Origin of the sequence: Actinoplanes sp. NPDC049598 (genome assembly GCF_040675435.1) — a bacterium.
Lineage (GTDB): Bacteria > Actinomycetota > Actinomycetes > Mycobacteriales > Micromonosporaceae > Actinoplanes.
Genome location: NZ_JBFAOX010000017.1, coordinates 114,828 through 169,379, shown reverse-complemented (window position 1 = coordinate 169,379; position 54,552 = coordinate 114,828). Strand labels below are relative to the sequence as shown.

Sequence of the window (54,552 nt, the reverse complement as noted above, 5' to 3'; positions counted from 1 at the left end):
CTCGCCCAGGCCGTTGAGCGCCCACATCTCGCCGTCCCGGTCGCCGGCCTCCCGGCACAGCCCGAACGCCCGCCGGTGAAGGACCGCACCCTCCTCGGGCCGGCCGAGGCCCGTCTGCAGCTGTCCGAGACTGCCGAGCACCTCGGCCTCACAGGCCCGGTCGCCGAGGCCGCGGTGCAAGGCGAGCGCCTCCCGGAGGTGCTTCTCGGCGTCGGCCGGGCGGTCGAGCACCACCTCCACGTCGCCCAGGCCGTTCAGCGCGTCGGCCTGACCGGAGAGATCACCGGCGCGCCGGTACAGCCGCAGCGAACGGTGATAGCGCCCAAGAGCGCTCTCATAGTCGCGGACTCGCTCCGCGACCATGCCCAGCCCGTGCCACGCCCGCCCTTGGCCGGCCAGGTCACCCGCCCGGCGATGCAGGACCAGGGCCGACTCGTAGCGCTCGGTGGCGGCCGGAAAGTCGCCGCGGCGCTGCGCGAGATTGCCGAGGCTGTGCGTGGCCCGCGCCTGACCAGCCACGTCACCGGCCCGCCGGAACCAGTCCAGGGCCTTGCCGTACTGCTCGCCCGCCTCGTCGAGCCGGCCGAGCTGGACCAGGGCGATACCCATGCCCCATGACGCCTGCGCGAGCCCGCCCATGTCACCCGCGCGGCGGGCGGCGTCGTAGGCATGACGGTGCACAGTCAGCGCATCGGTGTTCTGCCGTCCCGAGAGATACGGGAGCAGAATGCGGGCCAGCGCCGCGGTGTGGTCCGGCCGGCCTTGCTCCGCGGCGTGGGCCACCACCGCGATCAGGTTGGCTTGCTCCACTTCCAGCCACGCCAGGGCCTTTGCCGCGGTCTCCAGGCCGGGCACTGCGGTGCGGACGGGCCCGGCCACCGGCCGCATGTAGCTCTCGTCGAGCCGTAGCACCCGTGCAGCGGTAGCGCTGGTGGCCACGTAGTGGTCGAACAAGCGGGTGAGGGCGGCCCGCCGTTCCGCCGGCGGGTCCTCATCGTGGACCAGGCCGGCGGCGTACGTGCGCACGAGATCGTGGAAAGCGTACCGATCCGATCCGCTGGGCTGCAGCAGATTGTCCGCGCAGAGCCGCTCGAGGGACGTATTCGGGTCGCTGCCCGTCAGGGCTGCCACCGCGTACCGGTCGAAGTCCTGACCCGGGTGCAGGGCGGCCCGGCGAAACGTGCGCCGGTCGTCGGGCGCGAGGTTCCGGCAGGACAGGCGGAGGGCGAGCTCGACCCCGGTGTCCAGGCGCCGGGCGAGATGCCGCTCGTCGAGCCGGTCGGCGTGGTCGGTCAGCGTCCAGCCGGGCACGTTGCGGATGTGCGCGGCCACCAGCCCCAGAGCGAGCGGCAGGTGCCCGCAGCGCCGGGCGATCCGCCGCGCAGCCTCCGGATCCGGCCCCACCGCGACGCCGGGCGCGGCCGCAGCTAGAAAGTCCGCCGCCTCGCCTTCGCCGAACACTCCGATCGGCAGGCGGACGCCGCGGCCGAGTCCGGCGAGCCGGCGCCGGCTGGTCAGCAGCGTGAAGCAACCACGGGCCGGGGGCAGCAGCGGCCGCGCCTGCTCCGCCGACGCGGCGTTGTCGAGCACCACCAGCGCCCGGCACCCGGCGAGCCGCTCGCGGTACATCGCGGCGCGCGCCCGCAGATCGTGCGGTATGCGCTGACCGGGCACGCCCAGCAGGCGCAGGAACCCGTCCAGGACCGCGGACGGATCGGCCGGTGGCTGGGCCGGATCGTCGTGGAAGCCGCGCAGATTGACGAAGAGGACGCGCTCGAACGGCTCTTCCCGGTGCAGGAGATGCCCCGCATGCACGGCCAGCTTTGTCTTGCCCACCCCGGCCATGCCCTCGATCGCCGAGAGCACCACGGCCTCCCCGCGCCGGCGGGCCTGACGAAGCCGGTCGATCTCGGCGGAGCGGCCGGTGAAACCGGGCAGATCGGGTGGGAGAGCGTCCCGGACGCGCACGCGGGCCGCCGCCTCGGTCTCCCCGCCGACCACTCGCAGCGCCTGCCGCCATTGATTCACATAGCCCCGGTCGGGGTGCAGCGCCTCGACCACCGCGACGAGCAGCTCCGGGTTGTTGCGCCGCCGGCCCGCGCGGAAGCAGGCGGCGACGGTCGTGCGGGCCGTGGCGTCGCCGGGCGGGCGGGTCGCGTTGACGCGCCCCTTGATCGTTTCGTAGGACGGGTCGCCGGCCCAGATCTTCAGCAGGCGCAGCCGTTCCACAAGCTGGTCGAGGCTGCCCGCCTCGGCCGGATCGGGCAGCTCATGCAAAGCAGCCATTCACGGATGCTAATGACTGCCGTCGCCGGCCGGTGGCACGAACCGGACAGTCGGCGCTCGGGGCCGGACGGCAGCCCGGCCGCGGGCGGCGTGGGCAGGGGTGGCAGCGGGGCCAGACCCAGGTGCTCGCGGGCGTGAACCAGCAGGTTGCGGAGGTGGCCGCCGCCAACAAGGCCGCCCGGCCTGGGACGACGACGCCACGCCCACATAGGCCGCAACGCCCGGGCCTTCGCGGGCGCCGGGCGTTGCTGGAGGTAGCCGGGTGGCTCAGAAGGCCGGGAGGACCGAGCCCTGGTACTTGTCGGTGATGAACTTCTTGACCTCTTCGCTGTGCAGGAGCTTCTCGAGCTTCTGGATGCGGGGGTCGTTCTCGTCGCCGGTGCGGACCACGACGAGGTTGGCGTACGGGTTGTTGTCGGCGGTCTCGAGGGCGAGGGCGTCGGTGGCCGGCTTGAGGCCGGTCTCGATGGCGTAGTTGCCGTTGATGATCGAGGCCGCGGTGTCCTCGAGGCTGCGGGGCAGCTGGGCCGCCTCGAGCGCCTTGAACTTCAGGTTCTTCGGGTTGGCGGTGATGTCCTTCTCGGTGGCCTTGACCCCGACGCCGTCCTTGAGGGTGATCAGGTTGTTCTTGGCGAACAGGTTCAGCGCGCGGCCCGAGTTGGACGGGTCGTTGGGGATGCCGACGACGCCGCCGTCGGGGATGTCGGCCAGGTTCTTCACGGTCTTGGAGTAGATGCCGAGGGGCTCGATGTGCACCGGCTTGAGCGGGGTGAACTTGTAGCCCTTGGACGCGATCTCCTCTTCCAGGTACGGGATGTGCTGGAAGTAGTTCGCGTCGAGCTGCTTCTCCTGCAGGGCCACGTTGGGCTGGATGTAGTCGTTGAACTCGACGATCTCCAGCTTGAGGCCTTCCTTGGCGGCGAGGTTGTCCGCGACGTACTTGAGGATCTCGCCGTGCGGGACGGGGCTGACGCCGACCTTGAGGGTGTCCGAGGACGACGAGGCGTCAGAGGAGTCGGAGCCGCAAGCAGCCAGGCCCAGCAGGAGCGAGGCGGACGCGGCGAGGGCGACAAGAGAGCGGCGCAAAGCGGAACCTATCTGTGAGAAAGCCGTCGGACGACGAGGTCGCCCGCCATCTGGATGAGTTGGACGAAGACCACGAGGGCGGCCACGGTGGCCACCATGACCTCGGTTTCGAAGCGCTGGTAGCCGTACCGGATGGCCAGGTCGCCGAGCCCGCCGCCGCCGACCACGCCGGCCATCGCCGAGTAGCCGACCAGGGCGATCACGGTGATGGTCAGGCCGGCCACCAGGCCGGGCCGGGCCTCGCGGAGCAGCACCTTGCCGACGATCTGGGTGCGGGTGGCGCCCATCGCGGTGGCCGCCGCGATCACGTCGGAGGGGACCTCGCGCAGGGCGGCCTCGACGATGCGGGCGAAGAACGGGATGGCGCCGATGGTCAGCGGCACGATCGCCGCGTCGGTGCCGATGGTGGTGCCGACCACGGCCCGGGTGAACGGGATGACCGCGACGAGCAGGATGATGAACGGCAGCGACCGGGCGATGTTGACGATCAGCCCGAGCACCGAGTAGACCGGCGGCGCCGACAGCAGCCCGCCGGGGGCGGTGAGCACCAGCAGCACGCCGAGCAGCAGCCCGCCGATCGCGGTGAGCACGGTCGACACGAGGACCATCCAGGCGGTCTCCTGCAGGCCGACCCAGAGCAGGTCGAACACTTCGGACCAGCTCATGCTGTGCCCTCCTTAGGCATGCCCTTCCGGCCCTCGCCTGCAGCGCCGTCCGCAGGTGCGGCTGGGTGCCGCTCGGTGCAGGCGGTCATGCCGCCTCCTCGACCTGGGCGCCGCGCGCTTCGAGAAATTCCACGGCGGCGGTACGCGAGGAGTCCGGCACCGCGATCCGCCAGCGCCCGGCGCGCGTCGCGGCCAGCGATTCGACCGAGCCCTCGAGCAGGGACACGTCGAAGCTGCGGGCGAGGCCGGTGAGCGCGGTGTCGGCGTCCGGCCCGCTGACGGTGACGTCGAGGACCGCCCGGCCCGGCAGTGTCGCCGGGCCCGCGAGCGGGAACAGGCCGCGGGCCAGTGACGACCCGGGCTGGTGCAGCAGGTCGGTCACCGGACCGGACTCGACGAACTTGCCGTCGCGCATCACCGCCGCCGAGTGGCAGATCTTCTTGACCACACCCATCTCGTGGGTGATCAGCAGGATGGTGAGGCCGAGCCGCCGGTTGAGGTCGAGCAGCAGACGCAGGATCGAGTCGGTCGTCTCCGGGTCGAGGGCGGAGGTCGCCTCGTCGGAGAGCAGGACCTGGGGCCGGGCCGCGAGCGCCCGCGCGATGCCCACCCGCTGCTTCTGGCCTCCGGACAACTGCGAGGGGTACGCGTCCTCGCGGCCACCCAGCCCGACGAGCTCGATCAGCTCGGCCACCCGGGCCTTGCGGGCGGCCCGGTTCTCGCCGGTCACCTCGAGGGCGAACGCGATGTTGCCGGCCACGGTCCGCGACGACAGCAGCGCGAAGTGCTGGTGGATCATCCCGATGCCGTGCCGGGCGATCCGCAGCTGCTTGCGGCGCAGCTTGTTCAGCTCGACGCCGCCCACGGTGATCGTGCCCTCATCCGGCCGCTCGAGCATGTTGACGCACCGCAGCAGCGTGCTCTTACCGGCGCCGCTCTGCCCGAGCACGCCGAAGACGTCGCCCTCGCCCACGCTGAGGTCGACGCCGTCGACGGCGCGCACCTCACGGCCGCGGCTCCGGTACGTCTTCCGGAGTCCCGTTATCTCGATCAAGAAGAAGCACCCTTAAACCTAGATATCCCATAGACTGATGGGACATCGACAGACCCTAGCGGCGCGCCGCTGCCGGGGAAAGCCGGTGTAACGACTGTCACGAGCCTGATACCTGACCGACACCTTCGCCGCTTCCCGTGAAGGATCTTGAGCGGTTCCAGATTTCGTTTACTCGGCCCTCACGCGGGTACCCCGGAAAACGTCGCAATCCGCCACTTCCGGAGGATCTACGCAAAATGGCAGCCAGTAAACCTGTTAAGAAGATCAAAGACGCGGTGGAGACGGCCGCCGCGAAGGTCGCCGACGCCGTGAGTCCGCCGATCCCCGGAGCGCCGTCGAGCGCTCCCCCGACGCTGGCCGAGCCCACCAAGCCCGTCGAGCCCCTGCCGCCGAAGAAGGAGCACGGCGCGCCGGACACCCGTACCCCCACCGGCGCCGAGACCGGCCTCGCGCCCGAGACCAAGGGCCAGCAGGGCGCCTACCTGACCACGGCCCAGGGCGCGCGCCTGCGCGACACCGACCACTCGCTGAAGGCCGGCCCCCGCGGCCCGATCCTGATGCAGGACCACCACTTCCGCGAGAAGATCACGCACTTCGACCACGAGCGGATCCCGGAGCGGGTCGTGCACGCCCGCGGGGCCGGCGCCCACGGCACGTTCGTCGGTTACGGCACCGCCGACGACGTCACCCGGGCCGGCTTCCTCAAGAAGGGCAAGGAGACCGACGTCTTCGTCCGGTTCTCGACGGTCCTCGGCTCCCGCGGCTCGGCCGACACCGTGCGGGACACCCGTGGCTTCGCCACGAAGTTCTACACCGACGAGGGCACGTTCGACCTGGTCGCCAACAACATCCCGGTCTTCTTCATCCAGGACGCGATCAAGTTCCCGGACATCATCCACGCCGGCAAGCCGCACCCCGACCGCGAGATCCCGCAGGCGCAGAGCGCGCACGACACGTTCTGGGACTTCGTCTCGCTGCACACCGAGGCCCAGCACCACACCATCTGGAACATGTCGGACCGGGGCATCCCGCGCTCGTACCGGCACATGGAGGGCTTCGGCGTCCACACGTTCCGCCTGGTCAACGAGGCCGGCGAGACCGTGCTGGTCAAGTTCCACTGGAAGCCCAAGCTCGGCGTGCACTCGCTGACCTGGGAGGAGGCGCAGATCGCGGCCGGCGTCGACCCCGACTTCCACCGCCGTGACCTCTACGACGCCATCGAGTCGGGCGCGTTCCCCGAGTGGGAGCTGGGCATCCAGGTCTTCCCGGACACCCCGGAGGAGACGTTCGCCGGGATCGACCTGCTCGACCCGACCAAGGTCGTGCCGGAGGAGCTGGCGCCGGTCCAGCGGGTCGGCAAGCTGGTGCTCAACCGCGTCCCGCGCAACTTCTTCGCCGAGACCGAGCAGGTCGCCTTCCACCTCGGCCACCTGCCGCCCGGCATCGACGTGACCAACGACCCGCTGCTGCAGGGCCGGCTCTTCTCGTACGTCGACACGCAGCTCACCCGGCTCGGCGGCCCGAACTACTCGCAGATCCCGATCAACCGGCCGCACGCGCCGGTCAACGACATGCTGCGCGACGGCTTCCACCAGCACGCGGTGCACGCGGGCGTGGCGCCGTACCGGCCGAACTCGCTCGACGGCGGCAACCCGTTCACCGCGGGCGACAAGGAGCAGGCGTTCCTCGACGTGCCGGTCCGGGTGGCCGAGGCCCCCAAGATCCGGCAGAACCCGGCCTCCTTCGACGACCACTACAGCCAGGTGCGCCTGTTCTGGCTGAGCATGAGCCCGGTCGAGAAGGAGCACATCATCCGGGCCTACACGTTCGAGCTGGGCAAGTGCTACGAGCAGGCGATCAAGGAGCGGCAGCTGCAGAGCCTGGCCAACATCGACCCGGTGCTGTGCGCCGAGGTGGCCACCGGCCTGGGCCTGCCCGCGCCGAAGCCGACCATCGAGCTGGTCGACCCGGCGCCGAGCCCGGCGCTGTCGCAGGTCGGCGGCGAGTGGCCGGCCGACGGCCGGATCGTCGGCATCGTGGTCGGCCCCGACGGCGCCGAGGTGCCGGGCCTGGCCGAGGTGCGCGAGACCATCCTCGCGGCCGGCATGGTCCCGCTGGTCATCGCCCCGCACGGCGGCAAGGTGAACGGCCTGCCGGTGCAGCGGACGTTCGCCACCGCCCGCTCGATCGAGTTCGACGCGATCCTGGTGGGCGCCGCGCCCGTCCCGGCCCCGGACGCGATCCCCGCCCGGGACGACAAGGCCGGCGCGCCGGCCCGCTCGGTCGACCCGCGGGTGGTCCTGCTGCTCGACGAGGCGTGGCGGCACGCCAAGGCGATCGGCGCCTGGGGCGAGGGCGCCGAGGCGCTCGCCGAGGCCGGTATCGCCGGCACCCCGGGCGTGGTGACCGCCGAGTCCGGCGCGGCCGCTCTCACCCAGGTGCAGCAGCTGATGGCCGCCCACCGCGTCTGGGAGCGGTTCCCCGCGACCGTCGCCTGACATCTCGAACAGAAGGACGCCGCCGGCCTCCGGGCCGGCGGCGCCCGGGTCTGTGCGCCCCCATCAGCGCAGCGGTCCGTACGCGGACCGGTAGCCGATCGGCCCCATCACCGGCAGCAGGGCGTTGCGCAGGCGGATCGGCAGGCCGGCGACCTTGGAGAACCGGTCGGTGGCGGCCTGCACGTGACAGACCCGTTCGCGGCGCTGCTCCTCGTAACGGGCCCCGACCGAGTCCCAGGCCCCGCCCGCCAGCAGGTCCGCCAGGACCAGGGCGTCCTCCATGGCCAGCGCGCCACCCTGCGCCCACACCGGCGCCGTCGCGTGGGCGGCGTCGCCGATCAGCACGCAGCGGTCGCGGTGCCAGGTCGCGATCCGCACCTCCTCGATGGGCGAGTGGTAGAGCTCCCCCAGGTCGTCCAGGACAGCCCGCACCGGGGCCGGGTAGTTCCCGAACGTCCGGCGCAGCCACGCCGGGTCGGCGTCGACCGTCCCGCCGCCGGTGGCCGACGCGAAGACGTACACCTCGGACTCGTCGACCGGGATCATCAGGAACGCGCCCTCGGCGCCCGACCAGACCGTGAAGCAGTCCACTCCCGGGTTCGGCGCCATGAACCGCCAGCTCGCCCGGCTCAGCATGGCCGAGCGCATGCCGGCCCGGCCGAACACCTGGTCGCGGACCGTCGAGCGCACCCCGTCGGCGCCCACCACGAAGCCGTGCCGCCGGCCGTCGACCAGCACCCCGGACGCCTCCAGGGCGACCGACGCCACCCGGGTGACGGTCCGGTCGAGGTCCTCGCCGAGCAGCGCGTGCAGGTCGGAGCGGCGTACGCAGCGGGGCCGCGCGTCCGGACCCCAGAACGCGTCCTCGTCGACCGCGAACAGCACCCGCCCGGCCGCCGACCGATACTCGCGGCGTCGCGTGGGGCGGCCGATCTTCTCCAACCCCGCGCGCAGGCCGAGCGCGTGCAGCGCGGCCACCGCGTTGCCGGGCAGGTTGATCGCCAGGCCGCCGTCGCCGGCCATCGGGTCCCGCTCGGCCAGCTCGAACGGCACGCCCCGCTGCCGCAGGGCGCGCCCGAGCGCCAGGCCGGCTATCCCTCCGCCAGCCACCAGCACCGTGTCGTCGCTCATCGTCGCCTCCCCCGTCCTCCCGTTCAGGACACCGCGCACACCGGACAGGAAGGTACCTATCTGTCGGAGATCAGCCCGGACGGGCAACCGGACATGAGACGACGGACGCAGCGCCGGTCGTGATCCGGTGCCGCCCAGCGCTCACCCGAGCCCGACCGCGGCCACCATGAGCGGCAGCAGCAGGAGGATGAGGATCGCGCCGAGCAGGTCGAACGAGGCCCCTGACCGGATCATCGTGGTGATCGGGACGACGCCGGAGCCGTAGACCACCGCGTTCTGCGGGGTGGACACCGGCAGCATGAAGCCGAACGACGCCGCGAAGGTGGCCGCCAGCGCCGGGACCAGCGGGTTGATGCCGGCCGCGACCGCGATCGGGATGATGATCGGCACGACCACGGCCGCCGAGGCGGTGTTGCTGGTCGTCTCGGAGACGACGATCGCCAGCACCACGGCGAACGCGGTGATGGCGAACGTACCGCCCAGGCCCAGCGCGTCCGCGCTGGAGTTGCCGATCCGCTCGGCCAGGCCGGTGTCGGCCAGCAGGGCGCCGAAGATGATGCCGGTGCCGAACAGCACGATCGTGCCCCAGTCGATGCGCTGGGCGTCGCTCCAGTTCAACGTGAACTCGCGGTCGCGCCACGAGGTCGGCAGCAGGAACAGCAGCGACGCCCCGAGCACGGCGACCACGCCCTCGTTGAGGCGCCCGCTGACCACGTCGTACACCTGGGAGTCGGTGCCCGCGGCCAGCGCGACGATGCCGGGAACGATCCAGAGGGTGACGGTGACCGCGAAGGCGATCACGGTGTTGCGCTCGGCCGCGCTGAACTTGCCCAGCTTGGCCCGCTCGCCCGCGATGTACTCCTCGACGCCCTCGATCCGGCGCACCTCGGGCTTGTTGAGCAGCAGCAGGATCACCGCCAGGATCACGAACATGCACAGGCAGACCGGCGCGGCGATCGCCATCCACTGGGCGAACGAGATCTTCTCACCGGTCGCCTCCTCGATCAGGCCGCGACCGATCAGGTTCGGCGGCGAGCCGACCGGCGTGAGCAGGCCGCCGACGCTGGCGCCGTAGGCCAGCATCAGCATCAGCGCCGCCCCGACGCGCAGCCGGGTCGGGTCGAAGCCCTCGGCGGCCAGGCCGCGGTCCTGCATCATCTTGGCGATCACGGCCAGGATGCCGAGCGCGGTCGGCAGGAGCATGGCCACCGTGGCGGTGTTCGACACGAAGGCCGACAGCAGGCACGTGATCACACCGAAGGCCACGATGACCCGTACGGTCGAGCGGCCGATGCCCGGCAGCGACAGGATCCGGAACGCGAACCGGCGGGCCACCCCGTGCTTGAGCATGGCCTGGGCCAGGATGAAGGCGCCGATGAAGGTGAACACCGTGGAGGAGCCGAACGGGGCGAGCACGTCGGCCGCCTCGGCCACCCCGAAGACGACGATCAGGGCGACGCCGATCAGGCCGCCGACCGGGATCGGCACCGCCTCGGTCACCCACAGGATGATCACACCGAGCAGGACGCCGCCCAGCACCTGCTGGCTGGGCGGGATGCTCAGCGGCAGCGCCAGGAAGACGATGGTGACGATCGGGCCCAGGAAGAGCCCGGCCGTGCGGCGCCCGCGCTCGAAGCGCTCCTCGGCCGGGGACAGCTGCTGCTCGCCCAGACTGCGGTAGGTGGCTCCCCCGAGCAGGCGTTTCTCGACGTCGACGGCCATGTCGCCCCCTTCAAGTGATTCACATCACTCGATCGTAGGCTCAGGACAGGTCGGCCAACAGGGCGCTGCCCAACGGAGTGAGGGTGTGGACCACGGCCTTGCCGGCCCGGCTGGTGGTGATCAGGCGGGCGTCGCGCAGCACGGCCGTGTGCTGGCTGACGCTGGCCGCGCTCACCCCGATCCGGCGGGCCAGCTCGGAGGTCGTCCGCGGGTCGCCCAGCGACTCCAGCAGGCTCGTGCGGGTACGGCCGATCAGCGCGGCGAGGTTCTTGACCCCGGCCTGCATGGTCAGGTCGTGCTCGATCGGATAGACCAGCACCGGCGGCAGGGACGTGTCGCGCAGCACGTCCGGCGTGCCCCAGGAGAGGTACGACGGGACGAGCAGCAGGCCGCGGCCGTCGAGGCGGATCGTCTGCTCGAACGGGACGTCGGCCACCAGCACCGGCGGCTCCCACCGCATCTGCGGGCGGAAGCTGTCGAGCAGCCCCTCGGCGCCCTGGTCGAGCAGGACTCGGGCCCGGCGCGACCGCTCGGCCTCGATCTGGGCCCGCGCCTGGTCCCAGAACGGGGCGACGGCGCTCTCGTACTGCGACTGCAGCGCCCCGGCCAGCCGGCCCAGCGTGTCCTGATCGCCGTCGGCCAGGCGGGCCATCCAGGACGGGGTCGGGCCACCCGTACGGACCAGCTCGCGCATCTCCTCCCGCAGGCGGGTGGCGGGCGTGGAGCGCACGGCCTCGAGCCCCGCCGGAAGCCCCCGGGCGCCCTCCGAAGGGGTGAGGAAGTCGGGGTAGTAGGCCCCGCGCACGAGCGGGAGCAGCAGCTCGAGGTCGTCGCGGCGGCTGGCCTGCAGCGCGTGCTCGCGCCATCGCCCGTAGACCAGCTCCGGGCCGGGGCGGCGGAGCCGCCACACGCTGAAAATGGTTTCCCAGAACGGGTCGGGCTCGCCGGCTATCCGCACGCGGCCGACATCCTCCGGGGTGAAGACGATGCGCAACACGCCGGCCTCGCCCCCCGTCGCCCCCAACAAAAGGTCGGATGTAAGGCGGCCATTCTATCCAGGCTGAGGGCACGGCAAAGAGCAGTGTCGCCACGAGCGGGTCATGGGTATTGGGCAGGATACGCACCCCCGATACCGGCATATCCGATATTGCCCACACCTGTCGCCCGACCCGTGGCCGACCCAGCGGAAACGACCTTCCCCGGAAGCGGTACCGGCGGGCAACACGTTTAAAGCGTCGCTGAAAGGATCGCGCTCTCCCGGTGCTTTATTACGCCATTTCGCGGGCCAATGCCGGATTCGTTCCGGTGCTTATGCCGCCGGGGTCAGCTCTTCCGTCCCGGTGGGGCGGCGCCGGGCCACCCAGCGCTCGAAGATCAGCGACGTGAAAGGCGGGATCGACGCGGCCAGGGCGGTCAGGGTGCGCAGCAGGGACCAGCGCTCGGCGCGGGCGGTCCAGAGGGCGGCGACGACGTAGACGACGAACAGGAGGCCGTGAACGCGGCCGAAGATGTAGACGCCCAGGTCGGTCGTCTCGGTGACGCGCTTGAGGTACATGCCGACGAGCAGGCCGGCCCAGGAGAAGGCCTCGGCGACGGCGGCGATGCGGAAGATCTTGTACGGCGAGGTGAACACGGTGCCTGATCGTACAGAGCAGCCGCCGGGGTGACTGTGAGTCACCCCGGCGGCCGGGGGCGGCGATGGTCGCCAGAGGCGCGCCGGCCCCTACCGGAAGGCCTTCGGGCTGACCTGGACCAGGCGCCCCGCCTTCTTGATTCCCAGGAAGCTCGCCGTGCTCCACGACGTCGAGTACAGGGTGCCGTTGGCGTACTCGAGGCCGGTCGGCATGGTCACCTGGGCGTGCGTGACCTTGCCGTGCTGGATGCGGGTGAGACGGCCGACCTTGGACGGGTCGAAGCCGGGCGGCGGCTGCTCGCCGGCGGGCATGCCGTAGAGCACCTCGGAGGCGTACAGCGTGCCGTTGGGCGCGACGGCCACGCCGGTCAGCGCCGTGAAGCCGTGCCAGGCTTTCAGCACGCGGCCGGTGCGGCCGTCGAGCTTGTAGATGGACGACGCCCGCGGCTGCTCGGCGCCGAGCGTCGACACGTAGACGTACCTGCCGCTGGCCACGACGCCGGTCGGGACCGAGTCACAGCCCTTGGTGCCGGGATTGGCCTGCGCGCCCGGCTTGAGGCATTCCTTGGTCCTCGGGTTCGGCGGGACGAAGAACGTTGAGACCTTTCCGGTCCGCGGGTTGATCCGCAGAACGTCATTCGCGCCGCCGTCGGCGACCAGCAGACCCCACCTGGTGGCGGTGATGCTGAACGGGTTGGTAAGGGCGTCGTACGGCTTGCCCTTGGCGTCGAATTGCTTCTGCCGGTCCGGATTGTGCTTCAACTCGTACTTCAGGAGATCGGCCAGGACGCGGACATTCTTGCCGTTCTTGTCGGCGACCAGCACGGAGGCCGCCTTGTATTTCGACGGCGGTGGCGGCGGGCCGTCCGGGGCCGGGCCGCCGAGGGCGATGTAGATCCGGTGCCCGTCGGTGGTCACGCCGGCCGGCGCCGGCAGCTTCGAGATCAAAGTGCGCTGCTGGCCGGTGCGCAGGTCGACCGCGGTGATCTCGCCCGAGTCGCCTTCGGCGACCAGCGCGTTCCGCGGCGACGTCACGTCGAGACCGAAGGGGCCATCGAGACCTTTCGTTATCGTGCGAATCGGCGGCGGCGGTTTGTGTCCGCTTCCTCCGGCGTACGCGGGAACGCCCGCGACGACGATCAGCAGCCCCGTCGCCGTGGCCGCCGACGCTTTCAGCGCATGCGCTAATTTCATCCTGTCCCCCCGACAGATGCGCTCGCTATTCGATGATTTCCGATAACACCTTCGGCCGCGTTTGTGAACGGCGCAACCATCCGATCGGCCGAGGGCGGAAAGAAATCGGCCTCCCCAATTCGTGGTCATTTATAGATCTGATTTTTTCGTGTCAGATCTTGTGCAGCGGGTCTACAGTCGGCCCTATGGAGTTGCGCTGGTGGTCGATCGAGGTCCTGGACGGGCCCGGCGGCACGGCGCGGGCCTGGCGCGACGGGCTGGGCGCAGCGCTGACGGAAGCCGCCATCACTCATGGTGCCTATCAGTGGGAGTGGCACACCCACACCTGGGGCGAGCTCTTCGAGATCGCGTTCGCGACCGACGGGCGGTGGGCCGCGTTCCGCGCGTTGCCGCTGGTCACGGCGGCCCTCGACGCGGTGCCCGACCCGGTGCACGGCCTCTACGTCTATCCGGGGCGCGGCGGCAGCTCGGGCCCGCACATCCCGCGCCGGCCGCGGCCGATCACCGGCGCCGGAGCGGCCCCGATCCCGGTGGACGAAGACGACCCGGTGACAATCTTGCGGCCGGTGTCAGCTCCGCCCTTCGGCATCGCCGTCTGACCGCGACCCCGCGTACGCCCGGAAGCGCTCGACGGCGCGGCCCTTGACCGCGCCGCCGTGCCCGAAGACCGCGTGCTCGAAGTCGTAGCCGGCCAGCTTGGCCAGGCTGCGGCCCTGCTCGGCCGGATCGGCCGAGACCTGCGTGGGGCCGAGCACGATCCTGCCGTCACGCAGGCCACCGGTGTCGCCCACGAAGAGCACACCGCCGTCCCGCTCGAGCAGGTACGAGACGTGGCCGCGGGTGTGGCCCGGCGTGTGCAGGGCGGTGAAGCCGGGGACGGGGCTGCTGCCGTCGGCGGTGATCAGCTGGTCGAGCTTGGTCGGCTCGGGCGTGCCGATCAGCCGTACGGCGAACCGGGCCAGGCCCTTGGGCGGCTCCGCGGTGATCGCGCCGGTGATCACGGGAGCGTCCGCCGCGTGCGCGATGACCTTCGCCCCGGAGCGGCGGCGGATGTCGGCGACATTGCCGATGTGGTCGAAATGGTGATGGGTGAGCAGCACGACCCGTACGTCACCGATGGTCTTCTCGATCTCGCGCAGAGCGCGGTCGATCTTCTTGGAGTTGCGCGGCAGGCCGGTGTCGACCAGCACGACCCCCTCGTCGGTGACGACCAGGTGCACGTTCACGAAACCGAGGCTCAGCTCGAAGACCCCATCCACCACTTCTCGCACCGGGCCATTCTGCCCCACCCGGCCTCATCGGCCGATTTGCCCGATTAGTCTGATACCCATGGACCGCCGAACGTTCCTGACCGCCACCGCCGGGGCCGCTGTCGCTCTTGCCGTAGGCGGCGCCGCCTCCGCCGCCCCGCCGGAACGGGTCCTGTTCGAGTGGTACCGGCCGGGCGGCTTCTTCAACCCCGGCGTGGGCGTGTTCGAGCCGCCGCCGCTGGCCGTCTACGACGACGGGACCGCTTTCGCGGACGCGGCGGCCAGCCTGCGCCTTCCCCCCGCCTCGGTCCGCGCCTTGCGCACGCAAGCCCTCCGCGCGCTGAGCACCCCGGTCGACACCACCAGAGGCGACAGGCCAACCCATGCCGTACGAGTTCTGGCCGCCGACGGCCGCATGCTGAGCGCCCACCTCGACGCCGGACCGGTGGTGGCTCTTCCGGCCCTGCTCCATGATCTCTACGACGAGGTGCAGCGCCTCCGCCGTCGGGTCCTGCGAGGCGAGCCTTGGCGCCCGCCCGCCGTTCTGCTGGCCACCGTGAAGGTCGGCTACCTGCCCGATTCTTCGGATATTTGGCCTTATAAAGCGCCACCCGATGGCTGGTACGCCGAGCAGCGCCTCCGCGGCCCGGCGGCGCTCGACGTCCAGCGCCGCCTACCCCGCGCCGCCGAGCCGGTCTGGCCCGTGTACCGCGTCGGCCCCGCTAACTACGTGGCTGCGACGTGGCGGTATCTGCTGCCCCACGAGTAACCACCGTGACACGGAGGAGCAGGACCGCCAGCACCACCTCGATGCCGAGCCCGGTGCCCACGCCCAGCGCCTCCCCCACCGAGAAGTTGCCGAAGTGGGTGACGTGGAACAGAAAATGCGTGCCCGCGTAGACCAGATAGCCGATCAGCGCCGACATGACGACCTTCCTCTCCAGGACCACGGCCGCGAAGTACACCATCGCGGTCAGGGCGAGCCCGAGCCCGCCCACGTCCGACACCAGGTGCTCGTTGTACGGCGGATCCAGCTTCACCGTCGGGAAGTGGTCGTAGAAGGCCCGCGGGAAGAAGTACTGCCACACGGACGCGAGGGTCTGCAGCCCGGCCAGGACCAGCAGCCCGATCCGCGTTGTCACAGGTGTCATGCCGTAGGGACGCCTCAACCGCCCGATCCGTGACAGTGCCCGGCGTCACTGTCACGCTTCCGCCGCCTGTCTCGTCCCTCTCCCGAGAACCCCTCGAAGAGAAACGAGAAGACCATGAAGATCGCAGTTGCGGGCGGCACCGGCCAGGCCGGACGGCAGGTCGTCGAGGCCCTGCGCGCCCGCGGCCACTCCCCCGTCGTCCTGTCCCGCGCCTCGGGCGTCGACCTGCTCACCGGCGCCGGCCTGGACGCCGCCCTGGCCGGCGCCGAGGCCGTCGTCGACGCCAGCAACGTGACCACCCAGCGCAAGTCCGTCGCCGTCCACTTCTTCGAGACGGCCGGCACCAACCTGGTCGCCGCGGCCAAGAGGGCCGTTGTCACCCACTTCCTGTCGCTGTCCATCGTCGGCGTCGACCGGGTCAAGAACCCGTACTACGCCGGCAAGCTCCGCCAGGAGGCCATCGTCCGGGCCTCGGGTCTGCCGTGGACGATCCTGCGCGCCACCCAGTTCCACGAGTTCGCCGGCCAGCTGCTGTCCAGCGTCCCCGGCCCGATCGCGCTGGTCCCCACCGGCCAGGTCCAGCCCATCGCCGTCCGCGAGGTCGGCGAGCACCTGGCCGACCTCGCCGTCAAGCCCGCCCAGGAGATGGCCCCCGAACTGGCCGGCCCCCAGCGGGAGACCCTCGTCGACATGGCCCGCCGCCTGATGACCGCCGGCCTCGCCCGCCGCCGCCCCGTCCTCCCCGTCTACTTCCCCGGCGGCATGAGCGCCGGCCGCCTCGTCCCCACCGCCCCCGGCCCCCGCGGCACCCAGACCTTCACCGCCTGGCTGAAGGAGAACGCCGACGCCTCGCGCTGAGGCGAGTCGAGGCGTCCGAGGTGGAGCATGGGGGTGCTGCTGCAATATCCGTTCGCGGCGTACTCGCTCCGAGCGGGCGGATGAAGGGGCTGAACGGACGGGCTGGCGAAATTAGCCGTCCGGGTGGAGACTGACTGGCCGAAGGCGTGAGTATGCTGTCGATCATCATCGTGGATCTCCACAAAGGATGGTCGCGTGACTGAGGACATCGGCCGGCTCGACACCAATGTGCCGGAGACTGCTCGGATCTGGAACTACCTGCTCGGCGGCACCGACAACTTCGCGGCCGACCGGGCCGTCGGTGACCAGATCATCGCGACGTTGCCGCAGCTGGCGGAGCACGCCAAGCTGTCGCGGGCCTTCCTCGCGCGGGCCGTCCGCTACCTGGTCCTGGAGGCTGGGGTCACGCAGTTCCTGGACATCGGCACGGGCCTGCCGACGGCCGAGAACACGCATCAGGTGGCTCAGGGCGCCGACCCCACGGCCCGGATCGTCTATGTGGACAACGACCCGCTGGTCCTCGCGCATGCGCGGGAGCTGCTGACCAGCACGCCCGAGGGCGCCACCGACTACGTGCACGAGGATCTGCGCGACCCGGAGGCGATCCTGCGGGCCGCGCGCGCCACCCTCGACCTGGAGAAGCCCGTCGCCGTCACGCTGATGGGGGTGCTGGGCCACATCGAGAGCGACGACAGGGCCAAGAACATCATCGACCGCCTGATGCGCGGGCTGGCCGGCGGCAGCTACCTGGCCATGTACGACGGGGCCGACACCGATCCGGCCACGTCGGAGGCCACCCGCATCTGGAACGTGTCGGCCAATCCGAAGTATCACCTGCGCAGCCCGGAGCGGATAGCGACCCTCTTCGATGGGCTGGAGCTCGTGGCGCCGGGCGTCGTGCCGGTGACCCTGTGGCACGCGGACGGGCCGGGGATCAGTCAGTTCTGCGCCGTCGGCCGCAAGCCGTAGCGTGCGAGCTCAAGGCCTGATAAGCAGGTCATCGTGACCGGGAGACAGGACAACGGTGGCTCCACCGTGCGCCGCCTCCAGCTGGGCGCCCGCCTGCGGGAGCTGCGCCTGGCCAAGGGGGTCAGCCGGGAGGAAGCCGGCTACCGCATCCGCGCCTCCGAGTCCAAGATCAGCCGGATGGAACTGGGCCGGGTCAGCTTCAAGGCCCGCGACGTCACCGACCTGCTGGTCCTCTACGGCGTGGAGGACAAGCAGGAGCACGACCGGCTGCTCGACCTGACCCGCGAGGCCAACTCGCCCGGCTGGTGGCGCAGTTACGGCGACGTGCTCAACAGCTGGTTCACCAACTACCTCGACCTGGAGCAATCGGCCGAGCTCATCCGCACGTACGAGATCCAGTTCGTGCCGGGACTGCTGCAGACCGAGGCGTACGCCAGCGCGGTCATCCGCCTGGCCCACCACAGCCCGAGCCGCGACGAGGTCGAGCGCCGGGCCAAGCTGCGGATGGCCCGCAAACAGATCCTGACCCGGCCGGACGCGCCGAAGCTGTGGGCCGTGCTCGACGAGGCGGTGCTGCGCCGGCTCATCGGCGGCCGCCAGGTGCTGCACGAGCAGATCGTGTCGCTGATCGAAGCCACCGAGAACCCGAACATCCGCCTGCAGATCATCCCGTTCGACTCGGGCGGGCACGCGGCGGCCGGCGGCGCGTTCAGCATCCTGCGCTTCCCGCACGAGGAGCTCGACGACGTCGTCTACATCGAGCACCTGACCAGCGCGATCTACCTCGACAAGCACGACGACATCGACAACTACGCGACCGCGTTCAGCCGGCTCATCATCGACGCCGCGGCGCCGGACGAGACACCCCAGATTCTTCGCAAGATCGCTGACGACCTGGCCGACGACACCGAGGAGAGCGAGACATGACGGACGAGGCTTCCGCCGACCTGCAGCCGAACGTGCCGCACGCGGCCCGGATGTGGAATTACTGGATGGGCGGGAAGGACAACTTCGCCGCCGACCGGGCCGCCGGGGACGCCGTGGCCCAGGTGTACCCGGAGATCGCCGTGATGGCGCGGCTGTCCCGCAAGTTCCTGATCCGGGTGGTCAGCCACCTGACCGCCGAGGCCGGCATCCGCCAGTTCCTCGACATCGGCACCGGCCTGCCCACCATGCAGAACACGCACGAGGTGGCCCAGGGCATCGCCCCCGAGTCGCGCGTCGTCTACGTCGACAACGACCCGCTGGTGCTGGCCCACGCCCGCGCGCTGCTGATCAGCAAGACCGACGAGGGCACGACCACCTACGTGCACGCGGACTACCACGACCCGGAGAAGATCCTGGCCGACGCCGACGGGCCGCTGAACTTCGACGAGCCGGTCGCGGTCATGTTCATGGGCGTGATGGGCTACGAGCCCAGCCTCGACCGGATCAAGGAGATCGTCAACACGGTCATGGCCGCCGTCCCCTCCGGCAGCTACCTGGTCTTCTGGGACGGCACCGACACCACCGAGGCCGTCCGCCAGGGGGCGGCCAAGCTGGCCGAGAGCGGCGGCGTCCCGTACCTCCTGCGCAGTCCGGCCGAGATCGAGAGCGTCTTCGACGGCTTCGAGATCATCGAGCCCGGGGTGGTGCAGATCAGCGCGTGGCGCCCGGACGGCGAGGTCGAGACCATCGAGGCGTACGGAGCGGTCGCGCGCAAGCCCTGATCGCGGTCACGGCTTCGGCGCCTGGAACAGCAGGACGCCGAAGCCGTTCGCGGCCCAGTGCCAGGCGAACGGCACCAGCAGGGAACCGCTCGCCGCGCCGCCCCAGCCCAGGATCAGACCGGCCCCGGCGGTGAAGAGGACGGCCCACTTCCCCGACCGGACATGCCAAAGGCCAAAGGCCAAGGCCGAGAGGTACGGGCCCACGAGCGCCGTCAGCACGCCGCGAAACGCTGTCTCCTCGAAGACGACGACGGCGAACGGGATCTCGAGCAGCGCCTTGCGGACGGGGTGGGCGTCGGTTCGCTCGGGGCCGGCGAAGCGGGCGGCCACGGCGAGGATCACCGCTATGACTACGGCGCCGGTCACCGCGTACAGCCAAGCGGTCTTCGTGGTCTTGAGGTAGCCGGCCGGGCCGCTCATCAAGATCAGGACAGCGGCGGCGATGGGGTTGACCAGCGGTTGAAGCCGGGCCGGGCCCTTGTAGTTCCAGACCCGGACGGCGGCCAGGACGGCCAGGACGGCCAGGACGGCCAGGATCTCCCCTGTTTCTGCCATCAGTGTCGTCGTCCGCTCCGCCGGGGTGGGCTCGTGGGCAGGATGCTCGGCATGCACACCGACCTCAGCATCGCCCGTATCCCCGCGGCCGTCACGGCCCTCACCGGGCTCGTGCTCGTCACGGGTTGCGCCGCCGAAGCCCTCCCCGCCGCTTCAGCTCCCTCCTCACCAGCCGTTTCTGTTGCACCGGCCCCCTCCTCCCCCACGCCGGCGCCGTCGCCTTCCGCTTCTTCTTCCTCTTCGGGCGGGGTCTTCTCGGGCACGCGCCAGGTGTACCTGCTGCCGAAGAACAGCGAGTCGGGGCTGGCCGTGCTGAAGGACGGCAAGGTGGGCCTGTCCGAGGCCTTCGACGACACCGCGCTGTTCGTGCTGACCCGCACCTCGCCCGAGCGCGACCAGTACTGGATCCGCACCGCCAAGCTGCGCAAGGGCGGCGAGCCGCTCTGCCTGTCGGCCAAGCTCACCGGCGGGAAGCCCGCTCCGGTGACCACTGTGGCCTGTGACGCCGCCGCCACCGATCAGCTGTTCCGCTTCCGCGAGGTCGGCGAGTCCAACGGCAAGCCCACCTACACGATCTACACCGGCCGGGACACGTTCATCATCCAGGACCCGACGGGCGAGATCGCGCACACCGGCAACGGCGTGGCCGCGGTGACCATCGGCGAGGGCACCCCCGACATCGACACCGCGTTCGTGCTTCCCGACAAGGGGAAGGCCAGCATGCCCGCCCTGGACTGACCCTTGACTTCCACCAACCGCCCTCACCAGCATTGGTGGATGTCGATGTCAGGATCCACTGTGACGCGCCGCGGTCTGCTGGCCGGCGCCGGTGGCGTCGCGCTGGCCGCCCTCACCCCGGCCACCGCGGCCTTCGCGTCGCCCGGCGCCGCGCTCAGCGTTCGCGGCGCCGACGTGTCGTTCCTCCCGCAGCTGGAGGAGGCCGGCGTGCGCTACCGGGATCGGCTCGGCCGCGTACGCCCGGTCGAACAGATCCTGGCCCGGGCCGGCGCCACCCACCTGCGGCTGCGGGTCTGGGTCGACCCGCCGGCCGGCTACAGCGACAAGGCCCGTGCTCTATACCTGGCCCGCCGGGCCAGGATGGCCGGCCTGAAGATCGTGCTGGACCCGCACTACAGCGACTTCTGGGCCGACCCGGGCAAACAGCCGATCCCGGCGAGCTGGCCCACGGACCTGCCCGGCCTGCGGCGGAAGATCCGCTCCTACACCCGCGGGCTGCTGCGCGACTTCGCCCGCCAGGGCACCCCGGTCGACATCCTCCAGGTCGGCAACGAGATCACGAACGGCATCCTGTGGCCGGTCGGTCAGCTCTATCTGCCCGACGGCACCCAGCAGTGGCCGGCCTTCACCGACCTGCTCAAGGCCGCCATCACCGGCGCCCGCGAGGCCACCGGCCCCCGGCCGCGCATCATGCTGCACATCGACCGGGGCGGCCGCCTGGCCGACACCCGCTGGTTCTTCGACAACATCGCCGCCCACGACGTGCCGTACGACATCCTCGGCCAGTCCTACTACCCGATGTGGCACGGTTCGGTGGCCGAGCTCGAGGCCAACCTCACCGACTCCGCCACCCGCTACGGCAAACCGATCCTGCTGGCCGAGATCTCCTACCCGTGGACGCTGGCCGACGGCGACGGCCGCGGCAACATCGTCACCGAGGCCACCCTCCTGCCCGACGCCGACCAGTTCCCGCCCACCCCGGCCGGGCAGGCGGCGCTGTACGAACGCGTACGCCAGATCCTGCTGGCCGTGCCCCACGGTCGTGGCCTGGGCTTCCTGGCCTGGGAACCCGAGTGGATCCCCGGCGTCGGCTGGGAGCCCGGAGCCGAGGCCCCCAACGACAACCTCACCCAGTTCGACTTCACCGGCCGCGCCCTGCCCTCGATCCGCGCCTACCGCCGCCCGTAACTCGCCGCCTCAGCCACCCGAGACCGCCACGCCCGGCGGACAGCGAGCAGCTCGGCCCGGTGCTTGTCCTCCCACGCGTCGAAGCGCCCGGCCAGCAGCCGCATGGCCACGACGTAGGCCGGGCGGCGGCAGTCCACATCGGCCGCGAACACAGCCTTCATCTCGGCCAGGCCACGCCGCCACTCCGGGCTCCCGGTTGCGCCGACGAGCCGGTGCTTGAAGAGGAAATCGGAGCGGTCGGCGTCGACAACGTACCCGTGCCTGTTCTTCATGCAGGCGTTGTACGGCGCCGGCCCAAGCATTGAGCTCGAACCGCCGGGTACCAGCCGTCAGCGAGTCGACAATCGACGCCTTGCCGTTGCCGAACCCGAGATCCGCCTCGGTGAAATCTTCATAGCGGGAGACGAAGGAAGCCTTGCGGTACGGGCGCCCGCGCTCCCGCATGCACTCGGCCACCCCGCCCTCGACCCGCCGGTAGTTCAGCACCTCCGACGCCCGCAGCTCCTCGAGATTCCCCAGAATGCTGACTGTGAGCGCGTCGAGCCGCGCCGCCGAGTCCACCGGCGGTTTCGCCTCCGCGAGCGGCTGCGCCGCACAGCCCGCCGCCACGACCAGCAACGCCACCAAACCCCGCCACCGCCTCATCACGGCGCAACGGCCGCGCGGGACACCGGTGACGGCCGGCGGGTCGTAGATTGGAATGAGTGACCCTTTCGCATGAGGAACTCTTCCAGCGTTACCTCCACGCCGGCGCCTTCACCCGTAACGCCGACGCCGTCGCCGCCCTGTTCACCGAGGACGGCGTCTACGAGGCCCCGTTGGTCCCGCTCCACTTCGCCGGCCGGGACGCCATCCGCGTGGGCGTCGCCGCCCTCCACCGCCAGCCGCCCCCGGACGGCGCCGTCGACTTGCAGCGCTCGGCCTACGTCCTGCACGAGACCGCCGACCCCGACGTCTTCATCACCGAGATCGACACCGTCTTCGACACCGGCCGGACCATCGCCCTGGCCCAGATCTTCCGCGTCCACGGCGACCAGATCACCCGCTTACGCGACTATTTCCACACGCCGTGATCACTCTCGCCGTCTGTCCCGGCGATGCCTAAACTCGCGGCACGCCTGCTGACCGGTGGTTGCCATGATGAGTGAGAGCTTGAACGATCACCCCGAGAAACGCGGCCTCTTCGGTGGGTTCGAGGGCCATCGGGTCGCCGACGACTCCGCCGCGAATGCCGCCCTGTCGTCCGCGCTGATCTCTCTCGACGCCAACGTCCTGCTGGGCCTGTACCGGTATCCCGACGAGTTCAGCTCCGAATTCATCGACGCGCTGTCTCGCTTGAACGACAGGGTGTTCGTGTCGGATCAGGCCGTCACCGAATTCTGGCGGAACCGCATCTCGGCCTCGGCCGACCGGGGACGCGCGAGGAAGGAAGTCGAAGAGCGACTGGCCGCCTACCACCGAAATGTCCGGGATGCCCTCTCTCAATGGGCGAAGAAGACTGCGCTCGACGACGACGAGCTCGGTCAGGCGCTCGAGGGCGTGGCCCGGCAGTTCGAGGTGCTCAACAAGACAGTGGCGGACAATCACAGCGATGACGTCGAACGATATCCCTCGCCCAGCCGGGATCCGATCGTCCAGCGGCTGGAAAGCCTCTTGGACGGCCGGGTCGGCGCCGCGCTGACGCTGGAGGAATACAGCGCCGCCGTCGAGGAGGGAAAGCGGCGGCACAAGGAACAAATGCCACCCGGCTACAAGGAGAACGCCAAGAACAAAGAGCATCTCCCCGAGGGCGTGGCCGGTGATTATCTCGTCTGGCTCCAGTCCGTCCGAGAGGCCGAGCAGCGGAAACTGGACCTGATGATCGTCACAGCCGACGAGAAGGAGGACTGGTACTGGCGTCTGCGGGAGACCGTGATCGGCCCACGGCCGGAGCTCGCGAAGGAGTTCTGGGACATGACCGGTCGGCAGCTTTTCATGTCGACTCCGCTGGAGTTTCTGCGGCGCTACAAAGATCTCGGCGGAGATGTCTCCGAAGCGGCCCTGGCCGAGGCTGAGCGTCAGACGACGCCTCAGGAAACGGCCCGTGAGCCGGAGGGGCGCCAGACGACGGCGGTCTGGACACCGAGTGGAGTTTCGCAGCTCCTTTCGAGACTGGACGTCGAGGCGCCCGTCCAGGCTGCCGTCATTCGTGAGGCCGCCGAAAATGGCGGCATCATCGACCGCGAGAGGGTTTTCGAGATCGGCGAGTACGGGCCGAGTCGGATGTTGCGCGGCTTCACGCGGCCGGTCAGTCGCATCACGCGGTCGCTTCAGGCGAGCGGGGTCGTCGACCTGGAAGTGCCGGAGATGCTGCGCCCGCGATACGACTACGGGGTTCAGGCGAACGCGTTCCAGGTGCCCGACGAGGTGGTCCGCATCCTTACAGAGCCGGGCGGCGGGCCGTGAGGAGCCAGGCGCGGGAGTCCAGCCAGACGCCGTCGTCGGTCAGGTGGGCGGTGAAGACGTCGCGCAGGCGGGCCGGGGCGGGTGAGCCGGGCTGGTCGAACGCCTCGCGGGCGCAGGAGAAGCCGCGGACCCACGAGACGGCGGCGTCCACGTCGGGGCCGTAGAAGACGGGCTCGTGGACGTCGGTGAAGGCGACCTCGGTGAAGCCGGCGGCCTCCAGCATTTCCGTGGTCGCGGACGGGTCGGCCAGGGAGAAGGCGGCCGGTGGGGAAGGCGCGCCGAGGGCCTCGCTGATGGCGACGGCCCATTCGTTGCGGTCGGCCGCCTGCCAGACGAGCATCACGAGGCGGCCGCCGGGGCGCAGGGCGCGGGCGACGTTGGTGAAGGCGGCGGGCGGGTCGGTGAAGAACATGGTGCCGAAGCGGCTGATCGCCACGTCGAAGGCGCCGGGCGTGAAGGCGTACGTCTGGGCGTCGGCGCACTTGAACTTGACGTCGGGCGAAGGGCGGGCGGCGGCGATGGCGTCGGGTGAGACGTCGATGCCGAAGGCGGAGCCGCTGAGGTGCGCGGCCTCGCGGGTGGTCTGGCCGGCGCCGCAGCCGAGGTCGAGGACGCGGTCGCCGGGGCGCAGGTTCCAGGCGCGGCGTAGCGCGGCGGTGTGGCGGGCCAGCTCGGCGTCGTAGTCCAAGGGCACGACCAAGAGGATAGTGGGCCGCGCCACAAATGTTTACGAACGGTCGGTCGCTTTGTAGGGTGACGGCATGACGGTGGACGGCAGGCTGGCCCGCGGTGAGCGCACCCGCACCGCCGTGCTCGATCAGGCGCTGCGGCTGGCCACGGTGAACGGGCTCGACGGGCTGTCGCTGAGCCAGGTCGCGGACGCGCTCGGCGTGAGCAAGTCGGGGCTGTTCGCGCACTGGCGGTCCAAGGAGGCGCTGCAGCTCGCCGTGGTCGAGCACGCCCGCGCCCAGTGGACCGACGAGGTGATCCGGCCGGCCTTGCGGGCGCCCCGGGGCGTCCGGCGTCTGTGGGCCCTGCATGATCGGCGGCTCGGCTTCTACGAGGCGGGGGTGCTTCCCGGCGGGTGTTTCTTCGCGAACGCCAACTTCGAGTTCAACGCCCGCCCGGGGGCGATCAGCGACCGGCTCGGCGTGCAGAGCGCCGACTGGATGGCCTTCCTGACCCGGCTGGCCGGGGAGGCCGTCGAGACGGGCGACCTGCGCGAGGCCGGCAGCCTTCCGTTCCTGATGGAGTCGCTGGGCGTCTGCGCCGTCATGCAGGCGCCGGTCCTCGGCCCCGCCACGTTCCGCCACGCCCGGCAGGCGCTGCTCGATCACCTGCGGGCCGTCGCCGCCGACCCGACGATTCTTCCGGAGCTGACATGACGACCATGACCGAGACGTACGGCGACGTCGTGCGCCTGCCCGTGCACTTCGACGACCTCGATGCGCTGGGCATGCTGCACAACTCGCGGTACGGCGTCCTCGTCGAACGCGCCGTCCTGCTGTGGTGGCAGGAACGCGGGGTCTCCTTCTCGAACGGCGGGCCCGTCTCCCCCGACACCTTCAACGTGGTTCGCGAGTTCACCATCACGTTCCACCGGCCGGTCCGGGGCACGGGCGAGGTCGCCATCCACTTCTGGGTCGACCGCCTGGGCACGACGAGCGCCACGTACGGCTTCCGCATCACCGCCCCCGGCGACCCCGGTGTGGTCTACGCCGACGGCCACCGCGTCGTCGTAGGCATCGACCCCCGGACGTCGCGGCCCGCCCCGTGGAGCGACAACGCCCGCGGCCTGGCCACGTCCCTTCTCAAAGGGTGATCCCCGAGATCCCCGATCGAACGCGCCGGCCCGGAGATGATCTGATGGGGGTGTGCTGAACCGGAAGGAAAGTCAGTGACGCTCGCCCAGGACGCCCCCCTCGCCCGCCGCCGCGACAGCCTGCCGCGCGACGACAGCCAGGCGGTGCTGATCGTGCACGGCGCCGACCGCACGGGCATCGTGGCCGCGGTCGGCTCGGTGCTCAGCAAGCACGGCGCCAACATCGTGTCGCTCGACCAGTACTCCGACAACCCGCACGGTGGCGCGTTCTTCCAGCGCACGGTGTTCGGCCGGGACGGGCTCAAGGCGGCGCTGCCGGAGATCGAGCACGACCTGCGCACCGAGCTCGACCGCGGCTTCGACCTGGAGTTCACGCTGCGCGACCTGGCCAAGCCCAAGCGCGTGGCGATCTTCGCGTCGAAGGAGGACCACTGCCTGCTCGACCTGCTGTGGCGGCACCGCCGCGGTGAGCTGCCGGTCAGCGTCGCGATGGTCATCTCCAACCACACCGACACGGCGGACGAGGTACGCAGCTTCGGCATCCCGTTCTTCCACGTGCCCTCGCCCGCCGGCCCGGACAAGTCGGCCGCCGAGACGCAGCACCTGCGGCTGCTGCGCGGGAACGTCGACTTCGTGGTGCTGGCCCGCTACATGCAGATCCTGTCGGGCGGCTTCATCAAGGAGCTCGGCGTCCCGATCATCAACATCCACCACTCGTTCCTGCCCGCGTTCATCGGCGCCGGGCCGTACGCGAAGGCCAAGCAGCGCGGGGTCAAGCTGATCGGCGCGACCGCCCACTACGTCACCGAGGATCTGGACGAGGGCCCGATCATCGAGCAGGACGTCGTCCGGGTCACGCACGCCGAGACGGTGGCCGACCTGCAGCGCCGCGGGGCCGACGTGGAGCGCGCGGTGCTGTCACGAGCCGTCCGCTGGCACAGCGAGGACCGGGTGATCCGGCACGACAACCACACCATCGTCTTCGCCTAGGGCGATGATCTGTTCGAACTGCGCCGCCGGCACCGGCCGGGAGAAGAGATAACCCTGGCCGTACGTGTAGCCGAGCTCCTGCAGCAGATCGCGCTGCTCGATCGTCTCGATGCCCTCGGCCACCGACTTCAGCTCCAGCGCCCCGGCCATCTGGGACACCGCGGTGGCCACCGCCGCCTGCCGGCCGACGGTGGTGATCGACTCGACGAACGACTTGTCGAGCTTGAGCGTCGTCACCGGGGTGGTCAGCAGCAGGCCCAGCGACGAGGCGGCGGTGCCGAAGTCGTCCAGGGCCAGCTTGACGCCGAGCCCGCGCAGGGCCAGCAGGGTGTCGATCGACTCCTGGTCGTCGAGCACGGCCGTCTCGGTGACCTCGATGGTCAGGCAGCCGGCGGGCAGGCCGGTCTCGCCCAGCACCCGGGCCACCTCGGCCACGAAGCCGGGCTCCTTGAGCTGGCGGCCGGCCACGTTCACGCCGACCGACATCTCCGACAGGTGCGGGTGGCGCGCGACCCAGCCCGCGGCCTGCTCGCTGGCCTGCCGCAGCACCCACCGGCCGATGGCCACGATCTGGCCGGTCTTCTCGGCCACCGGGATGAACTCGACCGGTGACACCAGGCCGCGCACGGGGTGGTTCCAGCGCAGCAGGGCCTCGACGCCGGTCGTCCGCCGGTCGCTCAGCCGCACGATGGGCTGGTAGACCAGCTCGAACTGGGCGTCGATCAGGGCCTCGCGCATCTCCCGGACCATCTCGGCCTCGGCGCTGATCCGCGCGCCCATCTCGTCGGTGTAGCGCACCCATGTGCTCTTGCCGCGCGCCTTGGCCTCGTACATGGCGATGTCGGCGTTGCTGAGCAGGCTGGACGCGTCGGAGCCGGCGGGCGCGGCGGCGACGCCGACGCTGGCCCGGCTGACCACGAGGTGCGACGAGATCTCGAAGGGCTCGCCGAGCAGGCGGTCGATCTCGTCGGCGATGGCGCCGCCGATGCCGGCGTCCGCGCCCGGCAGCAGGACGGCGAACTCGTCGCCGCCGAGCCGGGCCACCAGGTCGTCCCGGCGCACCGACTTGCGCAGCCGCTGGGCCACCTCGACGAGCAGGGCGTCGCCGGCCGCGTGGCCCATCGTGTCGTTGATGGTCTTGAAGTCGTCCAGGTCGATGAGCAGGACGCAGGCCTCCTGCTCGGCCAGGACGGCGGCCATGGCCCCGTTGAGCGTGGTCCGGTTGGCCAGGCCGGTGAGCCCGTCCATCGACGCCTGCTCGCGCAGCAGGATCTCGTGCTCGCCCAGGCGCTTGATCAGGGTCATGTTGTCGTGGAAGGCGACCAGTTGCCGGCCGGCGACCAGACCGGCGACCGCCACGACGCCCAGGGCGGCCCCCCACAGCTGCGAGGAGGCGTGCTCGGGAAGCATCGCGAAGAAGATCACGAAGGTGAGCGCGATCATCCCGTACGGCAGGAGGCTGTAGGGACGGCGCTGGACGCGCCGAGCCGAACCGCCCCGCCGGACCAGCACCTCCTGGATGCGGGGGCCGGCCGCGATCAGGGCGGACGGCAGCAGGCGGATGAGCAGGACGACCGGGTTGTGCGGGTCCTGGAAGACGCCGGGCAGGAAGGTGGCGATGCCCTGCAGGCCGGCCGCCGCGACCATCGGCCAGGCGGCGACGCGGGCCATCGGCGGCTCGGGGATGAGGGCGACCTTGGTCGCGCAGAACGCGGCCACCACGACCAGGGACGCGGTGAGGCCGGCGTTGAACTGGTCGCCGCCCGAGGTGTAGGCGAAGCACCAGGCGGCGACGCCCCCGCCGACCAGCACGGTCGCCGCGTCGAGCCAGAAGATGCTCTTGTCGCGGCGGGTCTGCAGGCCCTGCGGGAAGATCAGGCAGGCGATGACGTTGCTGGTCATGCCGATCGTGAACAGCACCGTCTGCACGGTGCCGCCGTTCATCGTCTCCGACGCGAACGTGGCGAACTGCGAGAAGTCGCCGATCGTGAAGCACGCGCCGGCGAACGCGATCATCGCCCAGAACCGCCGGAAGCGCAGCGGCGAGATCTGCCGCAGCCGCCAGGCGCCCACCGCGAGCAGAGCGTCGAACGGCACCTGCAGACCCCAGAACGCCGACACCTGCGGCACCCCGTCGGGCAGGGCGACGAACAGCACGCCGCCCAGAAGGACGACGGCCGCCATGGCCAGGAGAACCGGGTCGCGTCGCACGAGTCCTTCAATCGGACTTTTCCTCCAGGACTCAAGGACTTCGTGGTGGGGACTTCCGTAACTTGCATCGAAGGCCGTAACTTACGGAGACATGACGACGAGTGCCCTCACGGGGCGGGCCATCCGGAACCCGATTCTGACCGGATTCCATCCAGACCCGTCGATCCTGCGGGTCGGCTCGGACTACTTCATCGCCACCTCGACCTTCGAGTGGTACCCGGGCGTGCGGATCCACCACTCGACCAACCTGGTCGACTGGCGGCCGATGGGCGGGGCGCTCAACGAGAAACGGCTGCTCGACCTGACCGGCTCGGGCGACTCCAACGGCGTCTGGGCGCCCAGCCTGAGCTACCACGACGGCCTGTTCCACCTGCTCTACGCGGACGTCGCGACCTTCGAGGGCGGTTACTGGGACCCGCAGAACTACCTGGTCACCGGGCCCACCCCGACCGGGCCGTGGTCCGGCCCGGTGGCCCTGCACGGCCGCGGCTTCGACGCGTCGCTGTTCCACGACGACGACGGCACGACCTGGATGCTGTCGATGGTGGCCGACTGGCGGCCGGGCCGGAACCGCTTCGCCGGCATCTCGATCCAGCAGTACGACCGTGAGGCCCGCCGCCTCGTGGGCGCAGAGCACGAGATCTTCCGGGGCACCAGCGCCGCCCTGACCGAGGCGCCCAACCTCTACCGCAAGGACGGCTGGTACTACCTGGTCACGGCCGAGGGCGGCACGAGCTGGGAGCACCAGGTCACCGTCGCCCGCTCCAGCCACCTGCTCGGGCCGTACCTCGCCGATCCGGCCGGCCCGCTGCTCACCTCGTACGGCCGCCCCGAGCTGACCCTGCAGAAAGCCGGACATGGCAGCCTCGTGCGGACGCCCGCCGGCCAGTGGTACCTCGCCCACCTGGTCGGCCGCCCGTACACCCCGCTCGGCCGCTGCGTGCTCGGCCGCGAGACCGCCCTGCAGGAGGTCACCTGGACCGACCAGGGGTGGCCGCGCATCGCCGGCGGCGTCCCGGCCGACACCGTCGCCGCCCCGCGCGGAGTGACCCTCTCCGAGGTCCGGCCGGTCTCCTCCGAGGAGTCGGAGCACGACGACTTCGACGAGCCCGCCCTCGGCGTCAACTGGTCCACGCTGCGCCGCCCGGCCAGCCCCGACTGGGTCGACCTGAGCAGCCGCCCGTCGTTCCTGCGCCTGCGCGGCGGCCAGTCCCCGATGGGCCGCCGCCGCCCCAGCCTGGTCGCCCGGCGCGTCGTCGCCACCCACTGCGAGTTCGAGGCCGTCCTCGAGTTCACCCCGCGCAACTACCGCCAGCTGGCCGGGATCACCGCCTATTACAACACCCGCAACTGGTACTTCCTGCACGTCACCGCCGACGACGACGGCACCCCGGTCGTCGACCTGCTGGCCTGCGACTCCGGCCGCGTCTCGGTCGTGCCCGGGGCCCGGACCGCCCTGAAGGGCGACCGGACGGCGCTTCGCCTGCGCTTCGAGGGGGCCGAGCTGCATTGCGCGTACGCGCCGGAGCCCGGTCCGGCCGCGACCTGGCGACCCGTGGGCCCCGCGCTGGACGCCACCACGCTGTCGGACGAGTACGCGGCCCATGCCGTCGACGGCGAGCCCTCGGCCTGGGGCTTCACCGGCGCCTTCGTCGGCCTGTGGTGCCAGGACCTGGGAGCCGAGGGCGCGTACGCCGACTTCGACAGCGCGACCTACCGGGCCTGACCCCAGCGGTCGTCCGCGGTGATCACCCGGAACGCCGGGTCGCTCAGGTGCGCCGGCGCGATGACGATCCCCTCGGCCTGGGCCCGGGCGAAGAGCTCGGCCCGGGCGGCGGCCGCCTGCTCACGGTCGACGTCGGTCATGAAGTGGATGTCGCGGTCGGTCAGCTGGCCCGGAAGCTCGATGAGGTCGCCGGTGAACCACAGCTTGCGGCCGCCCGACGCCAGCTCGATCACCGCGTGGCCCGGCGTGTGGCCGGGCACGGGCAGCACCCGTACACCCGGCAGCACCTCGCCGCCGCCCGGCTCGTAGGTCCGCAGGATGCCCGCCTTCTCGGCCGCCAGCATGATCGCCCGGGTCGGGTCGCCCTCGGGGACCCCGTCGACCAGCAGCGGCCAGTCCTCGGCACCGTAGTGGACGGTCGCGTTCGGGAAGAACGGGACGCCGTCCTTCATCAGCCAGCCGACGTGGTCGAGATGCAGGTGGGTGATGAGGACCGCGGTGATGTCGGCCGCGGCCACGCCGGCTGCGGCCAGCGCGGCGGGCAGGTCACCGGCCCGGGCCAGGTGCGGCGGCGGGTCGGTCAGGCCGTTCGCCTCGGCCAGCTCGGCCGGGAAGGGCAGGGTGAGCTCCCCCGCCCCGGCGTCGATCAGAAAGGTGCCGGCCGGGCCCCGCACCAGGTGGGCGCCGAGCCGGATCTCGTACGTGCCGGTCTCGTTCAGCAGCCCGGGCATTCGGCTGAAGTCGGCGCCGGGATAGGCCGAGGGCGGGAGGTACGAGGAGCCGTCGATCAGCACCGTCACGGTGAACTCGCCAATAGTGATCATGGTCGTGCCCTTCTTTCGGTCACTGACTTTCTGTCAGTGGATGACAGTTCGTCAGTGGCCGACTGTAACGCTAGGATGATCGGTATGGAAGCGGCGAAGCCCCCAGGTGTCCGAGCTCGCATGAAGGAGACGATCCGGGCCGAGCTGACGGCGGCCGCGATGCGCTCGATCGAGGAGGTCGGGTTCGCCGCCACGACGGCCAGCGCGATCGCGGCCAGCGTCGGCGTGACCGAGCGGACGTTCTTCCGGTACTTCGCCACCAAGGAGGACGCGGTCCTCCAGCCGATCGAGGCTCTCGGCCCCGCGATCGCCGGCGAGCTGCGCCGCCGCCCGCCCGGCGAGGCGCCCCTGCCGGCCCTGCGCGCGGCTTTCGAGGTCGCCGTCGACTCGGTGGCGGCCGACCCGGCCACCATGGCCGCGGTGATGCGCCTCAACCGCTCAGAGCCCGCCCTGCGCGGCCGCCACCTGCAACAACAGGATCTATGGGTGAGCGGGCTGGCCGAGGCCCTGGGCGACTCACCCGAGATCCGGATGTTCTGCGGCGTGATGATGCTGGCCTGGGAGACCGCCCTGACCAGATGCTACGAACGCGACGACTTCACCCGCGCCGGCGCGGAGCTGGACGCGGCGCTGGCGGAGCTGCGCTCCTTCGTCAGCCCCGCCGGGTAGCCCGGCCGCCGCCGCTCACCGCACGACGAACGGCACCAGCTCGTGGATGCCGCCGCCGACGGGTAGCAGCACGCCGCGTACGGCCCGGTCGTCCTGCCAGGCGAGCTCGATCCTCTCGTCCGAGCCGGCGCCGACCCGCCGGTCGGTGAACACCCGGCCCTCCTCGGTGTCGAGCAGGGCGACCCGCACCCCGTCCTGTCCTTGATAGGCGACGGCCAGGTTCTCGCCGTCGCGCGAAAGCCGCAGCCCGGTCACCCGGCGGCAGCCCGGCACGCCGGCCGACCACAGCTGCCGGAAGGATCCGCCGGTCAGATGCACGACCTGCGGATGGCAGGGGTTCGACGCGCGGTCGTAGGCCACCGCCGTGGCGATGCCGTCGGCCGCGTCGACCGATCCGTCGACCATCCCGGTCAGCGGCAACAGCAGGCTCTCCCGCCCGGTCGCCAGGTCGTGCGCGAAGTAGCCGGCGTCGCGCCACAGATAGGCCGTCGTGTCGTCGGCGGCGGCCAGCGCCACGTGCTCGCCCGCACGCCGCACGTCCCGTTGCGACTGGACCTTGCCATCGCCGCCGACGACCACGAGGTCGACCCGCTGATCCGTGACCTTCGGCGGCGGGGTCGACTCCCGGGGGCCGAGCGCGACGACGCGCCCGTCGGCCAGGACGGTGAACGACTCCCAGCGCCGGGGGCCGGTCACCGCGTACGTCCGGAGACTGCCGTCCTGGAGCAACTCGCCGACGCGGCCCGTGCCACCGAGAAGCGTCGCGTTGCCGCCACCGGCGCGGTAAGTGCCGGAAGCGTGCGGCAGGAGGAGGCGTTGCGGCTGATCCGGCGCCGCCGGGGCGGGTTCCGGCTGCACGACCTCCCGGCGCCCGGCCGGCCGCAGGGCAAAACCAAGACCGGCGACCAGCAGTACGCCGAGGAAGCCGGCCAGCGCGCCCGCGTACCGCTGCTGTCGCCGCCGCCCTGAACTGCTCACCCGGCGACCTCACGGACACCCGCGCCGCGGTCACCGACCGCTGGGCCGCAGCCGCCCACGCGGCTGTCCCCGGCATCATGCGCGCCCTGCTCGACGTCGACCTGACCGCGCCCGACGGCGGCAACCAGCCGGTGGCCGAGCTGGCGGCGGGCGTGGCGCTGCTCGAGGAGCTCCGCCGGCTGCGGCGCCCACGACCGTGGGCTGGCCCTGGCCACCCGGGCCGCGGGCGCCCTGGACCCGTACACGGGCCGGCCCGGCGGCGCGGAACTCCCCGGCACCCTGCACCTGGTCTGCGCCGACGCCAACCGCCGGGCGGGCCGGCACGACGACGGCCGCGGCTGGGCCGCCGAGGCCACCGTGCTGGCCGAGCACACCGGCGAGACGACCACGATGCCGCCGAGCGCCTGGCGCCGCAGCACGTCCACACCTCGCCCGCCGCAGCCGAGGCCGCGCAGGCTCTTCTCGGCCGCTCCCGGCGAGCTGGGGGCGGGGCGGAGTTGCGGGCTCTGTGTGAGCGGATCGGGGGCCGCTAGGCGGGGCGGCGGAGCAGGGCTATGCGGCCGAGGTCGATCTCGAGGGTGCGGAGCAGTTCGAAGCCGGCGGCTTCGGACTCGGTGACCAGTGCCGGCAGGGGGCGGGCGAAGGGCAGCCCCTGGGCGCGGGCGACGAGGCGGCGCAGGGTGGCGGCGGGGGTGCCGTCGTCGGTGTCGAGCTGCTGGATCAGCAGGAGGCCGTGGGGGCGCAGGCTGCGCCGGATCATCGCCAGGGTGGCCGGGCGGGTGTCCTCGGGGAAGAAGGGCTGGGCCCAGAAGGCGGCGTCGTACGGAGCTGGATCCGCGAAGTCGCGGGCGTCCGTGGTGCGGATGTCGACGCGGTCGGTGACGCCCAGAGCGTGGGCGCGCTCGGTGGCGGCGGCGGTCACCGACGGGAGGAGCTCGAGGGTGGTGGCGCGCAGACCGGGCAGCAGGGAGGCCGCGGTCAGGACGAAGCCGCCGGCGCCGCTGCCCACGTCGAGCAGGCGGCCGTCGGTGATGGCGTCGCGCATCTCGGGGACGGCGTCCAGGATCTGGGTGACGATGGCCCGGGCGGCGTCGTTCGGGGTGAGGGCGACCGACCGGGCGATCACGACGGCCTCGGCCGGGGTGACGGGGGCGGCGCCGGTGGTGACGACGTCGGCGACCTGGCGGGCCAGCAGGCTGGCCCGGGCGATCTGGGCGGCGAGGTCCACGGGGGCGGCGGCGGACAGGGCGGCGGCGAGGCCCGGCTCGAGCTGGACCTTGTCGGCGGTACGGACGATCAGGCCGTGCGCTTCGAAGGCGGCCAGCAGATCGTCGGCCGGGTGGCCGGCGAACACCGCGACCTCGGCGGTCGTTCGCGGCTCGGCCAGGAAGCCCAGGTAGCCGCGGGATCGGGCGGCGTCGAGCAGGGCGAGCGCCTGCGCGCCGTGCTCCCACGTGGACAGTGATTCCGTCATGGCTGCATGGTGCCTGCCCGGTCGCGCCTCAACCATGGTCCGGGGGTGTGCCGATGATCTCCCGCTAGGCGCCGAAGCGGCGGTGGCGGGCGGCGTACGACCGGAGGGCGCGCAGGAAGTCGACCTTGCGGAAGCCGGGCCAGTAGACGTCGCAGAAGTACAGCTCCGAGTAGGCGGCCTGCCAGAGCAGGAAGCCGGACATGCGCCGCTCGCCGCTGGTGCGGATGACGAGGTCGGGGTCGGGGCGGCCGCTGGTGTAGAGGTGCTCGGCGATCCGGTCGGCGCTCAGCGTGCGTACCGCCTCGTCGAGGGACCCGGCCTCCCACAGCAGCGACCGTACGGCGTCGACGATCTCCTCCCGGCCGTCGTAGCCGATGGCGATGGTCAGATGCGAGGAACCGCCGGCGGCGCGGGTCTCCTCCTCGGCCAGCTTCAGCGCGTGCCGGGTCGAGTCGGGCAGCACGTCGAGGCGGCCGGCCAGGTGCACCTGCCACGGGCTGGCCGGGCGGCGCAGGCGTTCGGTGACCACGTCCTCGATCATCCGCATGAGGTTGCCGACCTCGGTGGCGTCGCGTCTGCGGACGTTGTCGGCCGACGCCACGAAGACGGTGACGTGCCCGATCCCGGTCTCGGCGCACCAGCCGAGGACCTCGTCGAGATGCTCGGCGCCGTAGCGGTGGCCGACCCGGGCGTCGCCGTAACCCATCTGCCGGGCCCACCGGCGGTTGCCGTCCATCACCATGGCCACGTGCCGGGGCAGCGCGGCCCCGGCGAGCTGTCTGCGGAGCCGGCGCGTGTACGCCGCGTACAGCAAGGATCGGAACATGCGGCCGATCCCAGCACGGCGACGGCCCGGCAGCTCGCCTCCGCACAGGACCTGCACAACACCTTCACCGATGGGAGGCCCGGTGCCGCCGTACGGCGTCGCGATTGCCGCACGCGTGGGAGCAGTATCGCTGAGTCCCCGTACGGCTGAAGTCGGCGAAGGGTCGCCCGCAGCCGGCGCGGGCGCACCGGCCGAGACGGTGCAGGCCGCGCCCGGAGAGGTGCAGGGCCGTGCCGACACTGATGAGCGTGCGCAGCAGGGAGGCCAGCGACTGGTCGGGCTCGCGGTAGTGGATGTGCCAGCCGTCGCCGGCGTGGTTCGTCAGCCTCGGGTAGGCGGCGGTCGCCTGCAGCAGGGTGTTGAGCCGAGCGGCCCGGTCGTCGTCAGATGCATCGACCACGGTCAGCCAGCGCTCCATGAAGTCGGCGATATCCGACAGATCAGACGACGCTACCGGTCGCTCGAGCGCGATCCCGGCGTCGCGACACCGCTCGGCGAGCGCCGGAGCGGACGCCGGCGGGTCGGTCACGAGCGAAAGTGCGAGCCGCACCGCATCTTCGCCGTAAGGGTTGAGATGCATAAGACCATTACACCATGCTGGCGGCCATGGATTGGCACCTCGTACTCCTGCTCCTGCTCGTAGCGGCGGCCGCCGGATGGGTTGACGCTGTCGTCGGCGGGGGCGGGCTGATCCTCGTGCCGGCCCTGCTGCTGGGTCTGCCGGGCCTGCCGCCGGTGACCGCGCTGGGCACCAACAAGGTCGCGAGCATCTGCGGCACCGCGACGGCCGCCGTCACCTACGCCCGGCGCACGAAGATCGACTGGCGGGTGGCCGGGCCGGCCGCGGGGCTGGCCGTCGTCTTCTCCGGGTTCGGGGCCGTGACCGCCGCCCGCGTGCCGGCCGACTGGTTCCGCCCGGCCGTCATGGTGTTGTTGCTGCTGGTGCTGGCGTTCGTCGTGCTGCGGCCGCAGTTCGGCGTGGTGGTCGGCGAGATCGCGCCCACCGGGCGGCGCCGCGCGCTCACCGTGGGCGCGGCCGGGGTGGCGATCGCCTTCTACGACGGCGTCTTCGGGCCCGGCACCGGCACCTTCCTGATCATCACGTTCACCGCGCTGCTCGGCCTCGACTTTCTCGGCAGCTCGGCCACGGCGAAGATCCTCAACGCCGGTACGAACCTGGGCGCGCTGGTGGTCTTCGCAGCCGGCGGTCATGTGCTGTGGTGGCTGGGCCTGTCGATGGCCGTCTGCAACATCGCCGGAGCGCGGTTCGGGGCGCGGACCGCCCTCAAGCGCGGCGCCGGCTTCGTCCGGGCCGCCCTGGTCGTCGTCGTGGCCGGCATGGTCATTCGGCTGGGAGTCGACTATTTCGGGTGAATCCACCCCTTTGGCGAAACCGATTCGCAATAGTGAGGATCGTGAGCCTGACATCGCCTGCGCCGGGGCTTCTCCTTCTCCGACCTGGGCGTCAGCGCCAAGGTGCTCACCGCGGTCAGCGTGGCCGCCCTGGTCGCCCTGGTCGTCGGCATCCTCGGGCTGGTCGCGCTGGACCAGGTCAACGACAAGGCTCACCTGACCCGGGGCACCGGCCTGCAGAGCCGCGACGAGCCGGGCCGGATGGGCCGCTCGCTCGACGCCGCCATGGCCCGGCTGCGCGCGACCGTGACCACGATCGAGAACTCGGCCGCCTCGCTGGCCGGCGCCTCGGAACGGCTGACCGGCACGTCGACCCACATCGCGTCGTCCGCCGAGGAGACCTCGGCCCAGGCCCAGGCCGTGTCGGCCGCCGCCGAGCAGGTGTCGCGCGGCGTGGAGACGGTCTCGGCGGGCAGCGAGGAAATGGGCGCGTCGATCCGGGAGATCTCGCAGAATGCGGCCGAGGCGGCCCGGGCCGGGGAGATGGGCAAGGGCTTCGCGGTGGTCGCCTCCGAGGTCAAGGGGGGCACCAGCGAGATCGCCGAGAACATCACCGGGGTGGCCGAGGCGGCCCGGATGACCAGCCAGAGCGTCGCCGAGACGCAGGAGGCCACGGCCGAGCTGGCCCGGATGTCCGCCGAGCTGCGCAGCGTGGTCTCAGCCTTCCGGGTCTGACTTTCTCATCAGGAACCGGCGCTCGCTCGGGTTGGTGGTCAGTTCCGCTGCTTGCCGGTACGCCTGCTCGGCCTCCCGGCGACGGCCGACCCGGGTCAGGAGCTCGGCCCGTACGGCGTACCGCACGTGGTGTTGATCGAGGCCTCTCAAGCTGTCCACAATGGCCAGCGCCTCCCGGGGCCCGTGCACCTCGGCCACGGCGACGGCCCGGTGCAGAGCCACGACCGGCCCGGAGTCGAAGAGCGTGAGATGGTCGTAGATCGCGAGGATCTGCCGCCAGTCGGTCTCCGCGGCGCTCGCGGCGTCGGCGTGCACCGCGTTGATCGCCGCCTGGAGCTGATAGGGGCCGGCCCGGTCGCGGCGCAGGCACTCGCGCAGCAGCGCCCGCCCCTCGTCGAGCAACGGCCGGTTCCACCGGCGCCGGTCCTGGTCACCCAGGGTGATCAGGTCGCCGTTGCTGGCGGTACGCGCCGGACGGCGGGCCTCGATCAGCACCATCAGCGCCAGCAGGCCGCGGGCCTCGGGCTCATCGGGCATGAGGCGAACCAGCAGGCGGGCGAGCCTGATCGCCTCGGCGGTGAGATCGTCGCGCGTGAGGCCGTCGCCGGCGCTCGCCGCGTACCCCTCGTTGAAGATCAGGTAGAGGACGGCCAGGACCGCGCCGAGACGCGTGGGCAGATCCGCGTCGCGTGGCACCCGATAGGGGATCCGGGCGTCGCGGATCTTGCCTTTGGCCCGGGACAGGCGCTGGGCCATCGTCGCCTCCGGCACCAGGAACGCGCGGGCGATCTCCCGGGTGGTCAGCCCGCCGAGCAGCCGCAGGGTCAGCGCCACCCGGGCCGCCGGGGCCAGGGCCGGATGACAGCACGTGAAGATCAGCCGGAGCTCGTCGCCGTCCGGCCCGGTGTCCCCCATGGCCTGCTCCCGCATCGCCTCGGCCTCCCGTTCGGCGCGCTGGGATTCGCGGCGCAGCCGGTCGATCGCCCGGTTCCGGGCCGTCGTGATGATCCAGCCGGCCGGGGCGGGCGGCACCCCGGTTTCCGGCCAGCGGCGCACGGCCACGGCGAACGCGTCCTGGACCGCCTCCTCGGCGACGTCGATGTCACCGAAGTGACGGATCAGGACCGCGACGGCGCGGCCGTACTCCGCCCGGAAGATCGCCTCGATCTCCGTCATGATTCTTCGGCCGCCGTCATGCGAGGGGGCGGACCTCGATCGCGAGCATGGGCAGGATCGCGGCCATCCGCCCGCCCCAGCCCAGCGCCTCGTCCAGGTCGGCCGCCTCGATGATCGTGAAGCCGCCGAGGTGTTCCTTGCCCTCGGTGAACGGCCCGTCGGTCAGCACCGCCTCGCCGTCCCGGTCGCGGATCACGGTCGCCGTCGACGGCGGATGCAACCCGGCCGTGAACACCCAGGCCCCGGCCGCCTTCATCTGATCGTTCAGCTTCCCCAGCTCGGCCATGATCGGCTCCAGCACCTCGGCCGGTGGTGGATCACCGTCGGGCTGGTAGATGCTCAGCAGATACCGCGCCATCGTTCCTCCTCGGTCGTCGTCTTCAGTATCTGTACGAACGACGGCCGCGGTTCTCGACAGCTACGGCACTCGGGCCACGAAACCGTTGCAGGCGACGTACTCGGCGGCGGGCCGCGGCTGGGGCTCGTCGCCGGCATGCCAGTGGGCGACCGAGGTGACGCCCGGGTCGACCAGCTCCAACCCGTCGAACAGGGCGGCGAACGCGGCGCCGTCGCGGGCCTGGAAACGGCCGTCGGGGTTGGCCGCGGTCAGCTTCGCGACCGCCTCGTCGGGCAGGAACTCCCAGGTGGCGTGGGTGGCGGCCACGTAGCTGCCGGACGGGAGGGCCTCGAGCAGCGTACGGACGATACCGGTGACGTCCTCGTCGTCGCGGATGAAGTGCAGCACCGCGATCAGCAGCAGGCCGACCGGCTCGGACAGGTCGAGGGTGGCCTTGAGGTCGGCGTGATCCAGGATGGAGCGCGGGTCGCGCAGGTCGGCGTCGAGATAGGCCACCGTGCCGGCCGGGGCGCTGGTGAGCAGGGCCCGCGCGTGGCTGAGCACGATCGGGTCGTTGTCCACATACACGATCTTGCTGGCCGGGTCGACGGCCTGGACCACCTCGTGGGTGTTGCCCGGCGCCGGGATGCCGGTGCCGATGTCGAGGAACTGCCGGACCCCGCGCGAGGCGATCAGCCGGGCCGCCCGGCCCAGGAAACGGCGATTCTCCAGGGCCATCGTACGGATCGCGGGCATGGCCGCCTCGATCGCGTCCCCCGAGGCGCGGTCGGCGGCGAAGTTGTCCTTGCCGCCCAGCCAGTAGTTGTAACGCCGGGCCGGGTGGGCCACCGTCGTGTCCACCCGGTCGTTGGGCGAACTGTCCACTGCGGCCACCCCCGTCTTGCCGTGCTACATCGACACTGCCCTCATCCTACGAAGATCTTCCCGAAGATCACAGCCCGGCCTGGTAGGCGAGAACACCCCTGTTCACAAGCTTGATCGCGGCCCGGGCGGTGTCGCGCACCTCGGGCGAGGCGGCCGAGGCCTCCCGGATCTGGCCGAGCAGGTCGAGCACCTGGCGGGCCCAACGCACGAAGTCGCCGGCCGGCATGTCCGCGTCGAAGTTGTGCCCGCTGGCCAGCACCCGGGCCAGCGGCTCGCCGCGGGCCCACCGGTACATCGGCCAGACGAAACCCGGGTCGGGCTCGCGGGTCAGGCTCAGCCCGTTAGCCGACTCGTCGGCCGCGATCTCGCCCCACAGCTTGGTGCACGCGTCCACCGCCGAGGTGATCGGGCCCTTGGGCACCGACGCCCGGTCGTCGCCCTCGCGGCGCGACTCGTAGAGCACCATGGACACCGCGGCCGCCAGCTCGTCCGGGGCCAGGCCGTCCCACAGGCCCTGGCGCAGGCACTCGGCCACCAGCAGGTCGGCCTCGGACCAGATGCGGCCCAGCATGCGCCCGGCCTCGGTCACCTCGCCGCCCGCTTCGCCGCCGGCGGACAGATAACCGCGCTCGGTCAGGACCGCGCAGACCTGGTCGAACGTGCGGGCCAGCGACCCCGTACGCCCGGCGACCTTGTCCCGCAGGGCGTCGGTGTCGCGCTGCAGCCGGTGCCGCCGCTCGGCGAAGCGGGCGTGCTCCTCCCGATCGGGGCAGGCGTGGCACGGGTGCTGCCGCAGCTGCACTTTCAGCAGGGCGATCTCGGCGTCCTCGCCGGGCTGGGCGGCGCCCTTGTTACGGCGGCGACCGCCGCCGTGGCGCTCCAGGCCGGTCGCGGCGATCTGCGCGGCCAGGTCGCGCCGGGCGCCGGGCGAGCGGTGGTTGAAGTGTTTCGGCACGCGGATGCGCTCGAGCACCTCGGCCGGCCCGCCGAAGTCGGCCGGGCTGACCCGCCCGGCCCAGCGGTCCTGGGTCAGCACCAGCGGGCGCGGCTCGCCGAAACCACCGGCCGGCGCCTCGAGCACGACGGCCAGCCCGGCCCGGCGGCCCTGCGCCACCCGGATGACGTCACCGACGCGCAGTTTCTCCAGCGAGGACGTGGCGGCGGCCCGGCGCTGCGACGCGCCCTCGCGGGCCATCGCCCGCTCCCGGTCGGCGATGGCGACCCGGATCGCGAAGTACTCGTCGAAGTCGCCGTGGTGGCAGGCGCCCTCGGCCCCGTACGACTGCATGGTGTCGACGTTGCGCTGCACCTGCCGGGCCAGCCCGACCACCGACCGGTCGGCCTGGAACTGCGCGAACGACGACTCGAGCAGCTCGCGCGATTTCTCGGCGCCGACCGTGCCGACCAGGTTGACGGCCATGTTGTAGGACGGGCGGAAGGACGAGCGCAAAGGATACGTACGCGTACTGGCGAGCCCGGCCACGTGGCGCGGGTCGACCTCGGGGCTCCACAGGACCACGGCGTGGCCCTCGACGTCGATGCCGCGGCGGCCGGCGCGGCCGGTCAGCTGCGTGTACTCCCCCGGGGTCAGGTCGACGTGGGCCTCGCCGTTGAACTTGACCAGCCGTTCGAGCACGACGCAGCGGGCCGGCATGTTGATGCCCAGCGCGAGGGTCTCGGTGGCGAACACGGCCTTGACCAGGCCCTGCACGAAACACTCCTCGACCGCCTCCTTGAAGGCGGGCAGCATGCCGGCGTGGTGGGCGGCCAGGCCCCGCTCGAGGCCGTCGAGCCACTCCCAGTAGCCCAGCACCGACAGGTCCTCACGCGGGATGCTGGCCACCTTGGCCTCGGCGATGCGGCGGATCTCGGCCCGCTCGTCGGCGTCGGTCAGCCGCAGGCCCGCGCCCAGGCACTGCTGCACGGCGGCATCACAACCGGCCCGGCTGAAGATGAACAGGATCGCCGGGAGCAGGCCGGCCCGCTCCAAGCGGTCGACCACCTCGGCCCGCGGCGGCGGCTGCCACCGCTTGGACCGGCCACCCCGGGGCCCGTACGACCGGTCGGTGAGCTCCAGACGGCGCTGCATCTCGCGGGTGTAGCGCAGCAGCTCGGGGTGCACGTCGTGTTTCTTGGCGGCGTCGGCGTCGTGGAACAGGTCGAACATGCGCCGGCCGACCAGCATGTGCTGCCAGAGCGGGACCGGCCGGTGCTCGCTGACCACGACCTCGGTCTGCCCGCGCACGGTGACCAGCCAGTCGGCGAACTCCTCGTAGTTGCTGACCGTGGCCGACAGCGAAACCAGGGTCACCGAGGCCGGAAGGTGGATGATCACCTCTTCCCAGACCGCGCCGCGGAACCGGTCGGCCAGGTAGTGGACCTCGTCCATCACCACATAGGCCAGGTTCTTCAGCGCGGCGGAGCCCGAATAGAGCATGTTGCGCAGGACCTCGGTGGTCATCACGACCACCGGGGCGTCGCCGTTGATCGCGTTGTCCCCGGTCAGCAGGCCGACTTTGTCGGCCCCGTAGCGCTCGACCAGGTCGTGGTACTTCTGGTTGGACAGCGCCTTGATCGGCGTGGTGTAGAAGCACTTGCGCTCGCCGGCCCGCAGCGCCAGATGCACGGCGAACTCGCCCACCACCGTCTTGCCGGCGCCGGTGGGCGCGCACACCAGCACGCCGCTGCCCCGCTCGAGGGACTCGCAGGCCGCGCGCTGGAAGTCATCCAGGTCGAAGCCGACGTCGAGCATGAAATCGTCGAGCGCCGGGAACTCGGCCGCCCGGGCCGCCCGCCGCTTCGATTCCGCATACCGTTCGGCGGGACTCGTCATGACCACAAGGCTAGTTCGTGGGTGTGACAACTTGCAGCACGGGCGCGATAGGTATGGTGCTCCCGTGCCGGATGTCGAATCGACCGATCACCCTCCCCATCGGCCGCGCCGTCAGGTCGATGCCGTGCTGTTCGACTTCCACGGCACGTTGGCGCAGGTCGAGGACCCTGTCACCTGGGTCGTGGCGGCCGCCGCGGCCTGCGGCCACACCCTGGAACGCCCCAAGGCCACCATCCTGGCCGACCGCCTGGTCACGGCCGGGCGCGCCGGCGGCCCCGTCCCGTCCCGAGTGCCCCTGCACCTGGCCGAACACTGGTCGGACCGGGATCTGTACGCCCACAGCCACCGCGCCGCCTACACGGGCCTGGCCGCCACCGTCGCCACGGACGTGGAAGGCCTGGCCGACGCCCTGTACGACCGGCTGCTGACCCCCGAGGGCTGGCTTCCCTACGCGGACACGGAGTCCACGCTGCGCACCCTGCACGACGCGGGGATCAAGGTCGCGGTGGTGAGCAACATCGGCTTCGACATCCGCCCCCACTTCGGCGCCTGGGGCATGTCGGCCCTGGTGGACGCGTTCGCGCTGAGCTACGAGGTCGGCCGCGTCAAGCCCGACCCGGCCATCTTCCTGCGCGCCTGCGGCATGCTCGGCGTGGACCCGGAACGCACCCTCATGGTCGGTGACACCCCGGCCGACGCCGGCGCGGTCAAGGCCGGTTGCGCCGCGCTCGTGCTCCCGGCGGCCGAGCCGGGCCGCCCGAACGGCCTGGGGGCCACCCTGGCCCTGGCCGGCTGCGCCGCCTGACCGAAGTCATCCACGCTCCTACCCGCTTCGCAGGCCGCCCCGCGCCGGCCCGGACGTCGAGCGACGTCGGACGGGGCGGTTCGCTCAGGCGTAGGAGTCCAGGGACAGGCCCTGGCGGACCTTGACGGGCTTGGGCTCCATGCCGGCGGCCTGGCGGTCGGCGACAGCCTGCTCGATGGCGCCCAGGGCCGGCTTCTCGCTCGGCTTCTCGCTCGGCTTCTCGCCCGGCTTCTCGCTCGGCTTATCGCTGGTGGAAGCGGCCGCGGCGGACGACTCGGCCGCGGCGGGCTTGGACTGGGCGGCAGCGGTCTCGGCCATGTCCTTCAGGCTGGCGCGGGCGCTGGCGAAGGCGGCGGACGCGAGCGAGGCGAGCGAGGTCATCTGCATGCCTTCACGTTCGGCCGCGGGGCGGGGATCTGACCGTGGGGCTACCGGAGCAACCGGACTGCACCCGGCACACACGTAATGTCGAGGGCGAGAGGGCCGACCCGCTCGCCGTCCGCATAGCCGATGATGCCCTCGGAGCGCAGCTTCACCCGGTTTGCCCGGAATGTCCGGACGCGGGGGTCGGTGACGTGGGTGCCCCGGTTCAGGCGGGGCTTGAGGCGGGCCAGGGCGAGCCGGCCGAACGGGACGGCGACCACTACGTCGAGCAGGCCGTCGTACGGGTCGGCGCCGGGCAGGATGCGCATGCCGCCGCCGTAACTGGCGCAGTTGCCCACGGCCACGAGCATGCCGGTGAAGCCGTGGTCCGCCCCGTCGATCTCCAGCTCGTAGACCCGCGGCCGCAGCCGGGCCAGCTCGAGCAGGATCGCCAGGTCGTAGCGGCGCGGACCGCGCGGCCACCGCATCCGGTTCGCCCGCTCGTTCACCAGCGCGTCGAACCCGCCGGCGAGCACCGCCCCGAACCACCGCACAGCCCCGGTACCAACTTCCGCCCCCGAGCCGCCCCGCCCAGCAGCCTCCGCGCCGCCCCCTGCAGCTAAGCCCGGCCCAGCAGCCGCCGCGCCGCCCTCTGCAGCTAAGCCCGGCCCAGCAGCCGCCGCGCCGCCACCTGCAGCCAAGCTCGGCCCAGCAGCCGCCGCGCCGCCACCTGCAGCCAAGCCCGGCCCAGCAGCCGCCGCGCCGCCACCGCCGGCCGAGTCCCGCCCAGCGGCCCGCGACTCTTCGGCGAACTTCATCCGCGCCAAATCCACGGCTATTGACCGATTTGCGACAATCGCGGAGGCGATGGCCGCGGCGGCGTCGAAGACATCAGGCGGGACGCCGACGCCGGCGGCGAAGTCGTTGCCGGTGCCGGCCGGCACTACACCGAACGGAACTGACGTAGCGGCGACAGCTTGCAGCGCCCGGTGGACAGTGCCGTCCCCGCCGACGGCCACCACGGCCGCCGCGCCGCCCGCCACGGCCGCGTGGCACGCGCTCTCAGCCTCGGCGCCGCTGTGGGCCTCGAGGACGCGTACGGCGCCGGCCTCGGAGAGGGTCGTCAGCACCCGGGGAAGCAGATCGCGGTGCCGGCCGCGCCCCGCCGAGGGGTTGGCCAGCACCGCGATCTCGTTGCTCGTCACAGCCGAGGAGCGTAGCTGCTAGGAGATGTCGTCGAACCGTCCGTCCAGCGGGCGGGGCGCGGACACCGGGCCGGACCTGGTCACCGGGCTCGGCGCCTCGATCGGCGTCGGGGCCTCGATGGGGTCGGACGCGCCGACCGGCACACGGTCGTCCTCGAGCGGGGAGATCTGGTCGTCGTCGAGGTCGGCGTAGATCTCCTTGCCGCGGCCCTTGCGCTTGTCGTTCAGGAAGGCCACGCCGACCGCGATCCAGTACAGCAGGATCATGCAGGCGGCCAGCAGGGTCATGCCGAACGGGCCCGGGTCGGGGGTGGCGATCGCCGCGAAGGCGAACGACAGGAACACCACGATCCGCCACCAGCCGGCCAGCTTGCGGGCGCTCACCACGCCCGTGAAGTTGAGCATCAGCAGGATCAGCGGGAACTCGAAGGCCGCCCCGAAGATCAGCAACATGTTGGTCACGAAGCCGATGTACGAGGAGACCTCGAGTTTCGTGCTCTCGCCGAGGACGCCGGCCTCCATGATGAAGGCGAGGCTGTGACCGACCACCAGGTAGGCCAGGACGGCGCCGGCCACGAACAGCGGCACCGAGATCGCCACGAAGACGTACGCCCACTTGCGCTCGTGACGGTGCAGGCCGGGCGCGATGAACGCCCACAGCTGGTAGAGCCAGACCGGGGCGCCGACGATCAGGCCGACCCACAGCGCGATCTTGAGGCGCAGGAGCAGGGTGTCACCGACGCCGAGCACGACCCAGTCGCAGTACTGGGCGCCGTCGGCGCGGACGGCCTGCGAGCTCGGCAGTCGGCAGTACGGCTCCTCGAGTAGGTGGAACACCCACTTCGAGAGGATGAAGCCGACGATGAGACCGACGACCAGGCCCAGCGAGGCGATGAACAGCCGGTTGCGCAACTCCCTGATGTGGTCCATCAGGGTCATCGAGCCGTCGGCCGCCTGCTCGAACTTGCTGGGCCCTCTGTTACGGCGAAGGGTCAGCTGCATGGCCGAGGGTCAGCGGTCGTTGGTGCGCTGCACCGGGTCGACGTAGGGCTGCGCCGGCGGCTGCTGCGGCTGCTGGTACGCCGCGGAGGGCGGCGGGGCCTGCTGGTAGCCCGGCTGCTGCTGGTAAGGCTGCTGCACCTCGCCCTGCAGGGGCTGACGGCCGTACTGCGGCTCGGCCTTCTCGGCGACGTCGTTGTTGTCGTCGACCAGGCCCTTGGTCTCGGCCTTGATGATCCGCAGCGACCGGCCCAGGGAACGAGCCGCGTCCGGAAGACGCTTCGCGCCGAACAGCAGCACGAGGACGACCACGAAAACGATGATGTGCCATGGCTTGAGGGCGCCCATGGGATAACTCCAGTCGGTCGGATCAGTTGTGCGGGGTCCATCGTACGTGTCAAATCTGGTGAGTTAGCCCACCGGACCCCGTGGATTTGCCAGGATCTTCGCGAAGTCTTGGACAACGGGGAAGGAACGCGGACGCTACCCGCGCGTCAAAATTCTGTAAAGACTACTTGCTGATCTGCGGCAGAGACTCGACCTTGGCCTGCAGTTCCTCCACCGCGACCTGCAACTTCATCGCCTCGGCCTGCCGTCGCTGGAGCTTGCCCAGCGCCCGCCGCAGGTCGCCCAGCGGGCGGGCCAGCCGGAAACCGGCGAAGCCGAGAATGACCAGCGCGACCACCACCACGGCGATCCAGATCCACATCAGCACCGGGCCACCCTACCGGCCGGGCGTGCTGTACTGATCCAGCGCGGCCGTGGCCTGGTCGTGAATCCGGGTGAGGAGCTCCGGCGGCCCGAGCACGGTCACGTCCGGCCCGAGGCCGAGCAGCAGCCGCTGGGCCCAGCCGAGGTCGGTGACCCGCATGGTCACGACCCACTCGTCGCCGGCCCGGGTGACCTCCTCCACCGGGTAGTACTCGGTGATCCAGCGACTGCCCCGGCCCACCCGCAGCGTCACGAGCTGCAGCTCCGGGCCGGGCCGGAAGACCCCTTCGCTGACGTCGTGCGGGACGGCCTCGGCCGGCGGCCGGGCCGGCTCGTCCAGTTCGCTGTACGCGTCGATGCGGTCGACCCGGAACAGCCGTGTGCCCTCGGCCCGGCGGCACCACGCCTCCAGGTAGGCCCGGCCGTCGACCATGACCATGCGCATCGGGTCGACGACCCGCTCGGTCGTCTCGTCGCGGGCGGCCGTGTAGTAGGTCATCCGCAGGGCGTGCCCGCGCTCGACGACCGCCCGGAACTCGTCGAGCCGCTTCTCGTTGCCGGGCAGGCGCACCTCGACCGGCGCGTCGGCCTGGTCCCCGGCCGCCGTCTCGATCTTGGCCAGGGCCCGTTCGATCACGTCGCGGTTGCCCGTGCCGGGCGTCTCGGCCAGCATCCGCAGCGCCACGACGAGGGCCAGGGCCTCGTCCTGGGTCAGGCGCAGAGGCCGGTCGATGCCGGCGTCGTGGCTGATCGTCACGGTGCTGTCGTCGAGCGCCATGTCGATCAGGTCGCCCGGGCCGTAGCCGGGCAGCCCGCACACCCAGAGCAGCTCCAGGTCCTCGCGCAGCGTCTTCTCGGTCACCCCGAAGTCGGCCGCGGCCTCGGCGACGAGGATCCCCGGGCGCGCGAGCAGGTACGGGACGAGGTTGAGCAGCCGGCCCAGCCGGTCCCCGGTGGGCCTGGTCATGAGCGTGCCACCACTTCCTTGAGGCGCTGGATGACGGCTTCGCGCACTTCCGGCGGGCTGACCACGAAGACGTCGGGGCCGTAGCCGACGATCCTGGAGGCCAGGGACTCCGCGTCGCCGTACGGGATGGTCAGCCGGTCGGCCTCGTCGCCGGGGATCGTGTCGGTGGCCCAGCGGCGCAGCATCGCGCCGCGGCCCTTCTTGACCATGACGGTGGCCCGGCCGTTGTGCGCCACCGGGCCCGACCACTTGGCGACGTGGCTGATCAGGTCGGGGTTCTCGGGCGGGCTGAACGCCTCGGGCCGGCCGACCGGCTTCACCGCGCCGACGATGCGCGACAGGCGGAAACACCGGGTGGCGGCGCGGTCGCGGTCGTGCCCCACCACGTACCACCGGCCCCGCCAGCAGACCACGCCCCACGGCTCCAGCCGCCGGGTCGCCGGGTCGTCGACCTCCGGGACGCGGTACGAGAAGGTGACCGCGCGCCGGTCCCGGGCCGCGGCCGCCAGCGGGCCGAAGGCGGGGTCGACGCTGACCACCGGCTCGACGCCGAGCGTGGCCTGCGGGTCGACCTCGACACCGGCCGCACGGAGCTTGGCCAGGCCCGAGGAGGCCGCGGCGGCCAGCCCGGCGTGCTGCCAGAGGCGGGCCGCGATGCCGACCGCGGCCGCCTCGTCCGGCTCCAGCAGGATGTCCGGAAGCGCGTACTCCCGGTGCGCGATGCGGTAGCCCGGCTCCTGGTCGAAGACGCTGGCCGTGCCGGTCTCCAGCGGCACGCCGAGCTCGCGCAGCTCGGCCTTGTCACGCTCGAACTTGCGCTGGAAGGCCTCGTGGTCGCGCGGGTCCTCGGGGTCGTGCTCGTACCCGGGCACGGTCGCGGCGATCTGCGCGGCGGTGAGGAACCGTCGCGTGGACAGAAGGCAGATCACCAGGTTCACCAGGCGCTCGGTGCGGGTCCGCGACACGATTGGCAACGCTAGCAGCATGGACGCGACAGTGACGTACGCGCTACTCCCCGGCGGTTTCCGGTGGCCGCCGGACGGAAAGGATGGCCGGGTGAGCCTCACACCAACGCCCGACGAGCAGTTCCCGGTGGGCCTGGCCGCCGCCGAGCCCCTCGACCCGGTCAATATGCCTGGAAAGTCCGAAGAGCCGGAGAACGAGAGCGTCGGCACGGTCATCGTGGCCGGCGCGGCCAACCTCGGCATCGCCGTGGCCAAGCTGGTGGCCGGCCTGATCTCGGGCTCGGCGGCCATGATCTCCGAGGCCGCGCACTCGCTGGCCGACACGATCACCGAGGTCTTCCTGTTCGTCGCGCTGCGCCGCGGCGCCCAGCCGGCCGACGAGGAACACCCGTTCGGGTACGGCAAGGAGGGCTACGTCTGGGCGTTCCTCGCCGCCTTGTTCACCTTCGTCGGCGGCGCCGGTTTCTCCGTCTACCACGGCGTGATGACGATCATCAACGGCGAGCACAGCGGCGAGTTCCTCTGGTCGTACGTCGTCCTGGTCGTCTCCTTCGTGGCCGAGGGCACCTCGTTCCTGCGGGCCAAGCGCCAGGTCGCCGGCGAGTCCATGCGCTGGGGCATCAGCCCGTGGCGGTTCCTGCGGCTGACCCCCGACACCACAGTCAAGGCGGTCTACTTCGAGGACTCGGCCGCCCTGATCGGCCTGCTGCTGGCCGGCGCCGGTCTCGGCCTGACCCAGCTGACCGGCGACGAGATGTGGGACGGCCTGGCCTCGGTGGCCATCGGCGTCCTGCTCTTCCTGGTCGCCGCGATCCTGGCCAAGAGCAACGCGTCGCTGCTGGTCGGCCGGGCCGTGCCGCGCCAGGTGCACAACCTGATCGCCCAGGACCTCAACTCGATCCCGATCGTGGTGGCCGTGCCGACCCTGCTGACCATGCAGCTGGGCCCGGGCGAGGTCCTGGTCGCGGCCAAGGTCGACTTCCAGGACGACTGCACCGGGGCCGACATCGAGGCCGCCTCGGACGAGGCCGAACGCCGGCTGCGGGCCCGCTTCCCGGGCATCCGGTACGTCTTCCTCGATCCCACCCGCGGCGCGGCCGGACGCAACCACATCGACGGCGGGATCGACGGATAGGGTCTGACGCCATGGTGCGGTGGCGGGTGGGGACGGTTCAGGCGGTACGGCGGCAGTGGCGGGGCGCCGTCGAGCTGGACACCCTGGTCGACGGGGAGCCGGTACGGGCCCTGGCCTACCCCGGGCTCGTCGGCGCCCCGGTCGCCGGCGACCGGGTGCTGCTCAACGTCGGCGCGCTCGTCATGGGTCTCGGCACCGGCGGCTACGCCCTCGTGGTGGCCCTGCCCGACCGGCTGCCGGCCGACCCGGTCGCCGACGGCACCACCCGCGACTCCGGCCACCTGGTCAAGGCCCGCTACACGCCGCTGCAGGTCATCGGGCTCGGCGTCGACGAGGAAGCCTCGCCCCACCGGGCGGTGATGGAGGCGGCCAGCTCCCTCGACGGCATGCCGGTGGTCACCGCCGACCTCCACTCGGCCCTGCCGGCCGTCCTGGCCGGGATCAAAGCGACAAGATCACAGGCCAGGGCGGCGTACGTGATGACGGACGGCGGGGCGCTGCCGGCGTGGTTCTCCCGCACCCTCGACGGCCTGTCCGCCCACCTGGTGGGGACCGTGACCACCGGCCAGGCGTTCGGCGGCGATCTCGAGGCGTCGACGGTGCACACCGGGCTGCTGGCCGCCCGGCACGTGCTCCGGGCCGACGTCACCATCGTGGCTCAGGGGCCGGGCAACCTCGGCACCGGCACGACCTGGGGCTTCTCCGGGGTGGCGCTGGGCGAGGCGGTCAACGCGATCGGCACCCTCGGCGGCCGGCCCGTCGGGTCGCTGCGGCTCTCCACCGGCGACGGGCGGGCCCGGCACCGCGGCGTCTCGCACCACAGCCTCACCGCGTACGGCCGGGTGGCCCTCCTCCCGGCCGACCTGCCGGTGCCCGACGGCCTGGACCCGGCCCTGCTGGCGGCCCTGGCGCCGCTGGCGGCGAAGCACCGCATCGTGACCGTGCCGGCCGACGGGCTCGACGAGGCGCTGCGCGCGTCCCCCGTCCCGCTGTCGACCATGGGCCGCAAGCTGGACGAGGACCACACTTACTTCCTGGCCGCCGCGGCCGCCGGCCGGCACGCCGCGTCGCTGCTGGGCTAACGCTTACGGACCAGCGTCACCCCGTCGCGGACCGGCAGCAGCACCGACTCCACCCGCTCGTCGGTGACGATGCGGTCGTTGAGCCGGCTGACCACCACGTCGGACTCGTGCGACGGCTGCAACACCCGCCCGTCGCGCAGCGTGTTGTCCAGGACCATCAGCCCACCCGGGCGCAGCTTCGGCACCAACGCGTCGTAGTAGTCCGGGTAGCCGGTCTTGTCGGCGTCCACGAACGCGAAGTCGATGCCCGCCTCCAGCTGCTGCAGCGTGCCGATCGCGGGCCCGAGCCGCAGCTCGATGAGCTCGTCGACCGCCGCCCGGGCCCAGAACCGCCGCGCCACTGCCGTGTACTCCTCCGACACGTCACAGCAGACCAGCCGCCCGTCCTTGGGCAGCCCGCGCGCGATGCACAACCCGGAGTAGCCGGTGAACACGCCCACCTCGACCGCGTACCGGGCCCCGGTCAGGCGCACCAGCATGGTCAGCAGCTCACCCTCGTCGTGCGTGATCTGCATGCCCGCCGCGTCCGGGAACAGCGCGCGGGTCTCGGCCGCCAGATCCCGCAGCACGTCGTCCTGCGGCGTGGTGTGCGCCAGCAGGTAGTCGTTGATCTCGTCACTGATGATTTCCGCCATGCCCCTCAGGCTGCCACTCCAAAGGGGATCCCAGGGGGCGCCCGGCGCGTCGAAGTTCCCGTGAAGACTTACGTCGTTGTTCCGCTGCTGCTGGTGGCCCTGGTCGCGGGTGGGTGCACCGAGCCCGGGACGGCGCCACCCGACGTGCTGAAGATGGCGCCGTCCGCCACAGTGGCCGACTGCGGCACGTTCACCCTCGACCAGGGCGAGCAACTCGCCCAGGACGCGGGTCTGTGCCTGCTCGGCGCCGCCCGGAAGGGACAGATCGCCCGGCTCCAGGTGAGCTCGCCCACCGTCGAGGGCGACCCCATCATCACCGTCTTCGCCACCCGGCCCGACGGCAGCGTCGAGGTCGTCGAGGACACCCGCCAGGACGCGTACGGCCCGCAGGAGATCACCCACGAGATCTGCACCGGCCCCGCCCTCGGCCCGGACGGCCTCCAGTTCGGCCAGTGCGGCCCGTGACCCCACCTCAGCGGGCGGCCCTCTCCCGGGCCGCCTGGAAGGGGGCGCGGTCGAACAGGAACCGGCTGCGGGTGATCTTCCCGCCGACGACCGTGACGCATTCCGCGCCGGGCGCCGACGGCACGAGGACCGTCACGGCGTCGTACATGACCAGGGCCCGCTCGTCGTCGCCGAACGCGGCGATCAGGCTCGCCGACTCCAGCATCGCCACGAACGGGGTCAGGAACTCGCGGTACGCCGCGGCGCCGGTCAGCCGCCCGGCCGGGGCGTCACAGACGATGTCGCCGGCGATGTAGCTCAGGGCCCGGTCGAGGTCGTGCGACCTCCAGGCCTCGTAGTAGGCGAGGGCGGTCTTCAGGGCGCGGCTCATGCGATCTCCTCCGTCGTGGGGTCGTCCGCACGGGTAGGCACGGACGGGCACCGGATCGGAACGGTGGCGTGGAAAAATCGGCCGGGTGGAACCGGCCTTCCGCACCGAGATCGCCCCGTACGAGCGGGAGCTGCGCCTGCACTGCTACCGGATGCTCGGCTCGCTCACCGACGCCGAGGACGCGCTGCAGGAGACCCTGCTGGCGGCGTGGCAGGGCCTGCCGGCCTTCGAGGGGCGTTCGTCGGTACGGACGTGGCTGTACCGGATCGCCACCAACCGCTGCCTGAACGCGCGACGCGCGCGGCCCCCGGAGCCGGTGGCGCCGTTCCCCGTCCCCACGCCGTCGCGCCTCGGCGAGGTCACCTGGTTGCAGCCGTTCCCCGACGAGCTGCTGCCCGACTCCCGGGCCGAGACGCTGGAGACGGTCGAGCTGGCCTTCGTGGCCGCCCTGCAGCGGATGCCGCGCCGGCAGGCGGCCGCCCTGATCCTGTGCGACGTGCTGGAGTTCTCCTACGCCGAGACCGCCGGCATGCTCAAGACCACCGCCACCGCGGTCAAGGGCGCCCTGCAACGGGCCCGGGCGGCCCGGCCCGCCCCGCCCGCCGGCGGATCGGACGACGACGACCTCGCCCGCCGCTTCGCCCGCGCCTTCACCGCCGGGGACGTGGACGGCGTGATCGCCCTGCTCACCGACGACGCCTGGCTGAGCATGCCGCCCGCCCCGCACGAGTATTTCGGCCGCCTTGCCATAGCCGGGTTCCTGGCTCGCAGCTTCGGCTACGCGACCCAGCGCCTGACCCCGGCGAGAGCCAACGGCCAGCCGGCCTTCCGCGTCTCCCTCGACGGCGCCTTCGCCGGCATCATCGTCCTCACGGTCCGCGGCGAGTCCATCGAAGCCGTCACCCGCTTCCACGAGCCGGCGCTGGCCGGCCGCTTCGGTCAGGACGTGACGATCAAGTAGAGCCAGCCCAGCAGGATGACGCCGAGGATCGCCGCCAGCAGCCACGTGGGGATGCGGTGGCCGCCCGCGCGGTTGCGGTGGATCTCGGCCCGGATGCGTTCGCGTTTGCGGCCGGCGCGGGACGACGGCTGGTCGGGCTCGGTCATGGCCCGGCCAGCCTATCGCCGCCTCGTCGGTCACATGCTGGCGATCAGGCGCTCCACGCGCTCGTCGTAGGCGCGGAACGGGTCCTTGCAGAGCACGGTGCGCTGGGCCTGGTCGTTGAGCTTGAGGTGCACCCAGTCGACGGTGAAGTCGCGGCGCTTCTCCTGGGCGTGGCGGATGAACTCGCCGCGCAGCCGGGCCCGGGTGGTCTGCGGCGGGGTCTCCTTGGCCTCGAAGATGTCCAGGTCGTTGGAGATGCGGTCGACCTGGTGGCGCTTCTCCATCAGCGCGTACAGCCCGCGGCCGCGCCGCACGTCGTGGTAGGCCAGGTCGAGCTGGGCGATCCGAGGGTGGCTCATCGGGATCTCGTGCTTGGCCTGGTAGCGCTCGATCAGCTTGTACTTCGACACCCAGTCGATCTCCCGGGCGACCGGGTCGAGGTTCTCGCTCTCGATCGCGTCGAGCACCCGGCCCCACAGCTCGACGACCCGCTTGGCGGTCTGGTCGCCGCCGCGGCGCTCGACGAACTCGGTCGCCTTGGCCAGGTATTCCCGCTGGATCTCCAGCGCGCTGACCTCCTTGTTGTTGGCCAGGCGGATCTTGCGGCGGCCGGTGACGTCGTGGCTGACCTCGCGGATGGCCCGGATCGGGTTCTCCAGCGACAGGTCGCGCATGACCACCCCGGCCTCGATCATGCGGAGCACGATGTCGGCGCTGCCCACCTTGAGCAGCGTGGTGACCTCGTTCATGTTCGAGTCGCCGACGATCACGTGG

60 protein-coding genes (2 of these 60 running past the window's edge) are annotated in these 54,552 nt (G+C 71.6%); 24 read left to right on the top strand and 36 right to left on the bottom strand.

Annotated features, from left to right (window positions below):
- The 4 genes from AB0J66_RS33190 to AB0J66_RS33175 form a co-directional block, all read right to left on the bottom strand.
- Window positions 1–2,286 carry the 5' portion of a tetratricopeptide repeat protein gene (locus AB0J66_RS33190; RefSeq protein ID WP_364669158.1) on the bottom strand. It extends 210 nt beyond the left edge of the window, so the window shows 2,286 of its 2,496 coding nt (coding positions 1–2,286); the start codon lies at window positions 2,284–2,286; its stop codon lies beyond the left edge, outside the window.
- A gap of 267 nt (window positions 2,287–2,553) precedes the next feature.
- Window positions 2,554–3,372, bottom strand: coding sequence for a MetQ/NlpA family ABC transporter substrate-binding protein (locus AB0J66_RS33185; protein ID WP_364669155.1), 819 nt, complete (start codon window positions 3,370–3,372; stop codon window positions 2,554–2,556).
- Window positions 3,373–3,380: 8 nt separating this feature from the next.
- Window positions 3,381–4,037 carry a methionine ABC transporter permease gene (locus AB0J66_RS33180; protein WP_364669152.1) on the bottom strand — a complete coding sequence of 219 codons (657 nt, stop codon included), beginning with the start codon at window positions 4,035–4,037 and terminating at the stop codon, window positions 3,381–3,383.
- A gap of 85 nt (window positions 4,038–4,122) precedes the next feature.
- The gene (locus AB0J66_RS33175) at window positions 4,123–5,091 is read right to left on the bottom strand and encodes an ATP-binding cassette domain-containing protein (RefSeq protein WP_364669149.1); all 969 of its coding nucleotides are present in this window, start codon (window positions 5,089–5,091) and stop codon (window positions 4,123–4,125) included.
- A gap of 236 nt (window positions 5,092–5,327) precedes the next feature.
- Here AB0J66_RS33175 and AB0J66_RS33170 point away from each other — a divergent pair, with 236 nt between their 5' ends.
- Entirely contained in the window at window positions 5,328–7,589 is a 2,262-nt protein-coding gene (locus tag AB0J66_RS33170) for a catalase (protein WP_364669146.1), read from the top strand.
- Window positions 7,590–7,652: 63 nt separating this feature from the next.
- Here AB0J66_RS33170 and AB0J66_RS33165 read toward each other — a convergent pair whose 3' ends face one another.
- The 5 genes from AB0J66_RS33165 to AB0J66_RS33145 form a co-directional block, all read right to left on the bottom strand.
- Window positions 7,653–8,720 carry an FAD-dependent monooxygenase gene (locus AB0J66_RS33165; protein WP_364669143.1) on the bottom strand — a complete coding sequence of 356 codons (1,068 nt, stop codon included), beginning with the start codon at window positions 8,718–8,720 and terminating at the stop codon, window positions 7,653–7,655.
- A 141-nt stretch (window positions 8,721–8,861) separates the two neighbouring features.
- A complete protein-coding gene (locus AB0J66_RS33160; RefSeq protein WP_364669140.1) occupies window positions 8,862–10,442 on the bottom strand; it encodes a DASS family sodium-coupled anion symporter in 1,581 nt (526 codons plus the stop codon).
- A 40-nt stretch (window positions 10,443–10,482) separates the two neighbouring features.
- On the bottom strand, window positions 10,483–11,439 hold the full coding sequence (locus AB0J66_RS33155) for a winged helix-turn-helix domain-containing protein (protein ID WP_364669137.1): 957 nt from the start codon (window positions 11,437–11,439) through the stop codon (window positions 10,483–10,485).
- Window positions 11,440–11,751: 312 nt separating this feature from the next.
- The gene (locus AB0J66_RS33150; RefSeq protein ID WP_364669134.1) at window positions 11,752–12,075 is read right to left on the bottom strand and encodes a DUF3817 domain-containing protein; all 324 of its coding nucleotides are present in this window, start codon (window positions 12,073–12,075) and stop codon (window positions 11,752–11,754) included.
- Window positions 12,076–12,165: 90 nt separating this feature from the next.
- Complete coding sequence (locus AB0J66_RS33145) at window positions 12,166–13,269, bottom strand: ScyD/ScyE family protein (protein ID WP_364669131.1); 1,104 nt, start codon at window positions 13,267–13,269, stop codon at window positions 12,166–12,168.
- Between the two features lie 185 nt (window positions 13,270–13,454).
- On the opposite strand from AB0J66_RS33145, the gene AB0J66_RS33140 reads away from it, so the two are divergent.
- Window positions 13,455–13,868, top strand: coding sequence for a hypothetical protein (locus tag AB0J66_RS33140; RefSeq protein ID WP_364669128.1), 414 nt, complete (start codon window positions 13,455–13,457; stop codon window positions 13,866–13,868).
- On the opposite strand, the gene AB0J66_RS33135 is transcribed toward AB0J66_RS33140, so the two are convergent.
- Window positions 13,839–14,540, bottom strand: coding sequence for an MBL fold metallo-hydrolase (locus AB0J66_RS33135; RefSeq protein WP_364669126.1), 702 nt, complete (start codon window positions 14,538–14,540; stop codon window positions 13,839–13,841). The genes AB0J66_RS33140 and AB0J66_RS33135 overlap by 30 nt on opposite strands.
- Before the next feature lie 58 nt (window positions 14,541–14,598).
- Between AB0J66_RS33135 and AB0J66_RS33130 the strand changes: the two genes are divergently transcribed.
- Window positions 14,599–15,288, top strand: coding sequence for a hypothetical protein (locus tag AB0J66_RS33130; RefSeq protein ID WP_364669123.1), 690 nt, complete (start codon window positions 14,599–14,601; stop codon window positions 15,286–15,288).
- Here the strand turns inward: AB0J66_RS33130 and AB0J66_RS33125 are convergent.
- Entirely contained in the window at window positions 15,242–15,670 is a 429-nt protein-coding gene (locus AB0J66_RS33125; RefSeq protein ID WP_364669120.1) for a hypothetical protein, read from the bottom strand. The genes AB0J66_RS33130 and AB0J66_RS33125 overlap by 47 nt on opposite strands.
- Window positions 15,671–15,784: 114 nt before the next feature.
- Here AB0J66_RS33125 and AB0J66_RS33120 point away from each other — a divergent pair, with 114 nt between their 5' ends.
- The 4 genes from AB0J66_RS33120 (at window position 15,785) to AB0J66_RS33105 (ending at window position 19,206) form a co-directional block, all read left to right on the top strand.
- A complete protein-coding gene (locus AB0J66_RS33120; protein WP_364669118.1) occupies window positions 15,785–16,528 on the top strand; it encodes an SDR family oxidoreductase in 744 nt (247 codons plus the stop codon).
- Window positions 16,529–16,723: 195 nt separating this feature from the next.
- Window positions 16,724–17,497 (top strand): SAM-dependent methyltransferase, encoded by a 774-nt coding sequence (locus AB0J66_RS33115; RefSeq protein ID WP_364669115.1) that lies wholly within the window; start codon window positions 16,724–16,726, stop codon window positions 17,495–17,497.
- A gap of 33 nt (window positions 17,498–17,530) precedes the next feature.
- Complete coding sequence (locus AB0J66_RS33110) at window positions 17,531–18,424, top strand: helix-turn-helix transcriptional regulator (RefSeq protein WP_364669112.1); 894 nt, start codon at window positions 17,531–17,533, stop codon at window positions 18,422–18,424.
- On the top strand, window positions 18,421–19,206 hold the full coding sequence (locus AB0J66_RS33105) for an SAM-dependent methyltransferase (protein ID WP_364669109.1): 786 nt from the start codon (window positions 18,421–18,423) through the stop codon (window positions 19,204–19,206). Before AB0J66_RS33110 ends, AB0J66_RS33105 begins: the two co-directional genes overlap by 4 nt.
- A 6-nt stretch (window positions 19,207–19,212) precedes the next feature.
- On the opposite strand, the gene AB0J66_RS33100 is transcribed toward AB0J66_RS33105, so the two are convergent.
- Entirely contained in the window at window positions 19,213–19,761 is a 549-nt protein-coding gene (locus AB0J66_RS33100; protein ID WP_364669107.1) for a CPBP family intramembrane glutamic endopeptidase, read from the bottom strand.
- 33 nt (window positions 19,762–19,794) lie between these two features.
- Here AB0J66_RS33100 and AB0J66_RS33095 point away from each other — a divergent pair, with 33 nt between their 5' ends.
- A complete protein-coding gene (locus AB0J66_RS33095) occupies window positions 19,795–20,499 on the top strand; it encodes a hypothetical protein (protein ID WP_364669104.1) in 705 nt (234 codons plus the stop codon).
- 60 nt (window positions 20,500–20,559) lie between these two features.
- On the top strand, window positions 20,560–21,687 hold the full coding sequence (locus AB0J66_RS33090) for a glycosyl hydrolase 53 family protein (RefSeq protein ID WP_364669101.1): 1,128 nt from the start codon (window positions 20,560–20,562) through the stop codon (window positions 21,685–21,687).
- Here AB0J66_RS33090 and AB0J66_RS33085 read toward each other — a convergent pair.
- Complete coding sequence (locus AB0J66_RS33085; protein WP_364669099.1) at window positions 21,672–21,959, bottom strand: hypothetical protein; 288 nt, start codon at window positions 21,957–21,959, stop codon at window positions 21,672–21,674. The genes AB0J66_RS33090 and AB0J66_RS33085 overlap by 16 nt on opposite strands.
- 248 nt (window positions 21,960–22,207) lie before the next feature.
- Between AB0J66_RS33085 and AB0J66_RS33080 the strand changes: the two genes are divergently transcribed.
- The 3 genes from AB0J66_RS33080 (at window position 22,208) to AB0J66_RS33070 (ending at window position 24,132) form a co-directional block, all read left to right on the top strand.
- Window positions 22,208–22,381: a hypothetical protein gene (locus AB0J66_RS33080; protein WP_364669097.1), complete on the top strand. Its 174-nt coding sequence runs from the start codon at window positions 22,208–22,210 to the stop codon at window positions 22,379–22,381.
- Between the two features lie 10 nt (window positions 22,382–22,391).
- Window positions 22,392–22,760, top strand: a complete 369-nt coding sequence (locus AB0J66_RS33075; RefSeq protein WP_364669095.1) for a nuclear transport factor 2 family protein — start codon at window positions 22,392–22,394, stop codon at window positions 22,758–22,760.
- A 67-nt stretch (window positions 22,761–22,827) separates the two neighbouring features.
- Window positions 22,828–24,132 carry a PIN-like domain-containing protein gene (locus AB0J66_RS33070; RefSeq protein WP_364669092.1) on the top strand — a complete coding sequence of 435 codons (1,305 nt, stop codon included), beginning with the start codon at window positions 22,828–22,830 and terminating at the stop codon, window positions 24,130–24,132.
- On the opposite strand, the gene AB0J66_RS33065 is transcribed toward AB0J66_RS33070, so the two are convergent.
- A complete protein-coding gene (locus tag AB0J66_RS33065) occupies window positions 24,107–24,826 on the bottom strand; it encodes a class I SAM-dependent methyltransferase (protein WP_364669089.1) in 720 nt (239 codons plus the stop codon). The genes AB0J66_RS33070 and AB0J66_RS33065 overlap by 26 nt on opposite strands.
- A 67-nt stretch (window positions 24,827–24,893) precedes the next feature.
- Here AB0J66_RS33065 and AB0J66_RS33060 point away from each other — a divergent pair, with 67 nt between their 5' ends.
- The 3 genes from AB0J66_RS33060 (at window position 24,894) to purU (ending at window position 26,944) form a co-directional block, all read left to right on the top strand.
- Window positions 24,894–25,517, top strand: coding sequence for a TetR/AcrR family transcriptional regulator (locus tag AB0J66_RS33060; protein ID WP_364669087.1), 624 nt, complete (start codon window positions 24,894–24,896; stop codon window positions 25,515–25,517).
- The gene (locus AB0J66_RS33055) at window positions 25,514–25,954 is read left to right on the top strand and encodes a thioesterase family protein (RefSeq protein ID WP_364669085.1); all 441 of its coding nucleotides are present in this window, start codon (window positions 25,514–25,516) and stop codon (window positions 25,952–25,954) included. Before AB0J66_RS33060 ends, AB0J66_RS33055 begins: the two co-directional genes overlap by 4 nt.
- A 75-nt stretch (window positions 25,955–26,029) precedes the next feature.
- The gene (gene purU, locus AB0J66_RS33050; RefSeq protein ID WP_364669084.1) at window positions 26,030–26,944 is read left to right on the top strand and encodes a formyltetrahydrofolate deformylase; all 915 of its coding nucleotides are present in this window, start codon (window positions 26,030–26,032) and stop codon (window positions 26,942–26,944) included.
- Here the strand turns inward: purU and AB0J66_RS33045 are convergent.
- Window positions 26,873–29,155, bottom strand: a complete 2,283-nt coding sequence (locus AB0J66_RS33045) for an EAL domain-containing protein (protein WP_364669081.1) — start codon at window positions 29,153–29,155, stop codon at window positions 26,873–26,875. The genes purU and AB0J66_RS33045 overlap by 72 nt on opposite strands.
- 91 nt (window positions 29,156–29,246) lie before the next feature.
- Between AB0J66_RS33045 and AB0J66_RS33040 the strand changes: the two genes are divergently transcribed.
- Window positions 29,247–30,881: a glycoside hydrolase family 43 protein gene (locus AB0J66_RS33040; protein ID WP_364669078.1), complete on the top strand. Its 1,635-nt coding sequence runs from the start codon at window positions 29,247–29,249 to the stop codon at window positions 30,879–30,881.
- Here AB0J66_RS33040 and AB0J66_RS33035 read toward each other — a convergent pair.
- Complete coding sequence (locus tag AB0J66_RS33035; protein WP_364669075.1) at window positions 30,869–31,705, bottom strand: MBL fold metallo-hydrolase; 837 nt, start codon at window positions 31,703–31,705, stop codon at window positions 30,869–30,871. The two genes, AB0J66_RS33040 and AB0J66_RS33035, sit on opposite strands and share 13 nt — an antisense overlap.
- 120 nt (window positions 31,706–31,825) lie before the next feature.
- Between AB0J66_RS33035 and AB0J66_RS33030 the strand changes: the two genes are divergently transcribed.
- Complete coding sequence (locus AB0J66_RS33030; protein ID WP_364669073.1) at window positions 31,826–32,374, top strand: TetR family transcriptional regulator; 549 nt, start codon at window positions 31,826–31,828, stop codon at window positions 32,372–32,374.
- A 15-nt stretch (window positions 32,375–32,389) separates the two neighbouring features.
- On the opposite strand, the gene AB0J66_RS33025 is transcribed toward AB0J66_RS33030, so the two are convergent.
- From AB0J66_RS33025 to AB0J66_RS33005, 5 genes are all read right to left on the bottom strand, one after another.
- Window positions 32,390–33,352, bottom strand: coding sequence for a hypothetical protein (locus AB0J66_RS33025; RefSeq protein WP_364669070.1), 963 nt, complete (start codon window positions 33,350–33,352; stop codon window positions 32,390–32,392).
- Window positions 33,349–33,771 carry a hypothetical protein gene (locus AB0J66_RS33020; RefSeq protein ID WP_364669068.1) on the bottom strand — a complete coding sequence of 141 codons (423 nt, stop codon included), beginning with the start codon at window positions 33,769–33,771 and terminating at the stop codon, window positions 33,349–33,351. Before AB0J66_RS33020 ends, AB0J66_RS33025 begins: the two co-directional genes overlap by 4 nt.
- A 110-nt stretch (window positions 33,772–33,881) precedes the next feature.
- Window positions 33,882–34,826, bottom strand: coding sequence for a methyltransferase domain-containing protein (locus AB0J66_RS33015; protein WP_364669065.1), 945 nt, complete (start codon window positions 34,824–34,826; stop codon window positions 33,882–33,884).
- A gap of 64 nt (window positions 34,827–34,890) precedes the next feature.
- On the bottom strand, window positions 34,891–35,652 hold the full coding sequence (gene uppS / locus AB0J66_RS33010) for a polyprenyl diphosphate synthase (RefSeq protein ID WP_364669062.1): 762 nt from the start codon (window positions 35,650–35,652) through the stop codon (window positions 34,891–34,893).
- A gap of 64 nt (window positions 35,653–35,716) precedes the next feature.
- The gene (locus AB0J66_RS33005; RefSeq protein WP_364669060.1) at window positions 35,717–36,232 is read right to left on the bottom strand and encodes a CGNR zinc finger domain-containing protein; all 516 of its coding nucleotides are present in this window, start codon (window positions 36,230–36,232) and stop codon (window positions 35,717–35,719) included.
- Between the two features lie 26 nt (window positions 36,233–36,258).
- On the opposite strand from AB0J66_RS33005, the gene AB0J66_RS33000 reads away from it, so the two are divergent.
- Window positions 36,259–37,026, top strand: a complete 768-nt coding sequence (locus AB0J66_RS33000) for a TSUP family transporter (RefSeq protein ID WP_364669058.1) — start codon at window positions 36,259–36,261, stop codon at window positions 37,024–37,026.
- A 102-nt stretch (window positions 37,027–37,128) separates the two neighbouring features.
- The gene (locus AB0J66_RS32995; RefSeq protein WP_364669055.1) at window positions 37,129–37,740 is read left to right on the top strand and encodes a hypothetical protein; all 612 of its coding nucleotides are present in this window, start codon (window positions 37,129–37,131) and stop codon (window positions 37,738–37,740) included.
- On the opposite strand, the gene AB0J66_RS32990 is transcribed toward AB0J66_RS32995, so the two are convergent.
- The 4 genes from AB0J66_RS32990 to AB0J66_RS32975 all read right to left on the bottom strand — a co-directional run bounded on the left by AB0J66_RS32990 (window position 37,723) and on the right by AB0J66_RS32975 (window position 42,971).
- Complete coding sequence (locus AB0J66_RS32990) at window positions 37,723–38,916, bottom strand: sigma-70 family RNA polymerase sigma factor (RefSeq protein WP_364669050.1); 1,194 nt, start codon at window positions 38,914–38,916, stop codon at window positions 37,723–37,725. The genes AB0J66_RS32995 and AB0J66_RS32990 overlap by 18 nt on opposite strands.
- A 16-nt stretch (window positions 38,917–38,932) precedes the next feature.
- Window positions 38,933–39,274: a YciI family protein gene (locus AB0J66_RS32985; RefSeq protein ID WP_364669047.1), complete on the bottom strand. Its 342-nt coding sequence runs from the start codon at window positions 39,272–39,274 to the stop codon at window positions 38,933–38,935.
- Window positions 39,275–39,334: 60 nt separating this feature from the next.
- The gene (locus AB0J66_RS32980; protein WP_364669044.1) at window positions 39,335–40,138 is read right to left on the bottom strand and encodes an SAM-dependent methyltransferase; all 804 of its coding nucleotides are present in this window, start codon (window positions 40,136–40,138) and stop codon (window positions 39,335–39,337) included.
- Window positions 40,139–40,205: 67 nt separating this feature from the next.
- Complete coding sequence (locus tag AB0J66_RS32975; protein ID WP_364669041.1) at window positions 40,206–42,971, bottom strand: DEAD/DEAH box helicase; 2,766 nt, start codon at window positions 42,969–42,971, stop codon at window positions 40,206–40,208.
- 64 nt (window positions 42,972–43,035) lie between these two features.
- Between AB0J66_RS32975 and AB0J66_RS32970 the strand changes: the two genes are divergently transcribed.
- Window positions 43,036–43,776 (top strand): HAD-IA family hydrolase, encoded by a 741-nt coding sequence (locus AB0J66_RS32970; protein WP_364669039.1) that lies wholly within the window; start codon window positions 43,036–43,038, stop codon window positions 43,774–43,776.
- An 84-nt stretch (window positions 43,777–43,860) separates the two neighbouring features.
- Here the strand turns inward: AB0J66_RS32970 and AB0J66_RS32965 are convergent, their stop codons facing one another.
- From AB0J66_RS32965 to AB0J66_RS32935, 7 genes are all read right to left on the bottom strand, one after another.
- The gene (locus AB0J66_RS32965; protein WP_364669037.1) at window positions 43,861–44,163 is read right to left on the bottom strand and encodes a hypothetical protein; all 303 of its coding nucleotides are present in this window, start codon (window positions 44,161–44,163) and stop codon (window positions 43,861–43,863) included.
- A gap of 41 nt (window positions 44,164–44,204) precedes the next feature.
- Window positions 44,205–45,344, bottom strand: a complete 1,140-nt coding sequence (locus tag AB0J66_RS32960) for a diacylglycerol kinase family protein (RefSeq protein ID WP_364669034.1) — start codon at window positions 45,342–45,344, stop codon at window positions 44,205–44,207.
- An 18-nt stretch (window positions 45,345–45,362) separates the two neighbouring features.
- Window positions 45,363–46,346, bottom strand: a complete 984-nt coding sequence (gene tatC / locus AB0J66_RS32955) for a twin-arginine translocase subunit TatC (RefSeq protein ID WP_364669032.1) — start codon at window positions 46,344–46,346, stop codon at window positions 45,363–45,365.
- Between the two features lie 9 nt (window positions 46,347–46,355).
- Window positions 46,356–46,691, bottom strand: a complete 336-nt coding sequence (tatA, locus tag AB0J66_RS32950; RefSeq protein ID WP_364669030.1) for a Sec-independent protein translocase subunit TatA — start codon at window positions 46,689–46,691, stop codon at window positions 46,356–46,358.
- Between the two features lie 163 nt (window positions 46,692–46,854).
- Window positions 46,855–47,052, bottom strand: a complete 198-nt coding sequence (locus AB0J66_RS32945; protein ID WP_364669265.1) for a hypothetical protein — start codon at window positions 47,050–47,052, stop codon at window positions 46,855–46,857.
- A 15-nt stretch (window positions 47,053–47,067) separates the two neighbouring features.
- Window positions 47,068–48,021, bottom strand: coding sequence for a YafY family protein (locus AB0J66_RS32940; protein WP_364669028.1), 954 nt, complete (start codon window positions 48,019–48,021; stop codon window positions 47,068–47,070).
- Window positions 48,018–48,986 carry a WYL domain-containing protein gene (locus AB0J66_RS32935; RefSeq protein ID WP_364669025.1) on the bottom strand — a complete coding sequence of 323 codons (969 nt, stop codon included), beginning with the start codon at window positions 48,984–48,986 and terminating at the stop codon, window positions 48,018–48,020. The genes AB0J66_RS32940 and AB0J66_RS32935 overlap by 4 nt, the downstream gene beginning before the upstream one ends.
- Window positions 48,987–49,152: 166 nt before the next feature.
- Between AB0J66_RS32935 and AB0J66_RS32930 the strand changes: the two genes are divergently transcribed.
- Together AB0J66_RS32930 and AB0J66_RS32925 are read left to right on the top strand one after the other, a co-directional pair.
- Entirely contained in the window at window positions 49,153–50,121 is a 969-nt protein-coding gene (locus AB0J66_RS32930) for a cation diffusion facilitator family transporter (RefSeq protein ID WP_364669263.1), read from the top strand.
- A gap of 11 nt (window positions 50,122–50,132) precedes the next feature.
- Window positions 50,133–51,203 (top strand): DUF3866 family protein, encoded by a 1,071-nt coding sequence (locus AB0J66_RS32925; RefSeq protein WP_364669023.1) that lies wholly within the window; start codon window positions 50,133–50,135, stop codon window positions 51,201–51,203.
- On the opposite strand, the gene AB0J66_RS32920 is transcribed toward AB0J66_RS32925, so the two are convergent.
- A complete protein-coding gene (locus AB0J66_RS32920) occupies window positions 51,200–51,838 on the bottom strand; it encodes a class I SAM-dependent methyltransferase (protein ID WP_364669021.1) in 639 nt (212 codons plus the stop codon). The genes AB0J66_RS32925 and AB0J66_RS32920 overlap by 4 nt on opposite strands.
- 60 nt (window positions 51,839–51,898) lie before the next feature.
- Here AB0J66_RS32920 and AB0J66_RS32915 point away from each other — a divergent pair, with 60 nt between their 5' ends.
- The gene (locus tag AB0J66_RS32915) at window positions 51,899–52,303 is read left to right on the top strand and encodes a DUF4362 domain-containing protein (protein WP_364669020.1); all 405 of its coding nucleotides are present in this window, start codon (window positions 51,899–51,901) and stop codon (window positions 52,301–52,303) included.
- Between the two features lie 7 nt (window positions 52,304–52,310).
- Here the strand turns inward: AB0J66_RS32915 and AB0J66_RS32910 are convergent, their stop codons facing one another.
- Window positions 52,311–52,673 (bottom strand): nuclear transport factor 2 family protein, encoded by a 363-nt coding sequence (locus AB0J66_RS32910; protein ID WP_364669017.1) that lies wholly within the window; start codon window positions 52,671–52,673, stop codon window positions 52,311–52,313.
- Window positions 52,674–52,758: 85 nt separating this feature from the next.
- On the opposite strand from AB0J66_RS32910, the gene AB0J66_RS32905 reads away from it, so the two are divergent.
- Entirely contained in the window at window positions 52,759–53,634 is an 876-nt protein-coding gene (locus AB0J66_RS32905) for an RNA polymerase subunit sigma-70 (RefSeq protein WP_364669014.1), read from the top strand.
- Here AB0J66_RS32905 and AB0J66_RS32900 read toward each other — a convergent pair.
- Together AB0J66_RS32900 and pafA are read right to left on the bottom strand one after the other, a co-directional pair.
- Window positions 53,613–53,780 (bottom strand): hypothetical protein, encoded by a 168-nt coding sequence (locus AB0J66_RS32900; protein ID WP_364669012.1) that lies wholly within the window; start codon window positions 53,778–53,780, stop codon window positions 53,613–53,615. The genes AB0J66_RS32905 and AB0J66_RS32900 overlap by 22 nt on opposite strands.
- A gap of 30 nt (window positions 53,781–53,810) precedes the next feature.
- On the bottom strand, window positions 53,811–54,552 hold the 3' portion of the coding sequence (gene pafA / locus AB0J66_RS32895; RefSeq protein WP_364669009.1) for a Pup--protein ligase. Its footprint extends 617 nt past the window's final position; 742 of the gene's 1,359 nt are visible here — the last part of the coding sequence; its start codon lies beyond the right edge, outside the window — the gene reads right to left on this strand; it ends in the stop codon at window positions 53,811–53,813.

Coding starts and splice junctions, on each gene's coding strand:
- AB0J66_RS33165 (WP_364669143.1), bottom strand. CDS start 8,720: ATGAGCGACGACACGGTGCTGGTGGCTGGCGGAGGGATAGCCGGCCTG.
- AB0J66_RS32990 (WP_364669050.1), bottom strand. CDS start 38,916: ATGACGGAGATCGAGGCGATCTTCCGGGCGGAGTACGGCCGCGCCGTC.
- AB0J66_RS32975 (WP_364669041.1), bottom strand. CDS start 42,971: ATGACGAGTCCCGCCGAACGGTATGCGGAATCGAAGCGGCGGGCGGCC.
- AB0J66_RS33140 (WP_364669128.1), top strand. CDS start 13,455: ATGGAGTTGCGCTGGTGGTCGATCGAGGTCCTGGACGGGCCCGGCGGC.
- AB0J66_RS32965 (WP_364669037.1), bottom strand. CDS start 44,163: ATGCAGATGACCTCGCTCGCCTCGCTCGCGTCCGCCGCCTTCGCCAGC.
- uppS (WP_364669062.1), bottom strand. CDS start 35,652: ATGTTCCGATCCTTGCTGTACGCGGCGTACACGCGCCGGCTCCGCAGA.
- AB0J66_RS33145 (WP_364669131.1), bottom strand. CDS start 13,269: ATGAAATTAGCGCATGCGCTGAAAGCGTCGGCGGCCACGGCGACGGGG.
- AB0J66_RS33015 (WP_364669065.1), bottom strand. CDS start 34,826: ATGACGGAATCACTGTCCACGTGGGAGCACGGCGCGCAGGCGCTCGCC.
- AB0J66_RS33120 (WP_364669118.1), top strand. CDS start 15,785: ATGAAGATCGCAGTTGCGGGCGGCACCGGCCAGGCCGGACGGCAGGTC.
- AB0J66_RS33105 (WP_364669109.1), top strand. CDS start 18,421: ATGACGGACGAGGCTTCCGCCGACCTGCAGCCGAACGTGCCGCACGCG.
- AB0J66_RS33055 (WP_364669085.1), top strand. CDS start 25,514: ATGACGACCATGACCGAGACGTACGGCGACGTCGTGCGCCTGCCCGTG.
- AB0J66_RS33060 (WP_364669087.1), top strand. CDS start 24,894: ATGACGGTGGACGGCAGGCTGGCCCGCGGTGAGCGCACCCGCACCGCC.
- AB0J66_RS32900 (WP_364669012.1), bottom strand. CDS start 53,780: ATGACCGAGCCCGACCAGCCGTCGTCCCGCGCCGGCCGCAAACGCGAA.
- AB0J66_RS33130 (WP_364669123.1), top strand. CDS start 14,599: ATGGACCGCCGAACGTTCCTGACCGCCACCGCCGGGGCCGCTGTCGCT.
- AB0J66_RS33125 (WP_364669120.1), bottom strand. CDS start 15,670: ATGACACCTGTGACAACGCGGATCGGGCTGCTGGTCCTGGCCGGGCTG.
- AB0J66_RS32925 (WP_364669023.1), top strand. CDS start 50,133: ATGGTGCGGTGGCGGGTGGGGACGGTTCAGGCGGTACGGCGGCAGTGG.
- AB0J66_RS33085 (WP_364669099.1), bottom strand. CDS start 21,959: ATGAAGAACAGGCACGGGTACGTTGTCGACGCCGACCGCTCCGATTTC.
- tatA (WP_364669030.1), bottom strand. CDS start 46,691: ATGGGCGCCCTCAAGCCATGGCACATCATCGTTTTCGTGGTCGTCCTC.
- AB0J66_RS33070 (WP_364669092.1), top strand. CDS start 22,828: ATGAGTGAGAGCTTGAACGATCACCCCGAGAAACGCGGCCTCTTCGGT.
- AB0J66_RS33100 (WP_364669107.1), bottom strand. CDS start 19,761: ATGGCAGAAACAGGGGAGATCCTGGCCGTCCTGGCCGTCCTGGCCGTC.
- AB0J66_RS33005 (WP_364669060.1), bottom strand. CDS start 36,232: ATGCATCTCAACCCTTACGGCGAAGATGCGGTGCGGCTCGCACTTTCG.
- AB0J66_RS33160 (WP_364669140.1), bottom strand. CDS start 10,442: ATGGCCGTCGACGTCGAGAAACGCCTGCTCGGGGGAGCCACCTACCGC.
- AB0J66_RS32940 (WP_364669028.1), bottom strand. CDS start 48,021: ATGACCAGGCCCACCGGGGACCGGCTGGGCCGGCTGCTCAACCTCGTC.
- AB0J66_RS33035 (WP_364669075.1), bottom strand. CDS start 31,705: ATGATCACTATTGGCGAGTTCACCGTGACGGTGCTGATCGACGGCTCC.
- AB0J66_RS32920 (WP_364669021.1), bottom strand. CDS start 51,838: ATGGCGGAAATCATCAGTGACGAGATCAACGACTACCTGCTGGCGCAC.
- AB0J66_RS32930 (WP_364669263.1), top strand. CDS start 49,153: ATGCCTGGAAAGTCCGAAGAGCCGGAGAACGAGAGCGTCGGCACGGTC.
- AB0J66_RS33030 (WP_364669073.1), top strand. CDS start 31,826: ATGAAGGAGACGATCCGGGCCGAGCTGACGGCGGCCGCGATGCGCTCG.
- AB0J66_RS33080 (WP_364669097.1), top strand. CDS start 22,208: ATGCTGACTGTGAGCGCGTCGAGCCGCGCCGCCGAGTCCACCGGCGGT.
- AB0J66_RS33040 (WP_364669078.1), top strand. CDS start 29,247: ATGACGACGAGTGCCCTCACGGGGCGGGCCATCCGGAACCCGATTCTG.
- AB0J66_RS32985 (WP_364669047.1), bottom strand. CDS start 39,274: ATGGCGCGGTATCTGCTGAGCATCTACCAGCCCGACGGTGATCCACCA.
- tatC (WP_364669032.1), bottom strand. CDS start 46,346: ATGCAGCTGACCCTTCGCCGTAACAGAGGGCCCAGCAAGTTCGAGCAG.
- AB0J66_RS33000 (WP_364669058.1), top strand. CDS start 36,259: ATGGATTGGCACCTCGTACTCCTGCTCCTGCTCGTAGCGGCGGCCGCC.
- AB0J66_RS33180 (WP_364669152.1), bottom strand. CDS start 4,037: ATGAGCTGGTCCGAAGTGTTCGACCTGCTCTGGGTCGGCCTGCAGGAG.
- AB0J66_RS33170 (WP_364669146.1), top strand. CDS start 5,328: ATGGCAGCCAGTAAACCTGTTAAGAAGATCAAAGACGCGGTGGAGACG.
- AB0J66_RS32910 (WP_364669017.1), bottom strand. CDS start 52,673: ATGAGCCGCGCCCTGAAGACCGCCCTCGCCTACTACGAGGCCTGGAGG.
- AB0J66_RS32945 (WP_364669265.1), bottom strand. CDS start 47,052: ATGTGGATCTGGATCGCCGTGGTGGTGGTCGCGCTGGTCATTCTCGGC.